The sequence below is a fragment of the Microbulbifer variabilis ATCC 700307 genome (assembly GCF_000380565.1).
Lineage (GTDB): Bacteria > Pseudomonadota > Gammaproteobacteria > Pseudomonadales > Cellvibrionaceae > Microbulbifer > Microbulbifer variabilis.
Window position 1 is genome coordinate 346,029 of record NZ_AQYJ01000024.1, and the last position, 57,671, is coordinate 403,699.

45 protein-coding genes (2 of these 45 cut by a window edge) are annotated in these 57,671 nt (G+C 50.1%); 29 read left to right on the forward strand and 16 right to left on the reverse strand.

Annotated features, from left to right (window positions below):
* Positions 1–1,015: the 5' portion of a citrate synthase gene (gene gltA, locus G367_RS0108400; RefSeq protein WP_020412675.1), read on the reverse strand. The gene continues 275 nt to the left of window position 1, outside the view; only the first 1,015 of its 1,290 coding nucleotides appear in the window; its start codon is at positions 1,013–1,015; its stop codon lies off the left edge, out of view.
* Between the two features lie 437 nt (positions 1,016–1,452).
* Here gltA and sdhC point away from each other — a divergent pair, with 437 nt between their 5' ends.
* From sdhC to sucD, 9 genes are all read left to right on the forward strand, one after another.
* Positions 1,453–1,827 carry a succinate dehydrogenase, cytochrome b556 subunit gene (gene sdhC / locus G367_RS0108405; protein ID WP_020412676.1) on the forward strand — a complete coding sequence of 125 codons (375 nt, stop codon included), beginning with the start codon at positions 1,453–1,455 and terminating at the stop codon, positions 1,825–1,827.
* Positions 1,821–2,189, forward strand: a complete 369-nt coding sequence (sdhD, locus tag G367_RS0108410; protein ID WP_026305008.1) for a succinate dehydrogenase, hydrophobic membrane anchor protein — start codon at positions 1,821–1,823, stop codon at positions 2,187–2,189. Before sdhC ends, sdhD begins: the two co-directional genes overlap by 7 nt.
* 3 nt (positions 2,190–2,192) lie before the next feature.
* Entirely contained in the window at positions 2,193–3,965 is a 1,773-nt protein-coding gene (gene sdhA, locus G367_RS0108415) for a succinate dehydrogenase flavoprotein subunit (protein WP_020412678.1), read from the forward strand.
* Between the two features lie 19 nt (positions 3,966–3,984).
* Complete coding sequence (locus G367_RS0108420; protein WP_020412679.1) at positions 3,985–4,689, forward strand: succinate dehydrogenase iron-sulfur subunit; 705 nt, start codon at positions 3,985–3,987, stop codon at positions 4,687–4,689.
* Between the two features lie 208 nt (positions 4,690–4,897).
* Positions 4,898–7,732: a 2-oxoglutarate dehydrogenase E1 component gene (locus G367_RS0108425; protein WP_020412680.1), complete on the forward strand. Its 2,835-nt coding sequence runs from the start codon at positions 4,898–4,900 to the stop codon at positions 7,730–7,732.
* Positions 7,733–7,778: 46 nt separating this feature from the next.
* A complete protein-coding gene (gene odhB, locus G367_RS0108430) occupies positions 7,779–8,972 on the forward strand; it encodes a 2-oxoglutarate dehydrogenase complex dihydrolipoyllysine-residue succinyltransferase (protein ID WP_020412681.1) in 1,194 nt (397 codons plus the stop codon).
* A gap of 65 nt (positions 8,973–9,037) precedes the next feature.
* A complete protein-coding gene (gene lpdA, locus G367_RS0108435) occupies positions 9,038–10,480 on the forward strand; it encodes a dihydrolipoyl dehydrogenase (protein ID WP_020412682.1) in 1,443 nt (480 codons plus the stop codon).
* Positions 10,481–10,641: 161 nt separating this feature from the next.
* Positions 10,642–11,808 (forward strand): ADP-forming succinate--CoA ligase subunit beta, encoded by a 1,167-nt coding sequence (gene sucC, locus G367_RS0108440; RefSeq protein WP_020412683.1) that lies wholly within the window; start codon positions 10,642–10,644, stop codon positions 11,806–11,808.
* A 2-nt stretch (positions 11,809–11,810) separates the two neighbouring features.
* Complete coding sequence (gene sucD, locus G367_RS0108445) at positions 11,811–12,683, forward strand: succinate--CoA ligase subunit alpha (protein WP_020412684.1); 873 nt, start codon at positions 11,811–11,813, stop codon at positions 12,681–12,683.
* Positions 12,684–12,792: 109 nt separating this feature from the next.
* Here the strand turns inward: sucD and G367_RS0108450 are convergent, their stop codons facing one another.
* Together G367_RS0108450 and G367_RS0108455 are read right to left on the reverse strand one after the other, a co-directional pair.
* Positions 12,793–14,181: an MATE family efflux transporter gene (locus tag G367_RS0108450; protein WP_020412685.1), complete on the reverse strand. Its 1,389-nt coding sequence runs from the start codon at positions 14,179–14,181 to the stop codon at positions 12,793–12,795.
* Positions 14,182–14,193: 12 nt separating this feature from the next.
* Positions 14,194–14,760 carry a DUF2239 family protein gene (locus tag G367_RS0108455; protein ID WP_020412686.1) on the reverse strand — a complete coding sequence of 189 codons (567 nt, stop codon included), beginning with the start codon at positions 14,758–14,760 and terminating at the stop codon, positions 14,194–14,196.
* Between the two features lie 244 nt (positions 14,761–15,004).
* Here G367_RS0108455 and mtnP point away from each other — a divergent pair, with 244 nt between their 5' ends.
* The 6 genes from mtnP to G367_RS0108485 are packed head-to-tail and all read left to right on the forward strand — an operon-like array spanning position 15,005 to position 20,373.
* On the forward strand, positions 15,005–15,904 hold the full coding sequence (gene mtnP, locus G367_RS23390) for an S-methyl-5'-thioadenosine phosphorylase (protein ID WP_020412687.1): 900 nt from the start codon (positions 15,005–15,007) through the stop codon (positions 15,902–15,904).
* A gap of 5 nt (positions 15,905–15,909) precedes the next feature.
* The gene (gene arsS / locus G367_RS0108465) at positions 15,910–16,857 is read left to right on the forward strand and encodes an arsenosugar biosynthesis radical SAM (seleno)protein ArsS (RefSeq protein WP_020412688.1); all 948 of its coding nucleotides are present in this window, start codon (positions 15,910–15,912) and stop codon (positions 16,855–16,857) included.
* Between the two features lie 36 nt (positions 16,858–16,893).
* The gene (locus G367_RS26930) at positions 16,894–17,577 is read left to right on the forward strand and encodes a TVP38/TMEM64 family protein (RefSeq protein ID WP_020412689.1); all 684 of its coding nucleotides are present in this window, start codon (positions 16,894–16,896) and stop codon (positions 17,575–17,577) included.
* Positions 17,578–17,586: 9 nt separating this feature from the next.
* Positions 17,587–19,062, forward strand: a complete 1,476-nt coding sequence (locus G367_RS0108475; protein WP_020412690.1) for a dihydrolipoyl dehydrogenase family protein — start codon at positions 17,587–17,589, stop codon at positions 19,060–19,062.
* Positions 19,062–19,736: a TIGR04283 family arsenosugar biosynthesis glycosyltransferase gene (locus G367_RS0108480; RefSeq protein ID WP_020412691.1), complete on the forward strand. Its 675-nt coding sequence runs from the start codon at positions 19,062–19,064 to the stop codon at positions 19,734–19,736. The genes G367_RS0108475 and G367_RS0108480 overlap by 1 nt, the downstream gene beginning before the upstream one ends.
* On the forward strand, positions 19,729–20,373 hold the full coding sequence (locus tag G367_RS0108485) for a TIGR04282 family arsenosugar biosynthesis glycosyltransferase (RefSeq protein ID WP_026305009.1): 645 nt from the start codon (positions 19,729–19,731) through the stop codon (positions 20,371–20,373). Before G367_RS0108480 ends, G367_RS0108485 begins: the two co-directional genes overlap by 8 nt.
* Here the strand turns inward: G367_RS0108485 and mltF are convergent.
* Positions 20,370–21,848 (reverse strand): membrane-bound lytic murein transglycosylase MltF, encoded by a 1,479-nt coding sequence (mltF, locus tag G367_RS0108490; protein ID WP_020412693.1) that lies wholly within the window; start codon positions 21,846–21,848, stop codon positions 20,370–20,372. The two genes, G367_RS0108485 and mltF, sit on opposite strands and share 4 nt — an antisense overlap.
* A gap of 413 nt (positions 21,849–22,261) precedes the next feature.
* Between mltF and purL the strand changes: the two genes are divergently transcribed.
* The 3 genes from purL (at position 22,262) to G367_RS0108505 (ending at position 27,934) form a co-directional block, all read left to right on the forward strand.
* The gene (purL, locus tag G367_RS0108495) at positions 22,262–26,128 is read left to right on the forward strand and encodes a phosphoribosylformylglycinamidine synthase (RefSeq protein WP_020412694.1); all 3,867 of its coding nucleotides are present in this window, start codon (positions 22,262–22,264) and stop codon (positions 26,126–26,128) included.
* Between the two features lie 394 nt (positions 26,129–26,522).
* Positions 26,523–26,846: a TfoX/Sxy family protein gene (locus G367_RS0108500; protein WP_020412695.1), complete on the forward strand. Its 324-nt coding sequence runs from the start codon at positions 26,523–26,525 to the stop codon at positions 26,844–26,846.
* A 206-nt stretch (positions 26,847–27,052) separates the two neighbouring features.
* Positions 27,053–27,934 (forward strand): aldo/keto reductase, encoded by an 882-nt coding sequence (locus G367_RS0108505; protein ID WP_020412696.1) that lies wholly within the window; start codon positions 27,053–27,055, stop codon positions 27,932–27,934.
* A gap of 81 nt (positions 27,935–28,015) precedes the next feature.
* Here G367_RS0108505 and G367_RS0108510 read toward each other — a convergent pair whose 3' ends face one another.
* The 3 genes from G367_RS0108510 to G367_RS0108520 form a co-directional block, all read right to left on the reverse strand.
* Complete coding sequence (locus G367_RS0108510) at positions 28,016–28,534, reverse strand: TrmH family RNA methyltransferase (RefSeq protein WP_020412697.1); 519 nt, start codon at positions 28,532–28,534, stop codon at positions 28,016–28,018.
* 41 nt (positions 28,535–28,575) lie between these two features.
* Complete coding sequence (locus tag G367_RS0108515) at positions 28,576–29,175, reverse strand: SLATT domain-containing protein (RefSeq protein WP_020412698.1); 600 nt, start codon at positions 29,173–29,175, stop codon at positions 28,576–28,578.
* A 186-nt stretch (positions 29,176–29,361) separates the two neighbouring features.
* A complete protein-coding gene (locus G367_RS0108520) occupies positions 29,362–30,036 on the reverse strand; it encodes an outer membrane beta-barrel protein (protein ID WP_020412699.1) in 675 nt (224 codons plus the stop codon).
* A 452-nt stretch (positions 30,037–30,488) separates the two neighbouring features.
* Between G367_RS0108520 and G367_RS0108525 the strand changes: the two genes are divergently transcribed.
* Together G367_RS0108525 and G367_RS0108530 are read left to right on the forward strand one after the other, a co-directional pair.
* Positions 30,489–31,865, forward strand: coding sequence for an SLC13 family permease (locus G367_RS0108525; protein WP_020412700.1), 1,377 nt, complete (start codon positions 30,489–30,491; stop codon positions 31,863–31,865).
* A gap of 79 nt (positions 31,866–31,944) precedes the next feature.
* On the forward strand, positions 31,945–34,128 hold the full coding sequence (locus tag G367_RS0108530) for a S9 family peptidase (RefSeq protein ID WP_020412701.1): 2,184 nt from the start codon (positions 31,945–31,947) through the stop codon (positions 34,126–34,128).
* A gap of 134 nt (positions 34,129–34,262) precedes the next feature.
* Here the strand turns inward: G367_RS0108530 and G367_RS0108535 are convergent, their stop codons facing one another.
* Positions 34,263–35,720, reverse strand: a complete 1,458-nt coding sequence (locus G367_RS0108535; RefSeq protein WP_020412702.1) for an amidohydrolase — start codon at positions 35,718–35,720, stop codon at positions 34,263–34,265.
* Between the two features lie 226 nt (positions 35,721–35,946).
* Between G367_RS0108535 and G367_RS0108540 the strand changes: the two genes are divergently transcribed.
* Positions 35,947–36,615: a DNA-3-methyladenine glycosylase I gene (locus tag G367_RS0108540; RefSeq protein WP_020412703.1), complete on the forward strand. Its 669-nt coding sequence runs from the start codon at positions 35,947–35,949 to the stop codon at positions 36,613–36,615.
* Between the two features lie 85 nt (positions 36,616–36,700).
* On the opposite strand, the gene G367_RS0108545 is transcribed toward G367_RS0108540, so the two are convergent.
* The gene (locus G367_RS0108545) at positions 36,701–37,468 is read right to left on the reverse strand and encodes an SIMPL domain-containing protein (RefSeq protein ID WP_020412704.1); all 768 of its coding nucleotides are present in this window, start codon (positions 37,466–37,468) and stop codon (positions 36,701–36,703) included.
* Between the two features lie 493 nt (positions 37,469–37,961).
* Here G367_RS0108545 and G367_RS0108550 point away from each other — a divergent pair, with 493 nt between their 5' ends.
* Positions 37,962–40,151 carry a hypothetical protein gene (locus G367_RS0108550; RefSeq protein ID WP_020412705.1) on the forward strand — a complete coding sequence of 730 codons (2,190 nt, stop codon included), beginning with the start codon at positions 37,962–37,964 and terminating at the stop codon, positions 40,149–40,151.
* A gap of 419 nt (positions 40,152–40,570) precedes the next feature.
* Positions 40,571–41,788, forward strand: coding sequence for a hypothetical protein (locus tag G367_RS0108555; protein WP_020412706.1), 1,218 nt, complete (start codon positions 40,571–40,573; stop codon positions 41,786–41,788).
* 85 nt (positions 41,789–41,873) lie between these two features.
* Here the strand turns inward: G367_RS0108555 and G367_RS0108560 are convergent, their stop codons facing one another.
* A complete protein-coding gene (locus tag G367_RS0108560) occupies positions 41,874–42,788 on the reverse strand; it encodes an alpha/beta hydrolase (RefSeq protein WP_020412707.1) in 915 nt (304 codons plus the stop codon).
* A gap of 72 nt (positions 42,789–42,860) precedes the next feature.
* Here G367_RS0108560 and G367_RS0108565 point away from each other — a divergent pair, with 72 nt between their 5' ends.
* On the forward strand, positions 42,861–43,391 hold the full coding sequence (locus G367_RS0108565) for a redoxin domain-containing protein (protein ID WP_020412708.1): 531 nt from the start codon (positions 42,861–42,863) through the stop codon (positions 43,389–43,391).
* Positions 43,392–44,075: 684 nt separating this feature from the next.
* On the opposite strand, the gene G367_RS0108575 is transcribed toward G367_RS0108565, so the two are convergent.
* Positions 44,076–44,462: a DUF2750 domain-containing protein gene (locus G367_RS0108575; protein WP_020412710.1), complete on the reverse strand. Its 387-nt coding sequence runs from the start codon at positions 44,460–44,462 to the stop codon at positions 44,076–44,078.
* A 437-nt stretch (positions 44,463–44,899) separates the two neighbouring features.
* Between G367_RS0108575 and G367_RS0108580 the strand changes: the two genes are divergently transcribed.
* From G367_RS0108580 to G367_RS0108590, 3 genes are read left to right on the forward strand one after another with little or no spacing between them, the layout of a single operon-like run.
* Entirely contained in the window at positions 44,900–45,616 is a 717-nt protein-coding gene (locus G367_RS0108580; RefSeq protein WP_020412711.1) for a hypothetical protein, read from the forward strand.
* Positions 45,617–45,637: 21 nt separating this feature from the next.
* On the forward strand, positions 45,638–46,651 hold the full coding sequence (locus tag G367_RS0108585) for a sensor histidine kinase (RefSeq protein WP_020412712.1): 1,014 nt from the start codon (positions 45,638–45,640) through the stop codon (positions 46,649–46,651).
* A gap of 12 nt (positions 46,652–46,663) precedes the next feature.
* Positions 46,664–47,410: a LytR/AlgR family response regulator transcription factor gene (locus G367_RS0108590; RefSeq protein ID WP_020412713.1), complete on the forward strand. Its 747-nt coding sequence runs from the start codon at positions 46,664–46,666 to the stop codon at positions 47,408–47,410.
* A 156-nt stretch (positions 47,411–47,566) separates the two neighbouring features.
* On the opposite strand, the gene G367_RS0108595 is transcribed toward G367_RS0108590, so the two are convergent.
* From G367_RS0108595 to G367_RS0108615, 4 genes are all read right to left on the reverse strand, one after another.
* A complete protein-coding gene (locus G367_RS0108595; protein WP_020412714.1) occupies positions 47,567–48,832 on the reverse strand; it encodes a ribonucleotide-diphosphate reductase subunit beta in 1,266 nt (421 codons plus the stop codon).
* Positions 48,833–49,297: 465 nt separating this feature from the next.
* The gene (locus tag G367_RS0108605; RefSeq protein ID WP_020412716.1) at positions 49,298–52,234 is read right to left on the reverse strand and encodes a ribonucleoside-diphosphate reductase subunit alpha; all 2,937 of its coding nucleotides are present in this window, start codon (positions 52,232–52,234) and stop codon (positions 49,298–49,300) included.
* 853 nt (positions 52,235–53,087) lie between these two features.
* Positions 53,088–54,002 (reverse strand): ornithine carbamoyltransferase, encoded by a 915-nt coding sequence (gene argF / locus G367_RS0108610; RefSeq protein ID WP_020412717.1) that lies wholly within the window; start codon positions 54,000–54,002, stop codon positions 53,088–53,090.
* Between the two features lie 24 nt (positions 54,003–54,026).
* Positions 54,027–55,211, reverse strand: coding sequence for an aspartate aminotransferase family protein (locus G367_RS0108615; protein WP_020412718.1), 1,185 nt, complete (start codon positions 55,209–55,211; stop codon positions 54,027–54,029).
* Between the two features lie 316 nt (positions 55,212–55,527).
* Here G367_RS0108615 and grxD point away from each other — a divergent pair, with 316 nt between their 5' ends.
* Complete coding sequence (grxD, locus tag G367_RS0108620; protein ID WP_026305012.1) at positions 55,528–55,860, forward strand: Grx4 family monothiol glutaredoxin; 333 nt, start codon at positions 55,528–55,530, stop codon at positions 55,858–55,860.
* A 108-nt stretch (positions 55,861–55,968) separates the two neighbouring features.
* Here grxD and bfr read toward each other — a convergent pair whose 3' ends face one another.
* On the reverse strand, positions 55,969–56,460 hold the full coding sequence (gene bfr / locus G367_RS0108625) for a bacterioferritin (RefSeq protein WP_020412720.1): 492 nt from the start codon (positions 56,458–56,460) through the stop codon (positions 55,969–55,971).
* 1,143 nt (positions 56,461–57,603) lie between these two features.
* Between bfr and G367_RS0108630 the strand changes: the two genes are divergently transcribed.
* On the forward strand, positions 57,604–57,671 hold the beginning of the coding sequence (locus tag G367_RS0108630) for a spondin domain-containing protein (protein ID WP_020412721.1). Its footprint extends 628 nt past the window's final position; only the first 68 of its 696 coding nucleotides appear in the window; the start codon lies at positions 57,604–57,606; the stop codon falls past the right edge of the window.

Sequence of the window (57,671 nt, forward strand, 5' to 3'; positions counted from 1 at the left end):
GCAGCGGATCATTCTCTGCACCCATAGCACCCAGAACTTCATCACAGATGCCTTGCATTACGCGGGAGCGCGGATCGAAATTCTTGTAAACGCGGTGCCCAAAGCCCATCAGGCGGAAGGGGTCGTTCTTGTCTTTGGCGCGTTTAACAAACTCATCGATGCGGCTCTCATCACCGATTTCCTGCAGCATGTTCAGTACAGCTTCGTTGGCTCCACCGTGTGCAGGTCCCCACAGGGCGGCAATACCGGAAGAGATGCATGCGAACGGGTTGGCGCCGGAGGAGCCGGCCAGGCGCACTGTAGAGGTGGAGGCATTCTGCTCGTGGTCTGCGTGCAGCAGGAAGATGATATCCATCGCCTTGGCGACAACCGGATCGACCTTACTGGTTTCGCAAGGGTTGCCAAACATCATGTGCAGGAAGTTTTCGGAGTAGCTGCGGCTGTTATCCGGGTACATGAAGGGCATGCCTTGGGAATGCTTGTAGCACATGGCAGCCAGGGTTGGCATTTTTGCGATCAGGCGGTGTGCGGAAATTTCACGGTGCTGTGGATTGTTGATATCCAGGGAGTCGTGATAGAAGGAGGCGAGGGCGCCTACTACGCCACACATCATGGCCATTGGGTGGGCGTCGTAACGGAAGCCTTTAAAGAAGCTAACCAGGGACTCATGTACCATAGTGTGAGACATGATGGTGTCTACGTACTTCTTTTTCTGCTCGGCATCTGGCAGTTCGCCGTTCATTAACAGATAGCAGGTTTCCAGGTAGTCGGATTTTTCTGCCAGTTGTTCGATGGGGTAGCCGCGGTGCAGCAGTTGGCCCTTGCCGCCATCGATAAAGGTAATCTTGGATTCGCACGAGGCAGTGGATACGAAGCCCGGGTCATAGGTGAATAAGCCTTTGCCGGTCAGGTTACCGACATCGACAACATCTGGGCCGAGGGTGCCAGATCGTACGGGCATCTCTATCGCGCCGTCGATACCATCGACTGTGAGTTGCGCTTTTTTATCGGACATTGCGGACTCCTAAAACTGTTCTTATGGCGGCCTTTTCCTAGGATTTTCGGGTGCTGGCAGCCTTTTGAGCGGGCCAAACTTAAGTGCCGGGCCTCAAATTGTCAAACCAAAAGGAGTGGACGGTCAGTCTGCGGGCAACAGGATATCTGGCGACAGGGCGGGCCTGTAGAGCTTTTGCCTGGAGTGAGGCGTGAAAATCTGCGGAAATCCCGCGGCGCCAAATGACAGGTCATGAAGACCGCCAAAGCCGGCAGTTTCCCAGGCGTTCGTTGTGTTTTGACTATTGAATGCCTATAATCCGCGCGGCTTGCGCCATGGTACGGCTACTTTGTACAAGGCTTCAACAGGTCGAGTGCAAAGTGATCAGCAAGCAGCTCGTCCCTCCATTGAAAAGCTAACGGGCGCCCGGTCGTTCAGGGCAACAAGGTGTTTTTCCTGTGAACAAAAACAGACCTGTCAATTTAGACATTTCCACTATAAAGCTTCCCGCTGCCGCTTTGGTTTCCATTTTGCATCGAATTTCTGGCGTTGTGCTCTTCGCCGTTGTAGCGCTTCTGCTCTGCATGCTCGATGCCAGTCTGGAATCAGAGCAAGGCTTCGCCGATGTCGCGGCAGCATTTAATAGTATTCCAGCCAAGCTCATCCTATGGGCCTCTCTGGCAGCTCTTATATACCATCTGGTGGCGGGTGTGCGTCACCTGTTTATGGATATGGGTATGGGTGAGAGCCTTGAGGGCGGCCGTCGCAGTGCTATTACGGTGCTGGTGGTGAGTGTAATCCTTATTCTTTTAGTGGGAGTATGGTTGTGGTAAGAACAGTAACTAGCTTCGGCCGTAGCGGCACTTTCGACTGGCTCTACCAGCGAGTTACCGCAGTGATACTGCTCGCGTATGTCCTCTTTATAGTGGGCTTTATCTTTTTCACTAAAGACTTTGGCTACCAAGCCTGGTCTGAGCTGTTCGCCCAGCGCTGGATGCGCGTATTCAGCTTGGTTGCTCTGCTTTCCACCATTATTCACGCCTGGATTGGCCTCTGGTCCGTGGTTACCGATTACATCACCAATCGGATGATGGGCGGTAAAGCCACTGTTCTGCGCTTGTTCGTAGAAGTGGTTCTGGCTGCGGTTGCCGTGTTGTACACGGTGTGGGGCATTGAAATTCTTTGGGGTGTATAAACAATGGCGAATATGCGTACTATTTCTTTTGATGGGATTGTAATTGGCGGTGGTGGTGCTGGTATGCGCGCTGCCCTGCAGATGGCCCAGTCAGGTTACAAGACTGCGGTAATTACCAAAGTATTCCCAACCCGTTCTCACACAGTGTCCGCCCAGGGCGGTATTACCTGTGCGATCGCCAGCTCCGACCCCAATGACGATTGGCGCTGGCACATGTACGATACCGTTAAGGGTTCCGACTATATCGGTGACCAGGAAGCGATCGAATATATGTGTTCCGTAGGTCCGGAAGCCGTGTTCGAACTGGAGCACATGGGCCTGCCGTTCTCCCGTACTGAAGAAGGCCGTATTTACCAGCGTCCTTTTGGTGGCCAGTCCAAAGACTTCGGCCGTGGTGGTCAGGCTGCCCGTACCTGTGCCGCTGCTGACCGCACCGGCCACGCGTTGCTGCACACTCTGTACCAGAACAACGTAAAACATAAAACCGAATTTCTGAATGAATGGTTTGCCATTGACCTGGTGAGAAACCAGGATGGTGCCGTTGTTGGTGTTATCGCCATGTGCATCGAAGATGGCGAAGTGGTATTTATCAAGTCCAAGGCGACCGTATTCGCTACCGGTGGTGCCGGTCGTATCTTCGCTTCCACCACCAATGCACACATCAATACCGGTGACGGTGTCGGTATGGCCCTGCGTGCCGGTATGCCGGTTCAGGACATCGAGATGTGGCAGTTCCACCCAACTGGCATTTATGGTGCCGGTGTTCTGGTGACCGAAGGCTGTCGCGGTGAGGGTGGTTACCTGATCAACAAAGACGGCGAGCGTTTTATGGAGCGCTACGCCCCCAATGCTAAAGACCTCGCGTCCCGCGACGTTGTAGCCCGCTCCATGGTGCTGGAGATCCTCGACGGTCGCGGTTGTGGTCCGGAAGGCGATCACGTATTCCTGAAGCTTGATCACCTGGGTGAAGAGCTGCTCAACAGCCGTCTGCCCGGTATCTGTGAGCTATCTAAGACCTTTGCACATGTCGACCCGGTTAAGGCGCCGATCCCGGTAGTGCCGACCTGTCACTATATGATGGGCGGTATTCCCACCAACGTTCACGGTCAGGCCCTGACCCAGGACGCTGCCGGCAACGACCAGATCATTGACGGCTTCTATGCCTGTGGCGAGGTTGCTTGTGTATCCGTGCACGGCGCTAACCGTCTGGGTGGCAACTCTCTGCTGGACCTGGTGGTATTCGGACGGGCTTCCGGCCTGTTTATCGAGAAGGCCCTGCGCGAAGGTATCGAGCACCGCGAAGCTTCCGAGTCCGATATCGAAGCCGCTATGGCTCGTCTGAACCGTCTGGAAACCAACGAAACCGGCGAGAAAGCTGCCGACCTGCGCAAAGAGCTGCAGGGTGTGATGCAGAATCACTTCGGCGTATTCCGTCGCGGCGACTACATGGCAGAAGGTGTGAAGAAGCTGGCTGATCTGCGTGGGCGTATTGAAAATGTGCGCCTGGACGACAGAAGCCGCGCGTTTAATACTGCCCGTGTTGAAGCCCTGGAGCTGCAGAACCTGTTGGAAGTTGCTGAGGCTACTGCAATTGCCGCGGAGACCCGCACTGAGAGCCGCGGTGCCCATGCCCGCGAAGACTTCCAGGAGCGCGACGATGAAAACTGGCTGTGTCATTCCATGTATTTCCCGGCTGAGAAACGTGTCGGCAAGCGTGCGGTAAACTTCGCACCGAACACCATGGAAGCCTTTGAACCGAAAGCTCGGACCTACTGATTCGGGAGCGGAATAGAGTATGTTGAAAGTAAGCATTTACCGTTACAACCCGGAAGCCGATAAAGCGCCGTATATGCAGGACTATGAGCTGGACACCAAGGGCAAGGACCTGATGGTGTTGGATGTTCTGGAGCTGCTGAAGGCCGAGGATCCGACCCTGTCGTTCCGCCGCTCCTGTCGCGAGGGTGTGTGTGGCTCCGACGGTATGAATATTTCAGGCCGCAATGGCCTGGCGTGCACTACGCCACTGTCTGAAGCTGCCCCTAAAGGTAAGCTGGTCCTGCGTCCGCTGCCCGGCTTGCCGGTAATCCGCGACCTGGTCGTGGATATGGAGCAGTTCTACGAGCAGTACAAAAAGATCGAGCCGTACCTGCAAAATGACACTCCGGCTCCGGCGATTGAGCGCCTGCAATCTCCAGAAGATCGCGAAAAGCTCGATGGCCTGTACGAGTGTATCCTGTGTGCCTGCTGTTCCACTGCCTGTCCGTCTTTCTGGTGGAATCCGGATAAGTTTATAGGCCCGGCCGGCTTACTGCAGGCTTACCGCTTCCTGGCGGACAGTCGCGATCTGGCCACTGACGAGCGCTTGTCAAACCTGGACGATCCTTTCAGCGTATTCCGCTGCCACGGTATCCAGAACTGTGTGAATGTGTGTCCAAAGGGATTGAACCCAACGCGCGCCATTGGCCATATTCGCAATATGCTGCTGACGCGTGCGGTATAGGGGAATCCGGGTCATTAATCGACCCGTTAGGGGCCACTTGTAGTGGGTCCGGTGCCAGGTAAGGCGCTTATCTAATGATAAAGCCGGTGAGAACCGGCAACTAATTGAAAAGGGGAGGTGGCTTTATGCGCCTCCCCTTTTGTGAGTGAAAGGAAAGCGCAGTGGCTTAGGCAAATAAGAGCCCACTGCAATCGAGGTAGGCATCAAAATGCACGAAAGTACCATGGAGCAGCTGTGGCGTAGCTCCCATATCTCCGGGGGCAATGCCGCCTACGTGGAGGAGCTTTACGAGACCTATCTGCACGACCCCAACGGTGTACCGGAGGAGTGGCGCAATTACTTCGACAGCCTCCCCCGCGTTGGCGGTAGCAGCGACGTTTCCCACGCCGCAGTGCGCCAGCACTTCGAACTGCTCAGCAAGCATCGCGCCCGCCCTGTGGCGGCACCAGGCTCCGGTTCCGGCTCTATTAATCTTGAGCACGAGCGCAAGCAGATCAAGGTTCTGCAGCTGATCGATTCCTACCGCCATCGCGGCCATAAGAAAGCTACCCTGGACCCGCTCGGCCTGATGGCCCGCGAACAGGTGCCCGACCTGCAGTTGAGCTACCACGGCCTGACTGAAGGTGATTTCGATACGACCTTCAATACCGGTAGCCTGTTCCTTGGCAAAGAAGAGGCGACCCTGCGTGAAATCGTAGAGGGCTTGGAGCGGACTTATTGTGGCAATCTGGGTGCGGAGATCATGCATCTCTCCAATCTGGAAGAGCAGCAGTGGTTCCAGCAGCGCCTGGAGCGCAGCCAGTCCAAGGCCAACTTTGGCACCGATATCCAAATTGAAATTCTACAGCGTCTCTCTGCCGCAGAAGGCCTGGAGCGTCACCTGGATTCCAAATACCCAGGCACCAAACGCTTTGGTGTGGAGGGCGGTGAGAGCCTGATCCCGATGATGGATGCGCTGATCCGCCGCTCCGGCACTTACGGGGTGAAGGAAATTGTGATCGGCATGGCCCACCGCGGCCGCCTGAATACCCTGGTGAATATCCTCGGCAAGAACCCTGCGGATCTGTTCCAGGAGTTCGAAGGTAAGAAAACCCTCGATACCTCTGGTGATGTGAAATATCACCAGGGTTTCTCCTCCAACGTAATGACCCCCGGTGGTGAAGTTCACCTGGCCCTTGCCTTTAACCCATCGCATCTGGAAATCAGTGCGCCTGTAGTGGTTGGCTCTGTGCGCGCCCGTCAGGACCGCCGCAAAGATGCTGCTGGTGAGAAGGTAATGCCGATCAATATCCACGGCGACGCGGCTTTTGCCGGCCAGGGTGTTGTGCAGGAAACCCTGCAGATGTCCCAGACCCGCGGTTACTACACCGGTGGTACTGTGCACATCGTACTGAACAACCAGGTGGGCTTTACCACCAGCAAGCGCGAAGATGCCCGCTCCACTGAGTACTCCACCGATCCCGCCAAAATGATCGATGCACCGGTGCTGCACGTGAATGGCGACGATCCGGAAATGGTCGTATTGGCGGCTCTGCTGGCTGTCGATTACCGTTACGAATTCAAGAAAGACATCGTCATCGATCTGGTCTGCTATCGCCGTCGCGGTCACAACGAGACCGACGACCCATCCGGCACCCAGCCGCTGATGTACCAGACCATCCGCAAGCACAAAACCACTCGCACTCTCTACTCTGAGAAGTTGGTGGAAGAGGGCATCCTGGACAAGGTTGCAGCGGACAAGCTGGCGAACGACTACCGCGATAAGCTGGATGCGGGTGAAGATGTGGCCACTGGTCTGGTTAAGCAGCCGGACTCGTCCATGTTTGTAGACTGGAGTCCCTACCTGGGCCACGACTGGCAGGTGCCTGCAGACACCGGTTTCGCAATGCCGAAACTTCAGGACGTCGCCAATCGTATGACCACGGTGCCCGATGGCATTGTGATGCAGCGTCAGGTTTCCAAGATTTATGATGATCGCCGCAAGATGGCCGGTGGCGCCCTGCCGCTTAATTGGGGTATGGCGGAAACCCTGGCCTACGGCACCCTTCTGGAAGAGGGTTTTATGGTCCGCTTTACCGGTGAGGACGTGGGCCGCGGAACCTTCTCTCACCGCCATGCGGTAATTCACAGCCAGAAAGACGGTCAGAGCTATGTGCCTTTGCAGCATATGTTCGAGGACCAGCCGCCTTTCTACATGTACGATTCCCTGCTGTCTGAGGAAGCGGTACTGGCATTCGAATACGGCTATGCCACTACCACGCCAAAATCCCTGGTGGTGTGGGAGGCTCAGTTCGGTGACTTCGCCAACGGCGCCCAGGTCGTGATCGACCAGTTCATTACTTCCGGTGAGCACAAATGGGGTCGTATGTGCGGCCTGGTATTGATGTTGCCACACGGGTATGAAGGCCAGGGTCCGGAGCACTCCTCCGCGCGTCTCGAGCGCTTTATGCAGCTGTGTGCCGAGCACAATATCCAGGTGTGTAACGCCACTACCCCGGCACAAATCTTCCACTTGCTGCGTCGCCAGGCGGTGCGCCCGATGCGCCGCCCGCTGGTGATTATGAGCCCTAAATGGATTCTGCGTCACAAGCTCGCTACTTCCAGCTTGGAAGAACTGGCTGAAGGTCGTTTCCAAAATGTGATTCAAGACCAGGGGGTGGACCCGGCAAAGGTTAAACGTCTGATCCTGTGTTCCGGCAAGGTGTACTACCACCTGCTGGAAGCGCGCATGGAGCGCGAACAGGAAGATGTGGCGTTCGTACGTATCGAGCAGCTGTACCCCTTCCCGGACGAGGAGTTCGTGGATGCGGTATCCGCATTTAAGAACATTAAGAGTGTTGCCTGGTGTCAGGAAGAGCCCATGAACCAGGGCGCCTGGTACCACAGTCAGCATCACTTGCGTCGCCTGCTGGCGGAAACGCATCCGAAGCTGGACCTGGAATACGTGGGCCGCGCCCCGTCGGCGGCACCTGCGGCGGGCTATATGTCCACCCATTTAGAAGAACAGAATAAGTTCATCAACGAGGCGCTGACCGTCAAGTAACGGGCGGCAGTATTTTAAGCAGAGACAATCTCAGGAAACAGGAAAAATGACGATCGAGATTAAAGCGCCAACTTTCCCGGAATCCGTTCAGGACGGTACTGTCGCCACCTGGCATAAAAAACCCGGTGAAGCCGTGTCCCGCGATGAACTGATCGTGGATATTGAGACCGACAAAGTGGTACTGGAAGTGGTTGCGCCGGCAGACGGCGCTCTCTCCGAGATCATTAAGGACGAGGGCGACACGGTTCTCTCCAATGAAGTGATCGCCAAGTTTGAGCCGGGTGCCGGCGCCGCTGCCGCTCCGGCGGAAGCAAAGGCCGAAGCACCTGCTGCTGAATCTGCAGCACCCGCTGCCGGTGAGAAAATCGCCATGCCGTCCGCCAAGAAAATGGCGGCCGAAAAAGGCGTTGATCTGGCTGGTGTGGAAGGCACTGGTAAAGGTGGCCGTGTTCTCAAAGAAGATGTCATGAAAGCGGGTACTGCACCTGCAGCTGCTGCCCCCGTCGCCGCTGCCGAAGTGGCTGTGACCCCGGGTGAGCGCGTAGAGAAGCGTGTTCCTATGACCCGCATGCGCAAGCGTATTGCCGAGCGCCTGCTGGATGCATCCCAGTCCACCGCCATGCTCACCACCTTTAACGAGGTGAACATGAAGCCGATTATGGACCTGCGCAAGAACTACAAAGACCTGTTTGAGAAGACCCACAACGGCACTCGCCTGGGCTTTATGGGCTTCTTCGTAAAAGCTGCAGTAGAAGCGCTGAAGCGTTACACCGCAGTGAATGCGTCTATCGACGGCAACGATATCGTTTACCACGGTTACCAGGATATCGGTGTAGCGGTTTCCTCTCCGAAAGGCCTGGTTGTGCCGATTCTGCGTAACGCCGAAAATATGGGCCTGGCGGATATGGAAAACAATATCCGCGATCTGGGTGTTCGCGCCCGCGATGGCAAACTGTCTATCGAAGAGATGACTGGCGGTACCTTCACCATCACCAACGGTGGTGTCTTCGGTTCCCTGCTGTCCACTCCGATTCTGAACCCACCGCAAACTGCAATTCTGGGTATGCACAAAATCCAGGAGCGCCCGATGGCGGTAAATGGCAAGGTGGAAATCCTGCCGATGATGTACCTGGCGCTGTCCTATGACCACCGTCTGATCGATGGTAAGGAAGCAGTTGGCTTCCTGGTAGCGATCAAGGAAATGATCGAAGATCCAGCGCGTATCTTGCTCGAAGTTTAAACAATAAATCTTGGGGCCTGCGGGCCCCCTCGATCACACTGCATTAGAAATATCTGGAACTGATCATGTCCGAAAAATTTGACGTAATCGTAATTGGCTCCGGTCCTGGTGGTTATGTCGCTGCCATCCGTGCCGCTCAGTTGGGCTTGAAAACGGCTTGTATCGAAAAGTGGAAAAACAAGGAAGGTAAATACGTAAATGGCGGTACCTGCCTGAACGTTGGCTGTATTCCTTCCAAGGCACTGCTGGACAGCTCCTGGAAATACCACGAAGCCAAAGATGCTCTCGACGTGCACGGCATTGAAGTCGGCAAGGTCAAGATGGATGTGAGCAAGATGATCGAGCGCAAAGGCGAGATCGTTAAGAAGCTGACCGGTGGTGTAGCAGGTCTGTTCACCGCCAATAAAGTAACCTCCATTTTCGGCACCGGCAAACTGCTGGCGAACAAGAAAGTGGAAGTAACCGACGACGAAGGCAACAGCACCGTCTACGAAGCTGAAAACGTCATTCTGGCTTCCGGTTCTGTACCGGTAAATATTCCGCCCGCTCCGGTAGATAACAAAATTATTGTCGATTCCACTGGTGCTCTGGAATTCACTGAAACTCCAAAGCGTTTGGGTGTTATCGGTGCCGGTGTTATCGGTCTGGAGCTGGGCTCTGTATGGAACCGCCTGGGCTCTGAAGTGGTTGTTCTGGAAGCGATGGATAAATTCCTGGCGATCATGGATCAACAGGTTGCCAAAGAGTCCCAGAAGATCTTCAAGAAGCAGGGCCTGGATATCCGTCTCGCTTGCCGCGTAACCGGCTCCGAAGTGAAAGGCGAAGAAGTGGTTGTTACTTACCAGGACAAAGATGGTAAAGAGCACCAGGAAACTTTCGACAAGCTGATCGTTTGCGTTGGCCGTCGCCCTTACACTGAAGGCCTTCTGTCTGAAGATGCCGGTGTGAAGATGGACGAGCGTGGATTCATCTATGTCAACGACCTGTGCATGACTTCTGCACCGGGCGTATGGGCGATTGGTGACGTGGTACGCGGCCCAATGCTGGCACACAAGGCCTCAGAAGAAGGTGTTGTGGTTGCCGAGCGCATTGCTGGCCAGAAGCCGATGATGAACTACGACGTGATCCCCAACGTTATTTACACTCACCCGGAAATCGCTGCGGTTGGTCGCACCGAAGAGCAGGTGAAGGCCGATGGCGAGCCCTACAACGTAGGCAGCTTCCCGTTTGCTATCAACGGCCGCGCTATGGCCGCCAACGATACCCAGGGCTTTGTGAAAATCATTGCTCACGCGGAAACTGACCGCGTACTGGGTGCCCATATTGTTGGCCCGTCTGCCGCAGACCTGGTTCAGCAAGTGGCGATCGCGATGGAATTCGGCTCCAGCGCCGAAGACATCGGTATGACGGTATTTGCGCACCCGACTCTTTCCGAAACTGTGAAAGAAGCGGCGCTGGGAGTGAACGGCCATGCGATTCACACCGTAAATCGCAAGAAGCGCAAGTAAGAACATTTTTCGATTTCGGGGCACTAATTATTGATTAATTAGCGCCCCGGTTTCATTTGTGGAATTTGAAATTTGCAACGACGGAAATTTTAAATTTCTCTTTCAGGTGCAGAGTGATCTGCAATTAGTAAACACATTTTATATGTGAATTGGTATTGACTATGAACTTGCATGAGTATCAGGGCAAACAACTGTTTGCGGAATACGGATTGCCGGTTTCCAAAGGCATTGCAGCGGAAACCCCGGCAGCGGCAGCAGCAGCGGCTGACGAAATTGGCGGTGATAAGTGGGTAGTAAAGGCCCAGGTACACGCTGGTGGCCGCGGTAAGGCTGGCGGTGTAAAGCTGGTAGATTCCAAGGCAGAAATTGAAGAATTTGCCAGGAAGTGGCTGGGCGAGCGTCTGGTAACTTATCAAACAGACGAAAATGGCCAGCCGGTTTCCCGTATCCTGGTTGAAAGCTGCACTGACATCGACCAAGAACTGTACCTTGGCGCCGTTGTTGACCGCTCCACCCGTCGTATCGTTTTCATGGCTTCCACCGAAGGCGGCGTTGAGATCGAGAAAGTAGCGGAAGAGACTCCAGAAAAAATCCTGAAAGCCACCATCGATCCGCTGGTAGGCGCTCAGCCTTACCAAGCGCGCGAGCTGGCTTTCAAACTGGGCCTGAACCCGACTCAGGTTAAGCAGTTCACCAAGATCTTCCTCGGCCTGGCAAAAATGTTCCAGGAAAAAGATCTGGCCCTGCTGGAAATCAACCCGCTGGTAATCACCACCGAAGGCAACCTGCACTGCCTGGACGCCAAAGTGGTAATCGACAGCAACGCGCTGTACCGCCACGCGGACCTGCGCGAAATGCACGATCCTTCTCAGGATGACGCGCGTGAAGCGCACGCTGCCAAGTTCGACCTGAATTACGTAGCTCTCGATGGTAACATCGGCTGCATGGTAAACGGTGCTGGTCTGGCCATGGGTACCATGGATATCGTAAACCTGCACGGCGGCAAGCCAGCTAACTTCCTGGACGTTGGCGGCGGCGCGACCAAAGAGCGCGTTGTTGAAGCGTTCAAGATCATCCTGTCTGACGAGAACGTAAAAGCCGTACTGATCAACATCTTCGGTGGTATCGTTCGCTGTGACATGATCGCCGAAGGCGTTGTGGGCGCAGTAAAAGAAGTTGGCGTTAAAGTACCGGTTGTTGTACGCCTGGAAGGTAACAACGCAGATCTGGGCGCCAAGGTTCTGAGCGACAGTGGCCTGAACATTATCGCGGCTACCAGTCTGACCGATGCGGCTCAGCAAGTGGTTAAAGCTGCGGAGGGTAAATAATCATGTCAGTATTGATTAACAAAGACACTAAAGTAATCTGCCAGGGCTTCACCGGCTCCCAGGGTACTTTCCACTCCGAGCAAGCGATTGCTTACGGCACCAAGATGGTTGGTGGTGTAACTCCGGGTAAAGGCGGCCAGACTCACCTGGGCCTGCCAGTATTCGATACCGTTAAAGAAGCGGTAGAGAAGACCGGCGCTGAAGCTTCCGTAATCTACGTACCTGCGCCTTTCTGTAAGGATTCCATCCTGGAAGCGGCCAACGCTGGTATCAAGCTGATCGTTTGTATCACCGAAGGTATCCCGACCCTGGATATGCTCGACGCTAAAGTGAAGTGCGACGAGCTGGGCGTGCGCCTGATCGGCCCGAACTGCCCGGGTGTTATCACTCCGGGTGAGTGCAAGATTGGTATTATGCCAGGTCACATCCACAAGCCGGGTAAAGTGGGCATCGTTTCCCGTTCCGGTACCCTGACCTATGAAGCGGTTAAGCAAACCACCGACTACGGCTTTGGCCAGTCCACCTGTGTGGGCATCGGTGGTGACCCCATCCCGGGTTCCAACTTCATCGATATCTTGGAAATGTTCCAGAACGATCCGCAGACCGAAGCAATCGTTATGATCGGTGAGATCGGTGGCACTGCTGAAGAAGAAGCAGCTGCTTACATCAAGGAAAATGTTACCAAGCCGGTCGTTTCCTATATCGCCGGTGTAACGGCTCCTCCCGGCAAGCGCATGGGTCACGCGGGCGCGATTATCTCCGGTGGTAAAGGCACCGCTGACGAGAAGTTCGCTGCTCTGGAAGACGCGGGTGTTAAAACCGTGCGCTCCCTGGCTCAGATTGGCGACGCTCTGAAGGAAGTTACTGGCTGGTAAGAGCTGGGTAAGTACCTTGTCTGTGAAAAGGCCGCTTCTTTCGAAGCGGCCTTTTTTATTTGATCTCAAAAATATTTCAGGAATGTTTTTCTATTTGGATTGGAAATAATCAGCCGGATGTTTGCTGAGTACCATATAAACCATATTTTTGACCGTGATTGCGTCCCCGCTGATAAAGGATAAAAGCCGTTAATATAAGCAGCATGAGTTCCGCGACTGGACCCGCATACCATATTCCCACTTCGCCCATGAGTGGGGGTAAAATCAAAATGAGTGGCAAAACGAAAACGTAAGTTTTTGCAATTCCGAGAATGGCGGCACGTTTGGCATCGCCTATAGCCTGGAAAAATGTGCTGATCATCATGAGTGGTCCGGCCAAAAAATAGACCAGCGTCATCATGGGCAGGATACGTGCAACCTCTGTAATAATCTGTTTATCGCTGACAAATAAGGCTCCCAAAGAGTCTTTCAGTATTAACACGCCAAGCTGTAAAGCGAGGCAGTAACCGAACGCTACTGTTAAAGCGATATTGATACTGCTGTCGGACCGAGACCAGCTTTTAGCGCCAACATTATTGCCGATCAGAGTCTGAAATGCCTGGCTCAGCCCGAGAAGTGGCAGGAAGATAAAGGTCATAATACGGGTAGTGATCCCATAGGCTCCTACTGTCGCATCGTAGTTACTAACCCCCCAGGCCTGGATACTAAAAATTACAGCAATAGATGTGAGTGATACACCGATGTAACTTAAGCTGGATGGTAAGCCCAAAGATAGGTATCCAGGCCAAAAATCACGCCTGCTTGAGATCCGGATAATCTGTGTATCAATCACCGTGCGGCCATAATGGCGATAGCACGCCACTATCAAAAGGGCGATTGCCTGTGCAAGGGCAGTGCCATAAGCAGAGCCGGCCACCCCCATCTCCAAGTGCGCAATAAAAATATAATTGAAAATAATATTGAGCATTACCGACGCAAGGGAAACCATCGCCATTAGCGACAGTTGCCCTTCGCATCGCAAAGTATCGGAATTCACAGAACTGATAAACAGAGTTGGGGAAAGGAAGATTAATATCGTTAAATAGGTGTACCCCATCCCTGCTAGATCTGCTGAGCCATTGGCAACTAATAGTGTTAATTGTTTACCCCAAGCCACAAATAACAACATCAACACAGTGCAAACCACCAGAGCTAGTGTAATAGCTTGGGAAAATGCCTGCCTCGCTTTATCTTTTTCTCCCGCGCCGAGTAATCTGGCCAATACACTCGAATATCCGCTGGAGATTAATGAAGAAAGTGCTACCAGTAACATAAACATTGGGAATGTTAAGGTTACTGCGGCTAATGCTTCAGCTCCTACATATTTCCCCAGGAAATAGGCATCTAATAGGGTAAACGAGCCGTTTACCAGCATTATCAGAATAATAGGCGCAGCAGTCTTAAAGAAAACCGGCAGTAAGGCGCCGTTAACAAAAATATTGTCGTGTTGATGAGTCATAGTAAGTTCACTTTACAAATTGCCGCTGTGCATCTCTGCGACCTCATTAAACTTACTCAATAAAAGTTGTTTGAGGTCCTCAGGCCAAAATTGAATGGCTTTTTCAAAGCCGACCTTGCTGTTTCTGTACAGTGCACGACTGGCCTCTTCGAAGCCTGGAGTATCTCCTGCAACTAACAGCATGAATCTATCGAGTTGATGCTGTTTTGTGGTGATTCTCTCCTCAAGCGAAACGTGCTTTTGTGCCTGCTCCACCAGCTTACGAAGAGTGGCAGAAGCACCGCCAGGCTGCTGACCCAGCCATTCCCAGTGACGGGGAAGCAGGGTAACCTCCTTGGGAATAACGCCTAACTTGGGGCGTCCACGTTTAGTTTTCGGGGCCGGTACATCCACCGATAAGGCTGCCAGTACTTCCTCGGTATCTCCGTGCCAATCCACCTCTATCCGTTTACAGCTATCGGCTTCAAAGACCATGGGCTCATGAGTTGTGCCCATACTCTTCACCCGGCGCACAATTACTTCCAATGTCCCCCGCGCAACAATCTGTTGCTGGTCGATAGCGATATAGTCAGTAGCCAAAGTATTTCTCTATATTTACCCGGGTTAAATATTTATGTCCGGGTAAATATAGTGCATTGATCACCATATGTACAAGGAATGTTTCTCTGCATGGCCTCTGCCTTTGATGTGACCCAATAGGGAAGGGCCTCCCAAGCTGAGGTTGACCGCTTTGCTCGCGCTTAATTTTTGTTTACATGTCAGTGATATACACGGTCTAGGAGCACTCCTATACTGCGGAAAAACCAACTGTTTAGGAGTGGACATGGCCAGGGCTTTAATCGGTGTTATCGGCGGTAGCGGTCTTTATGAGATGCAAGGGTTAACCGAGGTGGAGGAAGTCCAGATGGGGACCCCCTTTGGTAGCACCTCGGATGCAATTGCCTGCGGCAAGCTTCATGATATTCCTGTTGCTTTCCTTGCCCGCCATGGACGCGGTCATCGGCTGATTCCCTCCCAGGTGCCCTATCAAGCCAATATCCACGCATTGCGCCAGTTGGGCGTACGCTATGTTCTTTCCCTTTCTGCCGTGGGCTCCCTCCAGGAAGAGGTGCGTCCACTGGATATGCTGATCCCGGATCAGTTTATCGATATGACCCGCAAACGGGAGAGTACTTTCTTTGGCGATGGTGCTGTAGCCCATGTTTCCATGGCTGATCCGGTATGCCCTGCTGTGGCGGATAACCTGGCGCGGGCTTTTGCCAATACCCAGGGAGAAGAGCCGATCAGGTTGCATCGAGGTGGCAGTTATATCTGTATTGAAGGACCCCAGTTCTCTACCCGAGCTGAGTCGCACTGGTATCGCAGTATGAATGCTTCGGTGATCGGAATGACCAATATGCCGGAGGCAAAACTCGCCCGCGAAGCGCAGATGGCTTATGCAACTCTCGCCATGGCAACGGATTATGACTGTTGGCACCCTCGGGAAGAGGCGGTGACAGCGGACGTGGCTATCGCCAATTTGCAGCAAAATGCCGCCCGTGCTCAAAAGATTGCCGCAGAGGCAATCCGCTTGCTCGGTACTGAGCAACCTGAATCCGCCGCTCATACTGCATTGGCGAGCGGGTTGGTGACACCTGTCGATGCGATGCCAGAGGAAAAACAAGCTGTAATAAAGCCGCTACTTACGCCGACAGAAGCAGTGCCTGAAGAAATGGAGCACTGAGGGGAATGCACGAAACATTACCGTTACTGGAAATATCGGACTTCCCGGCGATTCGCCGTGAGGCTATTGAAACCCTGCAAATAAATATCGGTTATCGCTGCAACCAGAGTTGTGTGCACTGCCATGTGAATGCAGGTCCCAATCGTACCGAGATGATGTCGGACGACAATCTGGAGTTACTACTGGGCGTTATCAAGGCAAGGGGGGTGCGAACCCTGGATATCACTGGGGGTGCACCAGAGCTCCACAACGGGTTTCGGTCTTTGGTGAAAGCTGCACGGGCGCTGGGTGTGCATGTAATAGATCGCTGCAATCTCACGATATTATTTGAGCCAGGACAGCAGGATACAGCAGAGTTTCTCGCGCAGAACCATGTGGAAGTGGTTGCCTCTCTACCCTGCTACTCCATGGAAAATGTAGATAAGCAGCGAGGCAAAGGGGTTTTTGATAAAAGTATTGCCGGATTGCAGAAGCTAAATGCCTTGGGCTATGGCAAGTCGGAAACTGGCCTTCAGCTTAACCTGGTCTATAACCCCCAGGGTGCTTTTTTACCCCCGGAGCAGGGGGGCCTGGAGGCAGACTATCGACGAGAGTTGGCCGCGCATTTTGGAATTGAATTTAATCACCTCTTTGCTCTCGCCAATATGCCCATCAAACGCTTTGGCTCCATGCTGATTTCCAAAGGGCAGTTTAAAGACTATATGACGCTGCTTCGGGAGAGCTACTCTGCATCTAATCTTGAGGGCGTGATGTGTCGCAGTCTGGTGAGTGTTGACTGGCAGGGGAATTTATATGACTGCGACTTTAACCAGCAGTTGAATATACCAGTGCCAGGCCGATTGCATCTACGTGATTTACTCGAAGCTGATCTTAAAGATTCGGCAGTTTGTGTGGCTGATCATTGCTATGGCTGTACTGCGGGGCAGGGCAGCAGTTGCGGTGGGGCACTGTAAGGGGATAGGGTTTAATAGCCGGAGGGCGGGAATGCCATGAGAAAAAAAATACTGCTGCTGGCGATTATCGTGATATTGGTGATTGCTTTTTACGCATTTGATTTACACCACTGGTTGAGCCTGGAAAAGCTGCAGGAAGGCGGTGAGCAGTTTCAGCAATGGAAAGCCTCATCGCCATTTCTGGTGAGCTTCCTGTTTCTAGTTTTTTATATTTTGGTAACCGGTTTATCCTTACCCGGTGCTGCGATTCTCACTATTGCCGCGGGTGCTATTTTTGGCTTGTTGTGGGGCACTGTCATTGTATCCTTCGCTTCCAGTATTGGAGCCACCCTGGCGTTTCTAATGGCCCGCTATTTATTTCGTGACTATGTTCAAGAGAAGTTTGCTGTACGCTTACAGGTTGTAAATAACGGTATTGAGAGGGAGGGCGCCTTTTATCTTTTTGCTTTGCGTCTCGTACCAATCTTCCCATTTTTTCTGATCAATATTCTGATGGGATTAACCCACCTTCGAGTCTGGACATTTTATTGGGTGAGCCAATTAGGCATGCTGGCGGCTACGATTGTTTACGTTAATGCCGGTACGCAACTCGCTCGTATAGACAATCTGAAGGATATCGCTTCTCCGCAATTGTTATTGTCTTTTGCCCTATTGGGTATATTCCCGCTATTGGCAAAATACTTCCTCAACTGGCTTAAACGTCGCCGTGAGGCCAAGTGAGTGACTCCAATGAGAAAACCCAAAAAGTTTGATCGCAATATAATTGTTATTGGTGCAGGCGCTGCGGGCTTGGTGAGTGCCTATATTTCTGCGGCGGTAAAAGCCAAGGTGACTTTGATCGAGTCGGGAAATATGGGTGGGGACTGCCTGAATACCGGCTGTGTACCCAGTAAGGCGTTGATCAAGTGTGCTCGTGTGGCACATTCTGCGCGCACTGCGAGTAATTTTGGTGTGCGCCTGCCGGAACCGGAGATTGATTTTCCCGGGGTGATGCGCCATGTGCGTGAATCTATCCAGCAGATTGAGCCTCACGATAGTGTGGAGCGCTACTCAGATCTCGGTGTGGAAGTAATAAAAGGGTACGCGCGATTAGTAGATCCCTGGACAGTCGATATCACGTTGAATAGTGGTGGTGAAAAGTCCCTACGGGGACGAGCCATTATTCTGGCCACCGGTGCTGAACCTACAGTGCCACCATTCCCCGGCCTCGACACGGTTAATTATCTTACTAGCGAAACACTCTGGGATAGGTTTGCTCAGTTGAATAAGGCACCGCATAGATTGGTATTACTGGGAGGTGGTGCCATCGGTTGTGAGTTGGCTCAGGCATTCACCCGCTTGGGGTCAAGAGTTACCTTGATAGAGCGAGATGAACGTTTGCTCCCCCAGGAGGACCACGAAGTGTCGCAAGCTGTTTCCCTGGCATTGGAATCTGAAGGAGTGTGTCTTCTCACTGGGCATGAGGCGGTCTCTTTTACTGGAAGTGAAGATCGCCGAGAGGGGGTATTAAACTTGCGTAATGCCGTGGGTGAAACACAGGTGACATTTGATGAAGTTATCCTGGCACTTGGCAGGCGTGCCAGGACTAAAGGGTTTGGATTGGAAAAACTGGACTTACTGCAAGATGGTAAATTGACAACGGATGCCTTCCTGCGCACTCGTTACCCCCATATTCTTGCAGCTGGGGATCTCGCGGGCCCATTTCAGTTTACCCATATGGCTTCGCACCAGGCCTGGTATGCAGCAGTGAATGGCCTTTTCGGCGATATCAAGAAATTTGCTGTGGATTATTCACTGGTACCTCGGGCAATCTTTATTGATCCAGAGGTGGCCAGCGTTGGGCTTAGTGAGCATGAGGCGGAGCAGCGTGCTATTGCCTATGAGGTAACTCGCTACAACCTTGATGACCTGGATCGCGCTATCGTGGATGGCGCGGCACGGGGTTTTATTAAAGTGCTTACAGTACCGGGTAAAGATAAAATACTGGGTGTTTCAATTGTTGGTGAGAATGCTGCGGAGCTTATAGCCGAGTTTGTATTTGCTATGAAGCAGGGTTTTGGACTGAATAAAATCCTATCTACCATTCATATCTATCCGACTATGACTGAAGGCAATAAATTTGTTGCAGGAAACTGGAAACGAGCCCATGCGCCCAAGGGGTTGTTGCGTTGGCTCGAAGTGTTTCATCGTTGGAGACGGGGTTAGTGCAGTATTCTGTTGTAGTTCCGCTGTTGAATGAGCGGGAGCAACTGCCCGATTTAATTGTGCAGTTAAAAGAACTTAAGGCTTTTACCAGCTGTGAAATTATCCTGGTGGATGGTGGTAGCATTGATGGCAGTGTGGAAATTGCTACTGCTGAGGGGTTCCAGGTAATTACTTCCCCGCGCGGCCGAGCCTCGCAAATGAACGCAGGTGCAGCCATTGCCTGTGGGAACTGGCTGCTGTTTTTACACGCTGATACACGCCTGCCCCAGGGTGCATTGAGTGCGGTTGCATCGGCAGTGGCTCAGGGAGCAGAGTGGGGCCGCTTTAATATTCGTATTGAAGGGCGGAGTTTGTGGTTTCCCCTAATTTCCAACCTGATTAATTGGCGTTCACGTCTAAGTGGTATCGCCACTGGTGACCAGGCGATTTTTGTCCGGCGTACTCTTTTTGAAAAAATTGGCGGTTATGCCAGGCAGCCATTGATGGAGGATGTTGAGCTAAGTCGGCAGTTGTTAAAAATAAGCCGTCCCTATTGTCTCCATCAAAGAGTCTCAACCTCTGGGCGACGCTGGGAAAAATTTGGGGTGTTGCGCACGGTATTGCTGATGTGGCGCTTGCGTTTTGCTTATTGGCGCGGCGTGCCTGCAGATACCCTGGCTAGGCGCTATGAGTAGTCGTCTTTCGAGGAAGTTCCTGCGCCTTGTGGTGATGGCTAAGGCTCCACTGGCTGGTTATGCCAAGACCCGTCTTATTCCGGCATTGGGGGAGCAGGGAGCCGCGTCGCTTGCGGAGAAGTTGTTGCGCCATACCCTTGAAGAGTGTGTGAGAGCTGAGCTGGGACCCGTGGAGCTGCATGTGACACCTGATCCGTCCCACGCTTTTTGGCGGGGTTTCCCATTGCCTGCGGGAGTCACTGTTTATGGGCAGTCCCAAGGCAGCCTTGGTCAGCGCCTTTGGCATGCTACGGGAAACGCACGAGCATTGGGGCAGGGGCTTCTTTTGCTTGGTACCGACTGTCCGTCCCTTACCGCGCAGCGTTTGCGAGCTGCTGCAGAAGAGCTACAGGTGTCTGATGCGGTAATGTATCCGGCAAAAGATGGTGGCTATGCGTTATTAGGGCTCAAGGAAATACAGGTGCGGCTGTTTGAGGATATTCACTGGAGTACTGAGGTTGTTGCCCGGCAGACTCTGGATAGACTTTGGGAGTGTGGAATGAATTGCCAGCGCCTGGAGGCGCTGGCAGATATTGATGAGCCGGGAGATTTATCTTTTTTGCCAGAAGGTTGGCGGGACTTAATACGGCTGGGCTAGAGTGCCGGAGCTGCGCTAGCTTCGGCTTCTATTGCGCTGCCGTCAGCAAGAATTTCGCGATTTGCATCATTGGCTGCAGCCAGGCGTTGCTCCTCAATACGACTGCTCCAACTCAGCAGGGCCTGGTAATGGCGGATATTCTGCACATAGGTTACCGGCTCCCAGCCACGTGCGTAGCCATGTTTGGTGGTCTTGTAATACTGACGCTTGGCCAGCAGAGGCAAATGGTCGCGCACATCGGGCCACAGATCCGGGTTGCCGCCCATACGTTCGGTGAGGACGCGGGCGTCCTCAAGGTGGCCATAGCCCACGTTATAGGCTGCTAGTGCCATCCAGGTTCTGTCGGGCTCACGAATGCGCTCAGGCAGTTTATTGCGAATTTGTACTATATAGCGCGCACCTCCCTCAATGCTCTCCTCGGGATTGAGCCGGTTAACACCGAGGTCTTTGGCGGTATTCAGAGTAAGCATCATCAGGCCACGGACTCCGGTACGGGAGCGCGCGCGTGGGTTCCAGTAGGACTCCTGGTAACTGAGCGCCGCCAACAAGTGCCAGTCCAGATCATACTGGTCTGCCACTTTCTGCATCGCTCCACGCCACTTTGGTAAACGCTCTCGGCTGCGCTTGGCAAATGCCTGGGCGCCACCGACATTCAGGTCGCTGACATGGCCAAAAAACTCTTCGCGCAGCTGCGCAATCATGCCATTGGTGTTTGCGCGCAACATAAACAGGCGGGCACTCTGGTAGAGGCTGTCATCGTCGCTTTTAGGGAAAGCCCAGGAGACCGGTTGGAACTGAGTGAGATTGAAAGCAACAGCGGTGTTTGGATAAAGGCCGCGGTGTACCGCATAAGCATTGGAGTCCACTACTGCGTAGCTGTACTTGCCCTGTTGTACCATCTCTACCAGCTCCATTGCATCCACATCAGACACTTCTTCCCAATCTAACAGTGGGTAGCGCTGGGAGAGTTTTTTCAGTTCCTCCGCGTGGGCACTGCCGGCGATTACGGCGACAGTCTTGCCCTCCAGGTCGCTGGTCTTTCGTGGGCGCTGCTCACCAACACGATAAATAACCTGCTGGCGGATTTCGAAGTAGGAGGGGGTAAAGCGTACCTGCTCACGGCGCTCCGGAGTGACGGTAAGGCCAGCGGCAGCGAAGTGTGCACCCTCTTCCGGGTCACGCAGGCGCTCAAACATTTCGTCTAGATCGTGAACGTCGCGAATTACCAGCTTGACGCCGAGCTCTTCGGCAAAGGCCCGCAGCATTCCATATTCAAAGCCAGTGGGATTACCGGATGCATCTTCGTAATATGTAGTGGGGCCATTTTGTGACAGCACAACCAGCTCACCAGAGGCCTTGATCCGCTCAAGAGTACTCGGTGCTTTGCTGGCAACTAACAGGGAGGCGCAGCATGACATGGCCAGCCCTTTTAACAGGCGGCGGACATAGCGCAGCACGCGGCTTTTCATCATCATAGGCTGTCCCCTCTAGCTCGTCCGTTAGTTTTATTGCTGTTATGCCTAAGGCCCGGTGAAGTTCGGTTCGCCAGGGCTTTTATGGCCAAAGCTGGCACAGTCCGCCAATTTTACATTATCCGGCGTCAATCTGCCCAATTTGGCATTTGGACACTGTGATCTATGCGCTTGAAAACCCTGCCGGACTTTTGTAGGAGTTTTCTTTCGCCTCTTGTTTAGGAGGTTTTAAGCAATAAGTTTGCTCGCCTTTTGAACATATTGATTGCTAATTAGTTCATGTATATGCAAGTGGTCGGCGGGTGTGTTGGACTGGCGATGCTTCAGGTACAATTGCGCCTCTCAAATTTTCGGGGCCTTGTGCGATCCTTCTTTTGCACATTTTTTCTCATTCAGACAAGAGGCAACCTCCCGCAATGCTAGTTCTGCGTGGTGCTCCCGCACTGTCGAAATTCCGCCATAAAAAACTGCTCAATCAACTGCGCGCGCTGCAACCGACCATAGACGACCTCTACGCTGAGTTCGTGCACTTTGCAGATAGCGACTCACTGGATAACAAGGAGATGGCGCTGCTTGAGCGGCTGCTCCAATATGGTCCGACTGAGGAACAGCATGAGCCCAAAGGAGAGCTGATCCTGGTGGCGCCTCGTCCGGGTACTATTTCCCCCTGGTCTTCCAAGGCCACGGATATTGCCCACAATACTGGACTGACAAAAATCCATCGCCTGGAGCGGGGAATTGCCTACTACCTTACTGGCGTGGAATTAACTGACGCTGAACGCCAGGCTCTGGCTTCACAGCTGCACGATCGCATGGTTGAGGTGGTGTTTTCCGGCTTTGAGCAAGCGGAGCAGCTGTTCGTCGAAGAAGAACCGCGCCCATTGCGCGGAGTGGATATCCTCGAGGGCGGCCGCGAGGCGCTTGAGGATGCCAACGTTACCTTGGGCCTGGCTCTTGCCGAAGATGAAATTGATTATCTGCTCACCAGTTTCCAAGAACTGGAGCGTAATCCGACTGATGTAGAGTTGATGATGTTCGCCCAGGCGAATTCCGAGCATTGCCGCCACAAGATCTTTAATGCCTCCTGGACTATCGACGGCGAAGAGATGCCGCATTCCCTGTTTGGCATGATCAAGAATACCTATCGTAAAGGAGGTGACAATGTATTGTCTGCCTATGCCGATAATGCCGCAGTTGTGGCGGGCAATGTAGCCGGTCGTTTCTACCCCGATCCGGAAAGCAAGGAATATAGCTTCAGTAATGAAGCTATCCATATGCTGATGAAGGTGGAGACCCATAACCACCCTACAGCGATCGCACCTTTCCCCGGTGCCGGTACCGGTGCCGGTGGTGAAATTCGTGATGAGGGTGCGGTGGGTCGCGGATCCAAGCCGAAAGTCGGTCTGACCGGCTTTACTGTTTCCAACCTACAGATTCCCGGCTGGGAGCAGCCTTGGGAGTCCAATTACGGCAAACCCGAGCGTATCGTGACCGCCCTGGATATTATGATTGAGGGTCCCATCGGCGGTGCGGCATTTAACAACGAATTTGGTCGCCCAAATATCTGTGGTTACTTCCGTACTTTCGAAGAGAATTTTGACGGCGAGCGCCGCGGCTATCACAAGCCGATTATGCTGGCTGGTGGCTATGGCAATATCCGCGAAGAGCATGTAGAGAAGCCCGAATTTTCCCCTGGGGCCAAACTGGTAGTGCTGGGTGGCCCGGCCATGCTGATTGGCCTTGGTGGAGGTGCCGCTTCCAGTATGGCCAGCGGCTCCAGCTCTGAAGATCTGGATTTCGCTTCGGTACAGCGCCAGAACCCGGAAATCGAGCGTCGCTGCCAGGAGGTTATCGACCAGTGCTGGCAGCTGGGTGAGAACAACCCGATTGCCTTTATCCACGATGTGGGTGCAGGTGGTTTGTCCAATGCTTTCCCCGAGTTGGTGAAAGATGGCGGTACCGGCGGTAATTTCGAACTGCGCAATGTGCCCTGCGATGAGCCGGGTATGAGCCCGCTGGAAATCTGGTGTAACGAATCCCAGGAGCGCTATGTACTGGCGGTTATGCCGGAAGACCTGGAGCGCTTTGAGCAAATCTGTGAGCGCGAGCGCGCGCCTTACGCCGTTGTTGGTGAGGCCACCGAAGACAAACACCTGCTCTTAAATGACAAGCAGTTCGATTCCAAGCCGGTGGATCTGCCGATGTCGGTACTGTTCGGCAAGCCGCCGCGCATGCACCGCGAGGCAGAAACTCGCCAGGTGGAAACCAAGGCGTTTTCCACTGCCGATATCGATCTGAATGAAGCGGCTGAGCGGGTGCTGCGCCTGCCTACAGTGGCTAGCAAGAGCTTCCTGATCACTATCGGTGACCGCACTGTAACCGGCCAGGTTTCCCGCGATCAGATGGTCGGACCCTGGCAGGTGCCGGTGGCCGATTGCGCGGTAACTACCGTTGCCTATGACAGCTACGCCGGTGAAGCCATGTCTATGGGTGAGCGCACTCCGGTGGCATTGCTGGATGCGCCGGCCTCGGGCCGCCTGGCCGTGGGTGAGGCAATTACCAATATCGCCTGTACCCCAGTGAAGCAACTGTCCGATATCAAACTCTCCGCCAACTGGATGTGTGCTGCGGGCCATCCGGGTGAAGAGGAAAAACTTTATCGAACCGTAGAAGCGGTGGGTATGGAGTTGTGTCCTGAATTGGGCATTACCATCCCGGTGGGCAAGGACTCCATGTCTATGCGCACTGCCTGGGAGGAAGAGGGCGAGCAGAAAGCGGTTACCGCACCGCTGTCTCTGGTAATTTCTGCCTTTACTCCGGTAACTGATGTCCGCAAGGCAGTGACACCGCAGCTGCGCACCGATAAAGGTGAGAGTGAGTTACTGTTTATCGATCTGGGTGCCGGCAAAAATCGCTTGGGCGGTTCCTGTCTGGCGCAGGTCTACAACGAGCTGGGTGACAAGCCCGCAGACCTGGATGATGCCAAGAAGCTGAAAGGTTTCTTCGAGGTGGTACAGCAGGCTCTGAATGAAGACCTGATCATGGCCTACCACGACCGCGCCGACGGCGGTCTGTTTACAACCCTGGCGGAAATGGGCTTTGCCGGCCGCGTGGGTATGGATGTGGAAATCTACGAATTGGGTGAAGACCCGATTGCGGCGCTGTTCAGTGAAGAGCTGGGTGCGGTATTGCAGGTTCCCGCCTGTGAAGCGGATATGCTGGTACAGCGCTTTGCCGCTGTGGGTGTACCCACCCACAAGATCGGTTACCTGAACAATAACGAACACCTGTGCATCACCAATAACGGTGTTGAAATCTTCAAGCGCTCCCGTGCTGAATTGCAGCAGATCTGGTCGGAAACCAGCTTCCGCATCCAATCCCTGCGCGATAACGCCGAGTGTGCCGAGCAGGAATTTGCTGTAATCGCCAAAGAAGACCCGGGCCTGACAGTAAACCTCACTTTCGATATCAACGACGATATCAGCGCACCCTATATCGCTAAAGGTGTTCGCCCGAAAGTTGCTGTACTGCGAGAGCAGGGCGTGAATAGCCAGGTGGAAATGGCGCACTCTTTCCACCGCGCTGGCTTTAACGCTGTCGACGTACATATGAGTGACATCCTGTCTGGTCGTGTCGCTTTGGATGAGTTCAAGGGTTTGGTGGGCTGTGGTGGCTTCTCTTACGGCGACGTACTGGGTGCTGGTGAGGGGTGGGCTAAAACCATCCTGTTTAACGATCGTGCCCGCGATCAGTTTGAGGGCTTCTTCAATCGCAACGATACCTTCGGCTTGGGGGTGTGTAACGGTTGCCAGATGTTCTCAGTGATCAAAGAGCTGATTCCAGGTGCGGATCACTGGCCGCGCTTTGTGCGAAACCTCTCTGAGCAGTATGAAGCGCGCTTCGCACTGGTGGGCATTGAAGACTCACCTTCCGTGTTGTTTAAAGGTATGGCGGGTACTTACATGCCGGTTGCCGTTGCTCACGGTGAGGGGCGCGTGGAGTTTGCCGACCAGCAGGCGCTGGAGAAGTGTGAAGCTTCCGGTACTATCGCGATGCGCTACCTGAATAACAAAGGGGAAATCACCCAAACTTACCCGGCCAATCCCAACGGATCGGTCAATGGTATTACCTCCCTGAGTTCTGAAGATGGCCGCGTGACTATTATGATGCCGCACCCCGAGCGTGTTGCCCGAGCTGTCAGCAACAGCTGGCATCCAGATGAGTGGAAAGAAGATTCCGGCTGGATGCGCTTGTTCCGCAATGCGCGGGTGTTTGTCGACTAAGTCAGATCTTCTGTCGGTGGTACTTTTCGGATGGGTGGAAATCCCAAGGTGCCCCGATGTTTGTCGTGGCGACATTGTCGTTGTCGCCACGATTTCCCTCCTAGGCTTTCACAGTTTTTAAATGTCCATGGCGCCTAATCCGCCATGCCAGAAGATGACTTGATATTTCCTGCTACACTTAAACGATTATTCGAAATAACTTTTTTCGCTATGGTGCAGTTATCTGTATCGATTATTGAATACTTTTCTGTTTGCTATGGGTGCTTGCAGCGTGGAAGGGCACTCATCATTCCCTCTCAATTTATCTTTTGTCCGCCAGTTTCTAACCAGAGCGGATCACGGCAGTACCCAAAGCATTTTTCCCCATTTAGCAAAAGTAATTAAGGAGATTGTCATGGCGTACAATGAAACATTGGCAGAAAAAGTGCGCAACCTACTGCAGGGAAATCAAGGTCTGAGTGAGAAACAGATGTTTGGTGGCCTGGCATTTATGTTAAATGGCAATATGGCTTGTGGTGTAGTTGGGGAAGAGCTAATGGTTCGTGTTGGGCCGGACAATTACCAGGATGCATTGGCGGAGCGCTATACCAGGCCAATGGATTTTACCGGCAGGCCCCTTAAAGGTATGGTGTATGTTGAAGAGGATGCCGTTGCGGAAGATTTGGATAACTGGGTAAATCGCGGTGCCGAGTTTGCCGGTTCTCTGCCTCCCAAGTAATTTTAACATAGCGAGGCCAGCATAACGGTGAGAAAAAAGAGCCGACAATTGCACTCCGGTTCTGAAGCTTTATCTGCTATTTCCCCTCAGTAAGCCTTCTCGCTAAAAAACACTGTGCCATCTACAATCAGCGCCGAGCACTTTTAATAGAAGCCGTAGGAGATTGCTGTGACACTCGGTCGCGGTATTCGCTAAGGGTATCGATCATGTATTTTATCGAATTAAATAATGGTGTGGAAATTCCCCAGATTGGAATGGGAATGTCCGCGCTGGGCAGCTGGCAGCAGGATGATGAGTACGTCACTGATGTTATTTTAAAAGCTATCGCTATTGGCTACCGGTTGTTTGATACCGCTTCGATTTGCGGAAATGAGCGGGCATTGGGCCGTGCAATAAAGGAGTCTGGCCTACCCAGGGAAGAACTTTTTATTACCAGTAAAGTTTGGGATACGGAGCAGGGTGGGACAAAAACCCATGATGCCTTTGCTCGGAGCCTAGAGCGATTGCAGCTGGAATACCTGGACTTGTATTTGATTCAATGGCCTGTTCCCGCTTATACGCGTGAAACCTGGGAGGCTATGGAGGCATTATACCAGCAGAAAAAGGTAAGGGCGCTGGGCTTATCAAATTTTCGCAAATCGGATATCGAGCAGATTGCGACCTTTGCTGAAGTGCGACCGGTTATTAATCAAATAGAGTTGCATCCATACTTTACTCAACAGCCTTTGGTCGATTACTGCCAGTTTCACAAAATTGCTATTGGCTGTTGCTCTCCTCTCGGATCGGGAAGTTGGAGCGGTGTGCCTCTTGCTGAAAAGCCAATTGTGGATCCGGTGATAGCCGAAATCGCCGATAAGTATTCAGCTACGCCTGCACAGGTAATTTTGAAGTGGAATATCCAACAGCACCGTATTGTAGTGCCCAAATCGGAGTCCTTAGAGAATATTAGGACCAATTTTTTGTTGAGTGATTTTAATCTGAGTAATGCAGATATTCAGGTAATAAACAGCTTGAATTGTAATAAACGTTTTGGTGGTGACCCGGATTATGTACATAAAATTAATATGACTTTAAAAGTTCCGGATTAAGAGAGAACTTAAGAAATTTACAACTCTACTGATTTTGATGTCAGGTTCTTTGTTAAATTAAATTTTCTGGATTTCTCCATTTCAATCTTGATATTTAGAAGTTATCTTGCGCAGAATTTCATAACTTGCAATAGCGCAGGCCGATGTCACATTCATTGAGGAGTTAACACCCTGCATAACTATATGTACAGTTGCATCGGCTATCTTCAATAATTCCTCACCAATTCCATCTTTCTCCGAACCTAGAACCAAACAGACCTTATCACCCCCGGTAATTGGGGCATGACTTAATTCAACACTATGTGATGTAATTTCCAGGCAGATAATTTGATACCCCTCTGTTTTCAATCGTTGGGCAGTTTTTAGGGCATCACTCTCGTATTGATAGGGGATCTGCTGTTCTGTTGAACGGGAAACTTTGCGGATCTTGGAGTTTGGCGGTACTAGGCTCTTTCCTGCCAGGTAAATTTTCTCCACGCCCAAAGCATCGGCAATGCGAAAGAGCCCCCCCACGTTGCTGGGGGTACGGATGTCAGTGGCGAGGTAGCAGAGAGAAAACTTATGTCTGCCAGGTGAATGATCGTTGTGCTCTTTTTGCATGTTACTACTGCTGAAGTTCTTTGCCAGGTCCCTAAAATGTTTCAGGGGTGTTCTATTGTTGATGTCTGTGAGCCTATTTTGGCTTCTACGTGAGATCTACTCTGCAGCTTACGCATTCTCTCCACCAGGGAGGGTTCGCGACTGGCTTTCTGGTTTTGGATCTGCATGGCTTGGCGGTAGACTTTGTCCGATACAATAAACTCTTCGGCTCTTTGATTGATTTCACTATAGCGGGTGTTTAGCTCGGAGACCTTGTTGGAAAGGTGCTCGAGGTCGAGGATGCGGTCGAAGTAGAGTGCAATCAGGCGCTCACACTCCCTGGCAATCGCCAGGTATTCATTGCCTACTTGACGATGACCTTCGTAGTTCTTTTTGAAATTGAAAAAAGTCTGAATTCCCCCCAGCAGCGCCGCTATTAATGCCAGTGCAGCGCCAGTCCATTTGGTCCAGTCAGGCAGTTCAGCATTGATCAGGGAAAAGAACAGGGAGCCTAAGAACAAGTTAACTACTACGATTGGTACACCGCAGAGCACGTGCAGGTTTCGGCCTTTCATAGAGGCCCGGAAGTGGCTGTGCTTACACAGGTGTGCGTTCCAACGCAATTTATCCAGTACTTCAACTGTATTGGGTATCGAACTCATGAATCCCTTCCGCCTGTTTTGCACTCACTTTGAGGGTGATAGTTTGCCGGATAATCATGATATGTACAGGAAAAGGGAGGGGAGGAATTATGGGCGTGTATGTTTTATAGGCAAGTTTTGTGTGGGGCCCCGTGTAAACAGTAAGTGAGTACCTGCCGAACAAAGCCCCAGTCTCTTGGCGTGGGATCAGAAACTATAGGTTACGCCCACTGCAGAGAAGTTGGCTTTATCATCTTGAATCTCGTAGACAGTGTGCTCCAGGCTAATACTCCAGTCACCAGTGGTCCAATTCACTTCCACACCATAGTAGGGGTTGCTGCCGCTATCCTTTTCATTGTCCCAGCTGTAAGACCTATAGTAGGGTTCTACCTCCAGCAGCTCACGATCACCGTTATACCAGTTGAGAGTACCGGAGGTCTCACTTTGGCCGCTATTGTTTTCACACCACTGGTGAACACCAAGGCGAATACCAGCATTTAGGTTTTGCTGAATTGGTGCTGTGAGAGCTAATCCTACGCTATAGGAGTTATATTCAGCTTCCTGTTTACTTTTGTAATCATAGTTTTCCACTATGAAATCATCATCGTCAATGTACCATTCGAGGCCGTGAACATTAGATTCATAGTCTCTGCGGATACTTCCCAGATCAGTCATACCCCCCTCAACAGCAATATAGCTATTTACCCGGTAGCCAAAAATAAAGGCATAACCTGTAGAACTAAGGTTCTCTCTAAGTGCGTAGGAGCTTTCTGAATCGAACTCTGTATGGCCGAGTGAAGCTTTCAAGTAGAAAGGTTTTTCTTCAGCGTAAACGCCGGTGCTGGCCAGCGCAATAAGGGTAACAAGAGTGGTGTATTTCAAAGGGTACCTCTAGAAGCAGATGCTCAAGCCTTTAATCAGTGCCTCCTACAAAATAATAGGGTTCGTTGAGGTCCCTGGCTTATGTGGAGGTCTTTAGCTTTTGCTTGGAAAGAAAATAACAAAATAATAAATTGTCACTATTGTACATTTGCGCCTGATTTACTAAAAGTGCCTCATTTCCAATTTGTAGGCCTGTCGGGCTTTCCTGGTAAGTGAATATTTGCTCTTTTGATGGCATTGTTGTTATCGATTGAGTGAAATTTAAACAGCGACTGATAGGGTTTTGTGTACTGCGGATACTTTTGGATTTTCTTATCTCAAACTACTGCGCTTAGTGTCTGCTTTCTTGTATTTTGTGTGCCCACCTGGAGGGCTGAGGACACCGAATCTGATTACCCGAAAGGATAGATAAACCAATAACAAATTTACCCTTACGCATTTTGGGGGCAGGTATGTCGATTGCGCGGCAGCGCTTCATAGTTTTGGGGCCATTGTTGGCAGTGGCTTTCTACTTCTTTTTATCCATGGTAGGGATGCAGTATCTGCCTGCAGTTACCGCAGCAATTACGTTGCTGACGGTAATCTGGTGGATTACTGAGGCCCTGCCTATTCCCGCCACGTCTTTGGTACCTTTTGTGCTTTTGCCCTTATTTGGAGTTGCAGACCACAAAATGGTAGCAGCCTCTTTGGGCAGTCATGTGATATTACTGCTGATGGGCGCATTTATTTTATCGAAGGCCCTGGAAAAGAGTGGTGCCCATGAGCGCCTTGCCCTCTATATGCTGCGTCTCTTTGGGGTCTCCAGTGGCCGGCGCTTGGTTTTGGGTTTTATGCTGGCTGCCGGGTTCCTCAGCATGTGGATTTCCAACACTGCCACAACCCTAATGATGTTACCCATTGCTTTGGCAATCCTCTCCCGCATAAAAAATGAACGTCTTACTATCGCATTAATCCTTGGTATCGCTTACGCAGCCAGCCTCGGGGGGGTGGGCACGCCCCTTGGGACCCCCCCTAATGTGATTTTTATGGGAATCTATGAAGAGGTGACTGGCAGGGAATTCAGTTTCTTGGGTTGGATGAAGGTGGGAGTGCCGGTTGCCCTGGTAACTTTACCAATAATGGCTCTTTGGCTAACCCGTAATGTGCATCTGAAAAATAAAATTGAACCGCCGGTGATTGGAGAGTGGCGGGCTGAAGAAAAGCGCACACTGATAGTTTTTGGGGTGGCAATCTTTTTTTGGGTTACGCGCAACGCACCATTTGGTGGCTGGAGTGATTGGCTGGGAATTGGGGCTGCTGGGGATAGTACGGTCGCCCTCGCGGCAGTGGTAGCCATGTTTATGGTACCGAATGGCAAAGGGGGGCGTCTGCTGGATTGGCAGACTGCTGAGACAATCCCGTGGGGAATGCTACTGCTTTTTGCTGGTGGTATTGCCCTTGCCAAGGGCTTTACTGCCTCAGGGTTGAGCGACATGCTTGGGAATGGGCTCTCATTCCTGACTGCAATGCCGCTGTGGTTGATGTTGGTTATTTTGTGTCTTGGGGTTACTTTCCTGACAGAGATTACCAGTAATACAGCTACGGCGACTTTACTAATGCCGATCCTCGCTGTAGCGGCCACCTCCGCAGGTTTCGATCCCATGGTGTTGATGATTCCCGCCGCTATGAGCGCAAGTTGTGCTTTTATGCTGCCAGTTGCCACGGCGCCTAATGCCATTGCCTATGGCACAGGAAAGGTGCGTATGCAGGATATGGTGCGGGAGGGTGCAGTGCTGAGCGTGACCGCTTCACTCATTATTGCGGGGATGTGTGGATTGATATTGGCATAGAGCGGCTGGCAGTTGCTTTTTTGATCGTCTGGTCATGTATTTTGAATAAGAAAATGGAACTGTAGAGGAATAAGAATTAATGAAAACCACCACCGCGACGTTAGTACTCGCCCTGGGCCTTGCCGCTTGTGGCAAGTCCAGTGATGAGACAGCTAACGCTAATTTAGATGCAATAACACCTTCTGAGCAGCCATCGGCTCCAGTTGCTAAAAAAGTGCCTCATAAGATGATTGTGCACGGTCATGAGCGTATAGATAACTACTATTGGATGCGCGATGACGAACGCAAGGCTCCAGAAGTCATCGCGCATCTTGAGGCGGAAAATACTTATACTGATACTGTTATGCGCCACACTAAAGAGTTGCAGGAACTACTCTTTGAGGAAATGACGGGGCGACTGGAGAAGGATAAATCAACTGTACCTGTGTACCACAATGGATACTGGTATTACACCCGTTACCTGCCGGAAAAAGAATATGCTATTCATGCACGCCGCAAAGGTAGCCTGGAAGCTGCTGAGGAGGTGATGCTGGATGTCAACCAACTGGCGAAAGATTCAGGTTATTTCAGTGTTGGGCGCCTAGGGGTGTCTCCCAGCAATAGGTTGTTGGCATATCCGGAGGATAATGTAGGGCGTCGTGTTTACACTATTCGTTTCAAAGATCTGAAAACTGGGGAATTGCTGCCTGATAAGTTGGAGAATGCCTCCCCGGTAGCTGTTTGGGCTAACGATAACCAGACAGTTTTCTACATTAATAAAGACCGCCAGACCTTGCTTGGTTATCAGGTAATGCGCCATAAGTTAGGGACGCCGCAAAGTGAAGATGTCGTTGTTTATGAAGAGCGTGACAAAGCATTTTATACTTGGATTTCCAAATCAAGAGATGGGGAGCTGGTGAGGATTCACCACAGTTCCACAACCAGCAGTGGCCAGTCAATCCTGGATGCTAACACCCCGCTCACTGACTTTTCACCTTTGCATCCCCGCGAAGAGGATCATGAATATTCAGCTCTAAAGCTGGGAGATGAATTTTATATCCTGACCAATTGGCAAGCTGAAAACTTCCGCTTGATGAAAGCTGCACTGGCAGATGCTGCAGATAAGTCTAAGTGGCAGGAGGTGATACCACACAACAACGATGTTTTATTGGAAGATTTCACCTTATTTAACCATCACCTTGCTGTGATAGAGCGAAAAGCTGGTCAAACGGGTCTTAGGATTATCAATCTCGAGAACAATAAAGATATTCAGGTAGGTTTTAATGATCCAGTATATAGATTGGGCCTGAGCGCGAACCCCAACCTGGATTCTAATAGCGTACGGGTATCTTATTCGAGTTTGACGACACCAAATAGTGTTTATGAGGCCGAGCTAGATACCGGTAATCTGGAGCTGCTTAAGCAAGATATAGTTCCTGGTGGCTTTGATCCAGAGCACTATCAAAGTGAAGGCATTCTGATTACTGCCCGCGATGGGGTAAAAGTGCCGGTATCTCTTGTGTATCGGAAAGATAAATTCCGGCAGGATGGTTCTAACCCTTTACTGCAGTACGCTTATGGCTCCTATGGTAGTACGGTGGACCCCTGGTTCCGCTCTTCTGTGATTTCACTGCTTGATCGCGGCTTTGTATTTGCGATTGCTCATATTCGCGGCGGCCAAAAATTGGGGCGGGCTTGGTATGAAGATGGAAAGATGTTCAATAAGAAGAACACTTTTACGGACTTTATCGATGTAACCAAAGGCCTTACTAAGATGAAGTATGGCGCTCCAGATAAGATATTCGCTTCAGGCGGTAGTGCCGGTGGTCTGTTAATGGGGGCCGTCGTGAATATGTCTCCGGAGTTATATCGGGGAGTGACTGCGGCAGTACCATTTGTCGATGTTGTGACCACTATGCTGGATGAGTCTATTCCTCTGACAGTCAACGAATATGATGAATGGGGAAACCCGAATAATAAAGATAGCTATGAATATATGCTGTCATATTCACCCTACGATCAGGTGAAGGCACAAGACTATCCCAATCTGCTTGTAACTACTGGACTGCATGACTCCCAGGTACAGTATTTTGAGCCTATGAAGTGGGTGGCTAAGTTACGTGAGTTTAAAACTGATAAAAACCGGCTGCTGTTCAATGTAAATATGGAGGCCGGACATGGCGGCTCTTCCGGTCGCTTTCGCCGTTACCATGAAACTGCTTTGCAGTATGCCTTTTATCTGGATCTCATCGGGCAGGAGGCAGTTGCTGTACCTGTAGAGTAACTGGAGTCTCACTTTAAGAAACGCGCACTTCTCCACTTTGAGGATGTAGCGAAAGTTGCAGCTTGGAAATAAGGGAGGCAAAGCTTTTGGTAGGCTTGCTTCCCTTTTCTAATTCAAGAGAGAGTGAAATTTACTTATTTGCGGTAGTCAAGCGGTGGCTTGCGATTGCCGAGAAGGGGGATGTACTCAAAGCTCTCTCCACGCTTTTGGCTGAACTCTTGCTTAGCCTGTTCCACCAGTTCAGGGTACTTCAGTAATTGAATTCCAGTGAGTGCCAGGGTTTCTGCAGCTAAAAGCATCCCTTTGTGACCAATACTTGTCCCTCCTGCCGCTACGGCCTGCCAGGTATGGGCTGATGTGCCCGGAACCCAGGTTGCGGTGGTAAAACCGCCTGTAGGCACATTCCAACTTACGTCCCCCACATCGGTGGAGCCGGGGAAGGGGGCCTCGCTAGGGTTATAGTCGACAATGTTTTCTTGGTCACCGATTTGACGACCGGGGCGGTGAGTAAGTCCCTCCAGGTTCTTGGCAAATTCCAATTCATCGGTTGAGTACTGGATACCGCCAAATTGCCGCATACTGGAATCGATAAGGCGATTCAGCGTTTGGTTTGGTAGAAGACTATGGTTACCATGAATTACCTCCCACTCCACTTCAGTACCTGTGCCTTGGGCGGCAGAGCGCGCTATCTCTTCCACGCGTGACCATACTGGCTCTAGGTCTGCAGCACTGCGATCACGTACATAGTAAAAGACCTCTGCATTGGCTGGAACGACATTGGGTGCCATTCCACCATTTGTAATTACATAATGAATGCGGGTGCTGTCTGGTACATGTTCACGCAACATGTTTACCATGAAGTTCATAGCCTCGACGCCGTCCAAAGCGGAGCGGCCATGTTCAGGTGCAGCGGCTGCATGGCTGGCAATACCCTTGAAACGAAATTTTGCAGACTTGTTTGCCAGGCTGGATTGTGGGTGAGCTTCATTTTGGTCACCCGGGTGCCACTGTAGAACTATGTCGGTATCTTCAAAAGCGCCAGCTCTTACCATATAGACCTTGCCAGAGCCTCCCTCCTCAGCTGGCGTACCATACAGGCGAATCTCACCGTCCGTGTCAGTTTCCTGTAACCAACGACTGAGCATAACCGCTGCTGTTGTTGATCCAGCGCCAAACAAGTGATGTCCACAGGCGTGCCCAGCGTTCTGCTTCTCAATCGGGCTATGGTAGGGCACCGCTTTTTGGGAGACTCCGGGTAGCGCATCCATTTCTGCCAGTAGTCCAATGGTTGGTCCTCCTCGTCCCTGTTTAAAGGTGGCGACGAAAGCAGTGGGTATGTCTGCGATACCCTCTTCGATCCTGAAACCCGCAGCTTTCAACTGAGCTTGGATGGCCGCACTGCTGAGGGTTTCCTGATAACCTACCTCGGCCAAACTCCACAGGTGATCAGCGAGTTCAATAGCCTGGGATTTCATCTGTTCAGATTGGCTGCTAACCCAACTAGCATCCTCTGGTAGTGATTCAGGCCCTGAAGCATCTGCTGTAGCAACTGAGATAGCAAAAATAAGGGCGGGGAGTGTACGTCGGACCATATGGAACTCCTGCTGTTATAAAATAGATATTCAAGAAAGTAGGTGTATACAAAGTATCAGTTTGGGGAGAGTTTTTCTCTGTTTTCATTACTCAGGTGAGTCCTAATTTACTCACCAGAAATCAGGCTGGGAGTGAGTCCCTATTTAAAAGTCTCTTGTCATTTTACTAGTCGTCCTTGCTTTAGGCTGATATAAGTCGGTATGAATTTTTACGGAGTATTTTTACATGCGTAATTTTTTAGATATTGAGGCTCCGGTAATTGATAGATTTGGAGGAGAGGCAGGCCTTGAAGCAAGATTGACAAAACCCAAGGCGGCGGAGCAGATCCAGTCTATTCCCAATAGTCAGTGGCTATCTGCCGCCTCAAGGGCTGTTTTTCAGGCGGGATTTAGCTGGAAGGTGGTGGAGAAAAAATGGCCAGGTATTGAGAATATCTTTCATGGGTTTGACCTATCTTTTTGCCGGTACTTGCCGGAAGAGGTACTTGATGACCTGATGCACCAGGAGGGAATGATAAAGCATTGGACGAAAACACGATCGATACCAAGGAATGCAGATTTTTTTTGGCAGCTGTCTAATAAGCTCGGCAGTCTGGGAAGCTATTTTTCCAGCTGGAATACAGCTAATTATATAGAGAATCTAAAGTATCTGCGCAGGGGCGGAGATAGGTTGGGAGGTAAAACTGCTCAAGTATTCTTACGCCGAATGGGGGTAGATACTCTGGTTTTTGCTAGCGATACCATAAGGGCGCTTGTCAGGGAGGGAGTAGTGGATAAATCTCCCTCTTCAAAAAAGGACTGGGCAGCATTGCAAGAAGCAATTGAAACCTGGCAAATGCAATCCAATCGCAGTTTGAATGAAATTAGCCAGATATTGTCACTATCTGTAGGGTGAGTTTAGGGGTGCTGGATAGGGGGTGGTGATAGCTATCCAGCGCTTCATTCAGATACCGAAGTCAAGCCCTTATTCAAAGGCTGATTTATTGGGTTCTGGACTCAGACTGAATTCTAAAATCTACTGCAAGATCTGCTTCATATAGAATCTCATCAAAGGAAGGTTCCTGCTCGAAAGAGTAAAGGTCATCCTGTTGTACTCTGGAGCCAGTGACTACGACTTCCTCAATAGCCATGGCACCACCGGTGGCTCGAAAGTACGTGTTATTTTTCCGAATGCCGACGGGTATTAGTTTTACACCCAAAGCCATCTCATAGTCGGTTTTCTGTTGTAAAATATTTTGTAGGGCTTGAGACTGTACCTCTTTGTTGGTCTGCCTCTCTTTTGAATGCTCAAATGCAGTGTTTACAATCATAACCTCTTTATTTTGATCTGCGAGCCGGGCGACAGCTTGTAGCTGATCTTCTCCCTCTATTGTAATTGCTACTCGATTCATTACTTTGTAGCTGTTAGGCCTTTTGCCTAGCCAGCCAAATTGTGGAGAAGAAGAAAATCTGGAGTTCTTGATTTTATCTTGATCAATGCCTGTTGTAATGAGGCTCTGTCGGAGCTTTGTACGAAGAGAGTGATTTGCTGTGATGGCATCTGATAATTGTTCTTCTTCGGTAGTAACGACTAAGCTGATGATGGCACGGTCAGAATAAGCGGTTTCTTCAGCGCTACCACGGATTGTGACAATATTGTCTGCAGGATATAGGATTCCGCGTAATTCTTGAGGAGAACCCTTTATTTCTGGTTCTGCTACGCAGATATTGGATAGAAGAAAGGTAAATAACAGTAGCATCCTGTTCATTTTGATTTCTCACTTTGAAAAGTCGTTGTTGGTGGGCTTATATTAAAAATTAGCTGAAGTTGTAATTATATTTGCAAACCCCTCCGAGGTCATTAATTAGTCATAAGTGACCAAAATCACTAAAAACTGATTTAAATTGCCAAAGTGTGACAAGTTGAGTGTTAGGCGTTCTGGGGAAATAAATTCTGATTTTTATCAAATAACTTTTCTAGATGACTTTGGGTCGCCCGGGGCTTAGGAAAGTCTTTTTAGGGAATTTTTCTGGCTAATTTCATCTATATAAAAGCTTTTATCTATACTTTTTCCAGGTTTTTATCCTATGCATATTTATTCCTCAGGCTTACTTTGAACCAGTAGACACTTTTTGCTTTAGCTACTTCGCAGAAAATCGATTGCATAGCCTTTAAGGTCGGCCGTTGTTTCTAGGTGGGACAACCTGGCTAGGCCCAGCCAATAACTATATTTGTAGCGACTTTCTGGAAGAGCAGAACTCATGGGAACATTATTTAACAAGAAATTACTTGCAGTTACCTTAGTAACACTTCTGACCGCCTGTGGTGGGGGTGGCGGGGGAGACTCATCTTCTGATACTGACCAACCTGCAGGAGATGGTGGTAGTGGACAGGGTTCCGGAAATGGGCAAGGAGGCGCAGGTGATACGCCAATATCAGATAATGTCGGTACTTCAGTGATGGTCGGTGATGTAGAAGTCACTGAGCTTGGATTTGCCACTTTGACAGCTGTGGATGTGACCTTGCCTGATGCAATGAATAACGCCAAAGAAGTCTATCAAATGGCTCACTATATTGCTCGGACAGATGGTGAGCAGAATGAAAATGACATTGATATCCCTATTCGTAACTATGTAGCTACCTGTGCGACGGACACCGAGACTCCCCGAATGTTTGTCTCAACAACTTTATCTGAGGGGACCAGCGCTGACGATACCACCTATGGTTCCGTGTATGAACTAAAATATAACCCCGAAACCTCCAGCTTCGACCAGACAGGCAATGCGACAATTTTAAAACAATGCCATGAATCCCATGGTATTGCCGCGAGCAAAGATTGCTCCCGAGTGGCAGTACTTTGTAATACAGATTACCAGGCGCATGAACGCTACGAGGTTCAAGGGGACCTTGTGGAGCAGTATGGTAGCGGTTGGATGACAATGGAAGATAATATTGACAAAATTGAAGCACGAATTAGTAATGAAATTGGCTTAATGGTGGCCACTAATCATGGAAAATTCATTGATTTCTTCACTGAGCACCCGACATTAAAATTTGATGATTTTCTCCCCGGTTTGAAAAGCACGTTCCCTGATACTGATTTCGGTGAATCACCTTCCTTTACTACCATTAAAGGTGCTGAAATGCAGGAGGAAATGGAATATATCATAGATAATTTATCCTCTGCCGATCACGATGCTCTTCTACAACATATTCGTGACAATGGTTACAAATATAATGATCAGATATGGCTGCTGGAGTGGGAGAGCGAAGCTCTGAGTGAAACGCCCGATGCTTATGTAGTAAATAAAATGCATGGCGGATCTCATGTGGGAACAGAAGAATTGGTTTACGTGGATACAGATAGCCAGGGGAGGTCTAGCTATGCTTTCTCGGCCTCAGCCCGTGTATTCGATAATGAAGGGGACTCACATTATTCTGCGGGCTTAACGGTTATCAATCGAAATGATTGGTCGCTGAATATGAGTGGTTCGGATAATCGCGGTTGGTATTGGGCTTGTGGCGATGGCCATGTTGTCAATATCCGGGCATTCTATAATCCCGATAATGAGAAATATGGGGCTCTATGCACTAGCGACTGGAATGACTGGATTGGCAGCACTCACGGTCAGCTTGGAACTATCGCGATTAAAATGGAAACCTCAAGTTCGAGCTCTGAAGGCTATTTTAACCATTTTGTACCTTCAACCGCGGCAATGGTCTCCAATGGTGGAGGGCATACTGTTGTGCCCCTGGATGCAGATACTAATTTGTCATTAATTGTCTCTCCAAAATTTATTGCTGATGCCGATATGGATCGGTTTCTACAAGATGAAGTGGGTGTAGACCCTAGCAAAGAGGGGCCATTTGACGAGGAGTGTTCAGATTATGATGAAAATAACTGCTTCCTCTCTTATATGTCTTACAATTATTGGTACCCAGAGAAAGCCCAGTTTCCTTCAATTGAGCGTCAAGGACTTTATTCAGGAGATGCTCTGGATCCTTCCTCTCTGACACGCATTGGTATTGCTAAGGTCAATGGTAGTGGAAGCATTAGTGGGCAAGGCTTTAAGTGGCTGGTAGAGGATAATGATTGCCAGGTTAGTGATCCTCAGCTAGTTGACTTAAAAAATGGTCGTTATTTATTCGGATATGCCAAGTTCCAGTGTATCTCGGATAACTTACCCTTTGATCGAATTTATAGCCCAAAGTCATTACGTCTCTTGGTTCCCAAAGCCTACTATGTGATGGAAATTGATGCGGACTTGAATGTTCTTGAAGGGCCGATTCAGTTGCCTAATCATGGTTGGGGTGGATTGGATGAGCCTATGTATATGGGTGGTGGCAAGGTAGCTTGGAGTTACATCAAGAACCCAACTTTTGAAAACTATGGTGGTGGTCAGCAGAATACGTGGCAGGCGATGATTTATCACTCAAAAAGCGTTAACTAATTCGATTGTAATTTGATCAGCAGTTTTAATTTTCTGCGCGCTTTTTATAGAGGGTTTGTTGACTAAAAAGGGGGGGGAAGCCCCCTTTTTCACATTTGCTATTTTTCGGCCTGGTTAAAATTTGGACAAAAAATCTATCCAGATATGGGGTTCTTCCTGTGCGGTCTGTTTGATTTACCAGGGCTTTGGTCAAGATTTATAAGTTTTTTAAAATATATTTGGTTAACTGCCTGAATACTTGCCTTCTGACTAACTGGTCTGCAAGCATGTCGCTCCGGGTTCTCGTTTGGCGCTTGAAGTCCTATTACCGCAATATCTTCTCCAGATAAGTTTGCCAGTCCAAAAATAGTATTCCGGCCAATAAAAATAATTTTTTGGAAGTGTGAAGTGGGGCTGGGAAAAAATATAAGGATACAACAATGACATTCTACAAACGATTGGGTGTAAGTCTCTCTCTTGCACTTGCTGGGCTCATGGCGTCAGCTTTTGCAGCAGCTGACAACTGCTATATTCTCGTCCATGGTCATGGTACCGAAGGGCATATTAAACAGCGCACTGATTCTCAAGGTAAGCTGGAACAGCCAGCCCTGGATTATTGGAGCGAGGCCTTCTTTGATAAATACAATGGTAGTAATTTTATCCAGCAGTTGCGCATGAACGGTGGCAACTACGGAGTAGTTGGATATAACTCCACCGATGAGGGTGAAATGCCCTATTGGCATGATGGTACAGCAGGTGAGATTGCCCGGCAGATCATTGATATTCGCAGTGGTAAGGGAGATGGATACGAGCATGATAATCAGTGTGAAGCCGATGATACCTTTTGGGTGATTGCTCATAGCCAGGGTGCGGCGCAAATGATGTACCTCACCGGCAATGCTGTACCCGGATCTCCTTACTACAATCGCGCTTATAACCAGTTTGACACAAATACTGTTACTGAAAGCTCAAAGGTTTGTACTGGCAGATGGTTCTGGAAGAGATGTAAAACCGAAACCAAGACCTATAACGTAGCTGGTTTAGATGACCGTTATGCGGTTGAGGTTGACTTTAATAAAGCGATTAGTGGTATTGCTGCAATTTTCACTACTGGTGGTGCTATTACCGGCACAGAATTTGTCGATCGGCTGTGTAACGGTAGTTGGATAGAAAGCGTGGTCAATGATCTGTTTATAGGTCGAGAGTGCTCAGCGGTGCGCTATCTGCAGACAAATGATGTTTATGCGGTGCGTAACTATGTAGGTACAAATTTGGCTGCACCGGTTTATACCATTGGCGGTTATGCGGGCTTCCCTGGCATTGCAACTGCAAGTTCCCTGTTGTTGGGCGGTGAAGACGACGGTTATATTAACCTGGCGTCTCAGATGAACTGTTCTGGCTCAGGGAAGCGCAACCTCTACTCAAACCTGAAAGAATACAAAACCTTCCTGGGTATCGCATACGGTAGCGCGATCTTCTCCTGTGATAATGATCACAAAGGTACTGCACGCTCTTATAACCTGGCGAGCCTCTATACTGACCATGATGCTCAGCGTAACGGCGGTATTATGGCCCCAGACTACACTGGTATCCCCGGTGGCCTGAACTGTGGTGCCGGTAAAAATACGGCTGGTCGTATTGCTGCCTGTACAGAGTAATTAGCTCATCGTTTTAAAAAGCCCGCTTTTAAGCGGGCTTTTTAGTTTGCGGGAATCACATATTTACTGCTATTAATTTTTAGCTCTAGTGATCCTCTGCCACTTGTAAATTGTTCTCTGCTTTCATACGAGATACTTCGATCTCTTCCGCAAAAATCTCATGGATGCCGAAACGGTAACTGTCAGTACTGTTTGCCGCATGGGTACCGCCCGGAATCGTTGTAAATGCAATGCGCCAGGGAGTGTTCTCTCGTTCTTTCCAGTGCTTATGCCAGGAGAGTGCATCATTGCGTAGGTTTGGCATGTCTTTAGAGCCACTGGTTACTACCAGAGTCAGATCCTCTCTTGTCGCTTGTACAGGTTCCCTATGGAAAAACTCCTGCTGTGGAAGAAAGGTGGCGTTACTAGCTATCAAGCCTTGAAATAAGTCGGGCTTAGTAAAGGCCGTGTACAGTACAAAATGCCCCCCGCGGCTTTGACCGAAGAGAACCCGTTGCTGAGGGTCTACCGCGTAGCGGCTTTCAACTGCTGGCAAGAGCTCCTGCTCTAGAAAGTTGAGAAACTGTGCTGCACCGCCGTACTTAAGTGTGTCACTGTCACTGGGTAGCGAAAAGTCAAAACTGCGATGATTGATCTCGGGTTTAAATGAGCCGTATGCAATACCTACGATAATCGCCTCGGGGGCGTAATCGTCGTAATGCATAAACAGGTGATTAGTAGCCAAAATTGGGAACAGGGAATCCCCATCGAGGAGATAAATTACCGGGTAAGTTGTATCCTCGTTTGAATTGTAGCCCTCAGGCAGGCGAGTATAGATATGGTAGGGGCGCCCAATAATCGTTGAATCCAACTTAAAGTAGTCCCCTTTCAGGGCAGGCAAAAACTCGAGTGGTTGGGAATGATTTTCAGGAGAAGAGTTACTTTGGTGGTTAGCAGGGCAGCCACTTAGCAGTCCGGTTGCTAGTAGCGTTGATAGAAAACGAATAAGGGGATTTTTCATCGAGTCTCCTATACTAACGGTGGGATTCATTGGTTGACTAGGTCTCTACTTATATTCTCAAGTGGGGTGCTAATGAGCAATATAAAGCTTGCTTCTGGTAGAGATTTCCCTTCCATAAAGGTACAGCGACTTGGCGGAGGTGAGTTGGTGCTGGGGAAGCCCGACGGTAGTTTTCATTGGCAGATGGTAGTCGCTTACCGAGGTAAGCACTGCCCTCTTTGTACCAAGTATTTGCGTGTATTGAGTGTGCTACTACCCCGCTATCATGCGGAGGGTATTGACGTGGTTGCTGTCTCTGCCGATACCGAGGAAAAAGCTTCTCTGCATATGGAAACAATTCAGCCGGGATTTACTATCGGTTACGGTTTATCAATACCCCAAATGCAGCAGCTTGGGCTCTATATTTCAAAACCCCGCTCCCCAGAAGAAACAGACAGGCCCTTTGCTGAACCGGGTGTTTTTGTCATCAACGAATCAGGAAGGCTGCAAATAGTCGATATTTCCAATGCACCTTTTGCAAGGCCTGACTTGCAAACGCTATTGGTGGGTATCGAGTTTATTCGAAATCCTGATAATCATTACCCAATTAGGGGAACATATTAGGAGTTTTTAAATACACAGCTAATTTGGGGAGACTGCTTTTTGGATTAAAAGTTCATAGTAAAGTTAGGGGTCTTGAATTTAAGGGGGGAGGGTAGTGATGAACGCTTTGCTATCTAAAGTTAATGATTCCAAGCTTACTCTAATTGCTAGTAGAAAATTTATATTTATTGATGGCCTTAACAAAAAACTATATCTGTTTATGGTAGAGAGATTATTACTCAGTATCAATTTCTCGATAAAGCGTTTGTTACCCTACATGATTGGCGGTCTCTGGATCAGGGAGTTAATATCTATCTGCTCTCTATAGGGGGAGTTGTGGATTTTACTTTGAATTCGGATGTCGACTTGTGGGGAGGTTTGGATGACGTAAAAGTTATCTAGCCGAATACTATTTGCTTTGCCGAATTCTTTGCGCTGGCGACTGCGCTGCTATGAGTGAGCAAAGCCGATTTTTATATCTTTCTACGCCTTTTGGCTTTTGGTGGTGTCGAAACTTATTTCATTCCTGATTTTCATTGCAGCGTCTCAAGTGAATCGTATATATAAATATCAGGCGGCGAATCTGTAAATGTCTATTTCCTAAGCAAGAAAACAGGTGTTTAGCCTGTTATCTTACTTTTATTCAATGGAATTAAGCTTCTTTGTCAGATTATTGAAACGATAGCTTCAATATGAATGGCTCATTTAGAAGTTGTTCAGTTCTTCCCGCAGATCGACCTCTAGCTCCTCTGAGTTAGTAATCCATACGCTTTTATCCGACGCAGGAAACACACCTATTTCAATGCCGTCACCTTTTAAGCCGGAAAGCCACTTCTTTAAAAACTGTGGTAAGGGAATACTTTTAGGGGTGAGGCCTGCTTCATTCTCAGCATAGGCTTGGGCAAATTCAGCGCTTGGCCATACTGGTAGATATTCAAAGCCACCGTCTTCATCGGTGTGTATTTTAAGAAAGCAATTTTGGCTATCGATCAGTATCCAGATCTCCCGCTCTTCTCCGGCTATGCTCAGGAAATACTCATAGCGATCTTCACAGCTCAAGGTAGCAATATCGTTCAAATCAGGGGTGTTCATAGAGAATTCACAATCATAAATTTAAGACGGGCGGCTACGACAGACAGCGTCTTCTTGGGGGTTGAGTGCAGCTAGTATGAGTTATTATGCGCCAATTTTGAATCTTGTCCAAACTGTTTAACCTATTGATAGGCGTCAATGGTGATCTATAAGGGCTTTAGTGGAACATAAATCTAGTTTGAGGGAGGTAGTAAGAATAGGGACTCACTATATGCTGTATTCCCAAAGTCACTATCTATACATGGTGATTGCTATTGTTATCTGACTGTACATATCTCAAAAACAATCCTCTCGATGTTTCACAAAGGCCTCTTGAGCACATCTTATTTGGCTTTTCCCCCTGTTTATTTAGGTTCTCCCCCCGTTCACAGCTTTCTTCTAGAACACTTTCCTTCTACCCCCTAACTTTGAGGTTTTATTTAGGTAAGGTAGTTAACATGGAAAATCAAAGACAAGTATCAAGTCATCAAAGCAAAATTAATGTACTACTAGCATTAAGCGTACTTTTTTTGGGCGGCTTAATGGGGCTTAAGAGGGATACAGTTGAGTTTGAAGAGATTTTTGTCGAGCGAATCAATATTGTAGAAAAGAACGGATTAAATCGTATGGTTCTAGCAAACTCAGATAAGGCGCCAGGGGTCGAAAGGTATGGGCGAGAGGTATTTCGATCAAAGTCCTCTAGGCCTGGGATGATTTTTTACAATGATGAGGGGACTGAAAATGGGGGATTTATATTTCGAGGAAGTCAGGACGGTGGTATAACTAACCATGGGTTACATCTATCTTTTGATAGATATAATCAAGATCAAACTCTAATGGTGCAACACATTGAAAGTTCTGATTATATGGTCACGGGCCTTACAGTAATGGACCGTCCTGATCAGGATATGGATTTTGATCTGTCTAAGGAGTTTAGTGAGGCTAAAAGGCTTGGCGATAAAGAGCGAATAGCATGGTTAACAAAGCGGTATAAAGAAGAAAAGCTTGGCGGGACTAGAAGGGCTTTTTACGGTACCCTAAATGGTGATTCGAAGCTTCAGCTAAATGATATTGATGGAAACAAACGTATTCAGCTAATGGTTACCAAAGATGGTGAGGCAAAATTAGAGTTTCTCGATGTCAATGGTCAGGTTATTATGCGTCTTCCGCAGTAAATAAATAAGTAAAGTATAAAGATGAGCAAGGCAGCCATTATTTTTTTGACGACGTGTTTCTCAATTTTGGTTGTCTTGTACTCTGCTACAATAAAAGCTACTCCGGGAAATGCCATCGTTATACATTATGATGCACCAATTTGGATTGTATTGCAGTGCTTTCTCTCTCAATGGTTATCGTTGAAAGTATATGGCACGTTAATACCAAGTAAAAAAGAGGATAATATATCCATCCAATTCTTCCTTGCAGTTTTTGTAATTAGCGGCTTTATCTACCTTTTCCTGGCAATATTTCTTACTTTGTCTTTGGAGCTTTTCTTTGGTATCCAGGAGATAGATAAAAGACATGTGTCCTTACTTGCGTTGAGTTTGATTTTTTTACATGTTTTAAATTGTGGTGCAGTTATTTCCTTTAAGCTAATTAAAGGGGTTAATGAGCAACGTCTAGATTTGGAGAGAGTGCAAAAGTTACTTTTGGAGAAGCAGCTTGAAGCCATGCAGCAGAAGCTGGATCCTCATTTCTTATTTAATAATCTTAATGTTCTGTCGGCACTTATAGGTTCCAATCCTGAGGTAGCTGATGAGTTTCTAGATAAATTTACAAATATCTATCGCTATGTCTTAGAGTGTCAAGATTTCAAAACGATAAGTCTTGATCGTGAAATTACTTTTGCAATGGATTATATGTCATTGGTGGAGCAAAGGTTTTCTCATGCGTACAAATTAGATGTTGAATGTAGAAGAAATACTTTATATCAACATGTAACTTTACCTTGCTCTCTTCAGTTGGCGCTGGAAAATGTAATCAAACATAACCAGGGGGATAGGGAGAATCCTTTATGGGTTAAAGTAATAGTGACTGATCACTGGCTTGAGGTGAGAAATAAAATAAGGCCAAAAGTTACAACGGTTCCTTCGGGAAAGTTAGGACTAATAAACCTGAGGAAAAGATCGGAGATGATCCTAGGTAGGTCAATAGAAGTCATGCAAAAGGATGGTGAATTCATGTTGCGCCTTCCACTAGCCTGTAACTAATGTAATCATTCGATGAATATTCTATTGATTGAGGATGAGCCGTTAACGGCCGAGAAACTAAAGAACTATATACTGAAGTATAACTCTCAAGCCAAAATCTTGGGTCCGTTGGAGAAGGTTGAAAAGGTTCGGAGATTTTTCCTGGAGGAAATCGAGTTAGATCTTATATTCTCAGATATAGAGCTGCTCGATGGGCCGGTGTTTCACGTGTTGAGTGAGATTGATTTACCCTGCCCGGTTATATATACCACCGCCCATGATTCCTATTGGATGAATGCTTTTCAAAATATGGGAATTGAATATTTACTTAAGCCATATTCTTACAAGCGTTTTACCGGTGCTATGCTGTCTTTCGAGCAGTTAAAGAGTAGTTTTTCAGATAAAAATTATGCCAAGGAAGAGCCGGCTGGCGGCGCTGGATTTAGATATAGATTTCTATTGAGAAAGGGCAGAGGTGTAGAGGTTTTATGGGTAGAAGATATTATTTGCCTAAGGGCTGAGCAAGGAATTATTGTTGCGCACGATAAAAAAGGGATGATTCACCCGTTAGTGCAACAGTCGGTGACTGATCTTGAGTCCCAGCTGAACCCTCAAAAATTTATTCGAATCAATCGTAGCGATATTGTCAATATCCAGTATGTGCAGCGCTTTGAGGCTTACGGTAAAGACACTCTCGCCGTTCATCTCTCAGGTTTGAACGAACCTCTCATAACTAGCAAGACAAGAAGTTCTGCTTTTCGGCGCTGGCTTGATAGTTAAACTTAGGCAGAAGTATTTGTGGGGTGAATACTAGGGAGAACCTTCAGCAGGCTATTATTAGGATAAAAAAAACGGGCATCAAGCCCGTTTTCAATACTTCTCTTCCTGTGAGCGACTACTTTCTCCTTTTTTAGTAATTCGCTTACCAGGAGGCGCTTACCACTGTAGTGCGCCACCGGTTTGATATTCAATAACCCGGGTTTCGAAGAAGTTTTTCTCTTTGCGCAGGTCCATGATTTCAGACATCCACGGGAATGGATTCTGGGCACCTGGGAACTGCTCTTTCAAGCCCAGCTGGCTGAGGCGGCGGTTGGCGATAAACTGGAGGTATTCCTCCATCATGTTCGCATTCATACCGAGCACACCGCGGGGCATGGTATCGCGGGCGTAGGCGACCTCGAGTTCCATACCTTCGAGAATCATTTGGGTTACTTCCTGTTGGAATTCTGCAGTCCACAGGTGTGGGTTTTCCAGCTTGATCTGGTTGATCACGTCGATGCCGAAGTTAAGATGCATAGACTCATCACGCAGAATGTACTGGAACTGTTCGGCAACCCCCGTCATTTTGTTACGGCGACCCATAGACAGTATTTGGCTGAAACCGCAGTAGAAGAAGATGCCTTCGGTGACGGCGTAGAAGGCGATCAGGTTGCGCAGCAGCTCCTGGTCGGATTCAACAGTGCCGGTTTTGAAGTTGGGATCACCGATTGCCTGGGTATGGGAAAGGCTCCAGGCTGCTTTCTTGGCAACTGCAGGCACTTCGCGGTACATATTGAAGACTTCACCTTCATCCATGCCCAGGGACTCAACACAGTACTGGTAGGCGTGAGTGTGGATAGCTTCTTCAAAAGACTGGCGCAGCAGGTACTGGCGGCACTCCGGGTTGGTGATATGGCGGTAGATCGCCAGCACCAGATTGTTGGCAACCAGGGAGTCTGCGGTGGAAAAATAACCGAGGGAATACTCCACGATGCGACGCTCATCCTCGGTGAGACCGTTAGGGTCTTTCCACATGGACACGTCTTTGTTCATGTTGATTTCCTGGGGCATCCAGTGATTGGCACAGCCATCCAGGTACTTTTGCCAGGCCCAGTCGTATTTAAAGGGCACTAACTGGTTGAGGTCAGCGCGGCAATTGATAATACGCTTTTCATCCACCTGGATACGGGCTGCGCCCATTTCCAGTTCTTCCAGGCCGGGAGCTGGGTCCATATTGGCAACTGTTGCCCGTGCAGCTTCAACAGCTGTGGAGCCACTTTGGGCCGCAGGCGACGCCGGAGTGGCTGTGGGAGCTGTTGCTTCCGCTGTGTAAGAAGCACTGGGTTCTTGCACAGCTTTCGCCTGGGTCTCCGGCGCCGGTCGCGGTTCGGTTGCTTTCTCAGGTTGTTGGGGCTTTGTTTCGAAGTCGTCCCAGCTCAGCATAGTTGGCCCTTTTGATTGGTCTCGGTATCGAAAGTTCGATATTAATTTTCTTCAATCTTCCTGGCGCGATACTCGCAGGGAGGGGCCAGGGGTGATGTACCGGTTTTTTTCCGGCAATAATTCTTTGGAGTAGGTATTTTCTACCTGCCCGGGCACAAAATTACTGTGCCAGATCAATTACTGCTTTGCTTTTTACCCGTATTTTTCCGGGTTTTAGAGCCTGGGAAGGCTGCTTGGGCAAAGGAGTTCCGATGCTTAAAGTCGGTGTATTACAGCAATTTTGTATTTTGCACTTTGGGAAAATTCCTGTTGCTTGCAGGTCGCAGACGATCCCCGGCCCGTAACTTCTTCCGGCTTTTTGGTACCGGGCGGGCCGGGGTCGCTGCGCATGGTCATGCCCGCACGTGCGGTTACGACGCTCTCCCCCGAGAGTTAGTGCAGCCCCTTAAAAAAGGGGCAATAATTTTACTGACAGGCTTCGCAATCCGGGTCGTCCAGGGAGCAGGCCTGAGGTACCGCAGCTGGAACCGGTGCCGCCTGTTCAGCAGGCTCTGCAGCGGCCATGCCGTTACTTCCGTGTGCGCTTACCGCATTTAAGGTGCCGCTGTTTACGGTGGATTTCTCTGTGGTCGTGGCAGCCAGGGCGCGCAGGTAGTAAGTGGTTTTCAGGCCGCGGAACCACGCCATGCGATAGGTCAGGTCCAGCTTCTTGCCATCGGCACCGGCAATATAAAGGTTCAGGGACTGGGCCTGGTCGATCCACTTTTGGCGACGGCTGGCGGCGTCCACAATCCAACGCGGTTCCACTTCAAACGCGGTGCGGTATTTCGCTTTCAGGTCTTCCGGTACGCGATCGATTTTCTGTACGGAACCCTCGTAGTATTTCAGGTCGTTAACCATGACCTGATCCCAAAGGCCGCGATCTTTCAGATCGTGTACCAGGTAGGGGTTCACTACGGTGAATTCGCCGGACAGATTCGATTTCACATACAGGTTTTGATAAGTCGGTTCGATCGACTGGGAAACCCCGGTGATATTGGCAATGGTCGCGGTAGGGGCGATCGCCATCACGTTGGAATTTCGCATACCCTGAGATTTTACTTTTTCGCGCAGGCCGTCCCAGTCCAGAGTGGAACTGGTGTCCTGTTCGATAAACTGCTGGCCGCGCTGCTCAGCCAGGATCTGGATAGAATCCAGTGGTAGAACACCCTTGCTCCACAAGGAGCCTTCGTAGGTCTGGTACTTGCCGCGCTCGGCAGCCAGATCGCTGGAAGCGGAGATGGCTTCGAAACTGATCGCTTCCATGGTGTTGTCGGCGAAGGCGACGGCTTCGTCGCTGGCGTAGGCGATGCCGGCTTTGTACAGCGCATCCTGGAAGCCCATCAGGCCCATGCCTACCGGGCGGTGACGCATGTTGGACTGTCGTGCACTTTCAACCGCGTAGTAGTTGATGTCGATAACGTTATCGAGCATACGTACCGCGGTTTTTACGGTATTGGCCAGCTTGGTACGGTCGAGTTCACCGTTCTCACCAATGTGTTGAGCCAGGTTGACGGAGCCCAGGTTACACACGGCGATTTCGTCGTCGGCCTTGGTGTTGAGAGTGATCTCGGTGCACAGGTTGGAGCTGTGTACCACACCGGCGTGCTGTTGCGGGCTGCGCAGGTTGCAGCTGTCTTTAAAGGTAATCCAGGGATGGCCGGTTTCGAACAGCATGCCCAGCATCTTGCGCCACAGGTCGAGTGCGCGGATTTTCTTGAACAGGCGCAGCTTGCCTTCGGCAGCCAGTTGTTCGTAGTGGTTGTAGCGCTCTTCGAATGCGGTGCCGAACAGGTCGTGCAGGTCCGGGCAATCCGCCGGGGAGAAGAGGGTCCATTCTTTGTCTTCGAACACGCGCTTCATAAACAGGTCGGGGACCCAGTTGGCGGTGTTCATATCGTGGGTGCGGCGGCGGTCGTCACCAGTGTTCTTGCGCAGCTCGAGGAATTCCTCGATATCCAGGTGCCAGGTTTCCAGGTAAGCACACACAGCGCCCTTGCGCTTGCCGCCCTGGTTGACTGCTACTGCGGTGTCATTGGCCACTTTCAGGAAGGGCACAACACCCTGGGACTTGCCGTTGGTGCCTTTGATATAGGAACCCAGGGAGCGCACTGGCGTCCAGTCATTGCCGAGACCGCCGGCCCACTTGGACAGCATGGCGTTATCGCGGATAGCACCGTAAATACCGTGCAGGTCGTCCGGTACCGTTGTCAGGTAGCAGGAGGACAGCTGCGGGCGCAGGGTGCCGGCGTTAAACAGGGTCGGGGTGGAGCTCATGTAGTCGAAGGAGCTCAACAGGTTGTAGAACTCTACCGCGCGCTCGTTCTTATTTTCTTCATTAATGCTGAGGCCCATGGCGACACGCATAAAGAAGATCTGCGGCAACTCAAAACGAATGTCATCGCTGTGCAGGAAGTAGCGGTCGTACAGGGTCTGCAGGCCCAGGTAGGTAAACTGGTGGTCGCGTTCGCCTTTTAAAGCTTCGCCGAGTTTTTCCAAGTCGAAGGTGGCCAGCGCCGGGTCCAGCAGGTCCAGTTCGATACCCTTTTCCACGTAGGTGGGCAGGGTGGAGGCGTAGAGCTTTTCCATCTCGTGCTGGGTGGCGCGCTCTGCAACACCAAGGAAGCGCAGGGCTTCTGAGCGCAGCTTGTCCAGCAGCAGGCTGGCAGTGGCAAAGGTGTAATTGGGCTCCTGCTCAACCAGGGTACGCGCAGTAATCACCAATGCGGTATTGATATCGTTTTCGGAAACACCGTCGTACAGGTTTTTCAGCGCTTCACTGAGGATGGCGTCGGCGTTTACATCCTTGAGGCCCTCACAGGCTTCACTGACAACAGTGCGCAGGCGCTCCATATCCAGGGGGACAAGGCTGCCATCGTCGAGTTTTACACGAATACTGGGGTGGGCATCGATAGCTTGCTCAGTTTGCTGAGCGGTTTTCACTTTCTCAGCGCGCAGACGGGCGTGCTCTTCGCGGTAAAGTACATAGTCGCGCGCAACCTTGTGCTCGCCGGCGCGCATCAGGGCCAGTTCTACCTGGTCCTGAATTTCCTCGATATGAATCGTGCCGCCAGAAGGCATGCGGCGTTTGAAGGTAGAGCTGATCTGGCCAACCAGTTCTTCAACTTGTTCGTGGACACGGCTGGACGCAGCGGCGGTGCCGCCTTCAACAGCGAGAAAGGCCTTGGTAACGGCGACGGAAATTTTACTGTCGTCGTAGGGGACAACGGTACCATTGCGCTTAATTACGCGGATTTGTCCCGGTGCAGTAGCGGCCAGAGTGGTGCCGCCAGTAGCCTGGTCGCTTGAGGTGCCCGACTTTTCCGCAGGCACGGTTTGAGAGCGCCCTGTCTCTGTGTGCATGTAAATCTCCGAAAGGTTGTTTTGTTGTCTGTCCGCGTGTGTTCACTAGAACAGCGGCCACTGGACTACGTGGCATGTGCGGAGCGGGTCCATCGCATTCAGTAATTTCTCCCACTCTGTGGGGGATACTGGAAACAGGCGGCTTGATGACCGGCGCACAGTTAAGGTCTGCCGGCTGCTGCCTGCGGCGGATAATTCCTTTCCGCCCGCTTACCTCTGATTCTGCTTTGAAAAAAGCAGCGTCTGACGCCCACCGCCAAAAAGTGTGGCAAGGCGCCGGAATTTGCCCCTTGAATTGGGGATGCCCTTAGCCCTCTACCCCAATATATAGGGGTACGGCCTCGAGTGCGCTACAAGATAATGCGGTAGGCGGGTCAGTTCAAGGCGAATAACTTTGTAGTTGTTTGTGGATAAATTGTGGGTAGGCTGGTTGAGTCAGTAGCCACTTCCGCGGCAGAGCCCGCCATAGCTGGGCTGCATGGGATTAGGCACTTCGGGAGTGGGTTAAATACAAGCTCTTACAATTTTTTTTAATAGCGAAGGCGTTCTAAATTAACAACGGCAATAACCATTTTTATATGACCGTAATTTGAGCAAATTGGTACTAAGATGATCAACTTTGTGGCGTGAATTTAATGTTGGCGCGGGCTTGTTTATTAGGTATGCATTGGTGAATATTTATCTAAATAATGAATTTAGTGTCACAAGTGTGAGCAGCTAGATGAATTATGCGTTACGTGACAGGGACCGAGATAAAGTGGCTGGGCATTTCCGGTCGATTGGTGGCAGTGGATGGTTGTTCAAGGTGGCCGGTATTGCGAAATGATGCGCAACCGGCCGGCGCAAAAAATACTCAGGCGCTGTACTCCTGAAGAAACTCCATCAATGCTTTCTGTGCATGTAAGCGATTCTCTGCTTCGTCCCAGACAACGGAGATGCTTTCATCTTCCAGCAGCTCGGCACTTACTTCCTCGCCGCGATGGGCAGGCAGGCAGTGCATAAAAACTGCGTTGCTTTTGGCGTAGCTCATCAGTTCATGGTTTACCTGGAAGTTGTCAAAAGCCTTGGTGCGTACCTGCTGTTCCGTTTCCTGTCCCATCGAGGCCCAGACATCAGTGCTAACCCAATCGGCTGTACGCACCGCCTCTACAGGGTTGTGCACAACTTTTACCCGGTCGCCAGCGGCGGCGACTATTTCGGCATCCGGTTCATAGCCTTGGGGGCAGGCGATCCGCAGCTCAAAGTCGCACAGGCGAGCGGCATTGATGTAGGAGTGGCACATGTTATTGCCATCGCCTACCCAGGCTACCACCTTGCCCGAGGGGCTGCCTCGATGCTCGACAAAAGTCTGGATATCGGCGAGAAGCTGGCAGGGGTGATAACTGTCAGACAGGGCATTAATGACTGGTACCCGTGAATGGGCGGCAAAGAGCTCCAGAGTCTTATGGCCAAATGTGCGGATCATCACCATATCTACCATGCGTGAAATCACCCGCGCACTGTCCTCAATGGGTTCTCCGCGTCCAAGTTGGGTATCCCGCGGTGACAGGAATAGGGCGCTGCCGCCCATTTGCGCCATACCGGCCTCGAAGGAGACCCGTGTTCGGGTGGAAGATTTTTCAAAAATCATTCCCAGTACCTTACCCCGGAAAAGGTCAGTGGTTATGCCCTGGCTGCGCAGTGTTTTTAGCTCGATTGCGCGCTCAATAATTTGTTTTAGTTCCTCTGAGGACAGATCCATTAGGGTGAGGAAATGTCTGGTTGCCATAAGCTGCTCTCCTTAATTGGTGCTTCAGACTGCTTGCAGCGCAAATTGTTGAATCAAGGTGCTGATATCACCTGCCAACTGCTGGCACTCGGCGTCGGTGAGGGTGAGAGGTGGTAATAGTCGGAGTACATTGCCTGCTGTCACGTTAATCAGGATTCCATATGCTCGGGCCTGCTCAACCAGTTCTGAGCAAGGATGTTCCAGCTCTATACCGATCATCAGGCCGAGACCGCGAATTTCCAACACTGCAGGGCAGTCTTGCAGTTGCAGTTGCAGAGACTGCATTAGCTGTGTGCCAAGCTTTTCGGCACGTTCAAGTAACCACTCACTTTCCAGTGCTTCCAATACTGCGAGGCTGGCGCGACAAGCTAAAGGGTTACCGCCAAAGGTGGAGCCGTGACTGCCGGCGGTAAACAGGCTTGCAGCTTTCCCTCGGGCCAGGCAAGCGCCGATAGGTACCCCGTTTCCCAGTCCTTTGGCTGTGGTCAGTACGTCCGGGACTATACCCGCGTGCTGGTAGGCAAACATCCTGCCGCTACGGCCGTTGCCAGTCTGTATTTCATCCAGCATTAGCAGCCAGTCATGTTGGTCACATAGCATGCGTAGTTTTGGCAGGTAATCTGCAGCGGGTACACGGATTCCGCCCTCGCCCTGAATCGGCTCCACCAGCACGGCGACGATATCGTCATACTGTTCGGCCAGGTGTGTAACTGCGTCAATATTATTAAACGGGACCCTTAAAAAACCCTCTGGCAGGGGGGCAAAACCCTGTTGGACTTTTTCATTGCCTGTTGCTGTGAGGGTCGCGAGGGTACGGCCGTGGAAAGCCCCCTCCATCACAATAATGCGCGGTGTTGATAGTCCGCGTTCGTTGCCAAGTTTACGCGCTAACTTGATTGCGGCCTCGTTGGCCTCCGCCCCGGAGTTGGAAAAGAATACGTTGTCCATGCCCGACATATATACCAGTCGATCGGCCAGCTGCTGCTGTGCCGGAATGTTATATAGGTTGGAGACGTGCAACAGGGTATTGGCCTGGTCCTGAATGGCCTCGGTTACCTTAGGATGGCAGTGTCCCAAGCCGCATACGGCGATGCCGGAAATAGCGTCCAGGTATCGTCGACCCTCGTTATCCCACACATAGTTGCCTTCCCCCCTGACCAGTGTCAGGGTTCTCTCGCCATAGTTGTCCATCAGTGTGGGGGTGCTCACTGCGGGTTCTCCTTAATTCCAGGTCATCGGCTTCAAAATCTTTGCCGCAGAAAATTTTGTATTGGTGTGTTCATTCCGCATCTATTACGGATTTGACAATACTACCACAAGCTTTGTGTCGCGTGTGCTATCCATTTGAGATAGCCAAGCGGGCGATATTTCAGGCAAGACATGGCGTTTTTTTGCTTCGAGCTGGGCTGTGGGTACTTATTCCTCCCTGCGCTGGGGTACAATACCGGCCCGTGCGCAATGGCTGGGTGCCGATGCGGAACACACGATCATTTTTTGCTTCTACCACCTGAGGTTTCTCAAGCTTATGGATACACTGGAGAACATCAAACAGCAGATTGCTGACAACGCCATCCTGCTTTACATGAAAGGTAGCCCTAACGCCCCCCAGTGCGGCTTTTCCATGCGTGCTTCCCAGGCGATGATGGCCTGCGGTAAGCGCTTTGCTTATGTGGATATCCTATCTAACCCGGATATTCGTGCCGAATTGCCGAAATATGCCAACTGGCCGACTTTCCCTCAGCTGTGGGTAAAAGGAGAGTTGATTGGTGGCTGTGACATCATTATGGAGATGTACGAGAACGGCGAGCTGAAAACCTTGATTGATGAGGCGTCAGCGGAGGGCGAAGGCGAAGGTTAACTTTCGCTTTTGTTCCAATGTTTCTGTCTGGCGAAAGCGACAGTGCATTGTGAGAAAAAAAACCGCAGCGGAAACTGCGGTTTTTTTATGCCTGTGAGAAGACTTTAATTACTTGCCTGAGTGGCCGGCTGCAGTTTCCATTTGAGTTTGCAGGTAGTTTTGAATGCCAACTTTGTCGATCAACTCCAGTTGGGTTTCCAACCAATCTACGTGCTCTTCCTCAGACTCAAGGATTTTTTCCAGTAGCTCGCGGCTGCCATAATCGCGTACTGATTCGCAGTAAGCGATAGCTTCACGTAAATCGGGAATGGCTTTGGATTCGATTTTTAAATCACACTTGAGCATTTCCTCGGTGTTTTCACCGATTAGTAATTTACCCAGGTGCTGTAGATTCGGAATACCCTCCAGGAAAAGAATACGCTCGATCAGCCAATCGGCGTGTTTCATTTCATCGATGGATTCGTGGTATTCCTGCTTGCCAAGCTCTTTTAACCCCCAGTTGTCGTACATGCGAGCATGCAGAAAGTACTGGTTGATTGCCACAAGCTCATTGCCGAGCACTTTGTTTAAATGTTCGATAACCTTGGGATCGCCCTTCATAGCTTTTGCTCCTGTGGCCCTGCGAGCTCAATATGGCCAGCAGAGAATTCCTAATTGTTAGTCGCTGATAAGTAGAAATAAAAAGTTACTAAATAGGTTTAGTCACTAAAGTCTGCGGCTGACCGTTTTCCCACATATTATTTTAGGGTGGCAACTGCAATCCGGGCCGAGTTTGCGTTGCGATTTGCGGCAAGTCAAGGAAAAATATTTGTTGCAGAATGCAGGAAAAACAAGGGTTTAAACATTAATTTAGCCGAAAATCGCAACGAAAATGATTCCTGTTTAGGTTGCATATGTGGGAGATACTTAGTTGCAGATATAAATAAAAGTTGATTAAGGCGATAGGCCAATTAGAAAAGAAATGCGATTTTCAGGAAAGTGTAATTCGATAAATAGTAAAATATGCAGCGTAATTTATAAGGGGGCAAACTAGGTAGAGGCGCTCGGACCTGGTATTAACTTTTGCCTTAATGTTAATTGATCCCGAATTAATCCGTATGCTAGAAGAAGGGCTTAAGGCGGCATGGCCAGTGCGCGGGCTTGGTGTAATAGAGCGCAGTAGAATATGGAATTCAAATATTCGAATGTCAGGGCTGCTTTCACAGGCAGGAGTGTAAAGTTGAGAGAAGTTCCTACCAACTTATCGTGAAGTGACATTATTCACTAGGATGAGATCACTGACCGGTGGGGGTGAGTAGGGCAATAAGTAAAATACGTATATATAGATTGATTAACTTTTTACTGCAGGGCTATATCAGTGTAATTGCTACTCTATAGGTACCCAGTAGCACTAACTGCCTGAGATTGTGCTTGTATCCTGCTACGAAGGTGCCAGAATTTTTCTCTTATACCGTAGAGCCCATACCGCTAATGCTGTCCCCAGTCGTTAATTTCAGGTTGTTATCGTTTTGATCATAGAGGGCGAAATCAACCGGTTTTAAGTACCTATAGAATTAATGGCAATACTAAGCAGTTTTCCTCTCCCACAGGAGATAATCTATGCGTCGAGCCTAAATGCAAAGCGTGCCGAGCACCTGTGATAAAAATGTGATGATTCGGTGATCAGTATTGGATATTTCCCCCTTAGCTTAAAGGAGGCTGTTTGGCCCTTTACTTATAAAAGCTCAGATTTTGGGGATAGCTATGAAAATAAAATCCATTCTCGGCACCTTGGCATTGGCCGCTATGGCGACGGGAGTTCAGGCACAAAC

Coding starts and splice junctions, on each gene's coding strand:
- sdhA (WP_020412678.1), top strand. CDS start 2,193: ATGGCGAATATGCGTACTATTTCTTTTGATGGGATTGTAATTGGCGGT.
- G367_RS0108420 (WP_020412679.1), top strand. CDS start 3,985: ATGTTGAAAGTAAGCATTTACCGTTACAACCCGGAAGCCGATAAAGCG.
- G367_RS0108425 (WP_020412680.1), top strand. CDS start 4,898: ATGCACGAAAGTACCATGGAGCAGCTGTGGCGTAGCTCCCATATCTCC.
- odhB (WP_020412681.1), top strand. CDS start 7,779: ATGACGATCGAGATTAAAGCGCCAACTTTCCCGGAATCCGTTCAGGAC.
- lpdA (WP_020412682.1), top strand. CDS start 9,038: ATGTCCGAAAAATTTGACGTAATCGTAATTGGCTCCGGTCCTGGTGGT.
- sucC (WP_020412683.1), top strand. CDS start 10,642: ATGAACTTGCATGAGTATCAGGGCAAACAACTGTTTGCGGAATACGGA.
- sucD (WP_020412684.1), top strand. CDS start 11,811: ATGTCAGTATTGATTAACAAAGACACTAAAGTAATCTGCCAGGGCTTC.
- G367_RS0108450 (WP_020412685.1), bottom strand. CDS start 14,181: ATGACTCATCAACACGACAATATTTTTGTTAACGGCGCCTTACTGCCG.
- mtnP (WP_020412687.1), top strand. CDS start 15,005: ATGGCCAGGGCTTTAATCGGTGTTATCGGCGGTAGCGGTCTTTATGAG.
- arsS (WP_020412688.1), top strand. CDS start 15,910: ATGCACGAAACATTACCGTTACTGGAAATATCGGACTTCCCGGCGATT.
- G367_RS26930 (WP_020412689.1), top strand. CDS start 16,894: ATGAGAAAAAAAATACTGCTGCTGGCGATTATCGTGATATTGGTGATT.
- G367_RS0108475 (WP_020412690.1), top strand. CDS start 17,587: ATGAGAAAACCCAAAAAGTTTGATCGCAATATAATTGTTATTGGTGCA.
- G367_RS0108485 (WP_026305009.1), top strand. CDS start 19,729: ATGAGTAGTCGTCTTTCGAGGAAGTTCCTGCGCCTTGTGGTGATGGCT.
- mltF (WP_020412693.1), bottom strand. CDS start 21,848: ATGATGATGAAAAGCCGCGTGCTGCGCTATGTCCGCCGCCTGTTAAAA.
- purL (WP_020412694.1), top strand. CDS start 22,262: ATGCTAGTTCTGCGTGGTGCTCCCGCACTGTCGAAATTCCGCCATAAA.
- G367_RS0108500 (WP_020412695.1), top strand. CDS start 26,523: ATGGCGTACAATGAAACATTGGCAGAAAAAGTGCGCAACCTACTGCAG.
- G367_RS0108505 (WP_020412696.1), top strand. CDS start 27,053: ATGTATTTTATCGAATTAAATAATGGTGTGGAAATTCCCCAGATTGGA.
- G367_RS0108510 (WP_020412697.1), bottom strand. CDS start 28,534: ATGCAAAAAGAGCACAACGATCATTCACCTGGCAGACATAAGTTTTCT.
- G367_RS0108515 (WP_020412698.1), bottom strand. CDS start 29,175: ATGAGTTCGATACCCAATACAGTTGAAGTACTGGATAAATTGCGTTGG.
- G367_RS0108525 (WP_020412700.1), top strand. CDS start 30,489: ATGTCGATTGCGCGGCAGCGCTTCATAGTTTTGGGGCCATTGTTGGCA.
- G367_RS0108530 (WP_020412701.1), top strand. CDS start 31,945: ATGAAAACCACCACCGCGACGTTAGTACTCGCCCTGGGCCTTGCCGCT.
- G367_RS0108535 (WP_020412702.1), bottom strand. CDS start 35,720: ATGGTCCGACGTACACTCCCCGCCCTTATTTTTGCTATCTCAGTTGCT.
- G367_RS0108540 (WP_020412703.1), top strand. CDS start 35,947: ATGCGTAATTTTTTAGATATTGAGGCTCCGGTAATTGATAGATTTGGA.
- G367_RS0108545 (WP_020412704.1), bottom strand. CDS start 37,468: ATGAACAGGATGCTACTGTTATTTACCTTTCTTCTATCCAATATCTGC.
- G367_RS0108550 (WP_020412705.1), top strand. CDS start 37,962: ATGGGAACATTATTTAACAAGAAATTACTTGCAGTTACCTTAGTAACA.
- G367_RS0108555 (WP_020412706.1), top strand. CDS start 40,571: ATGACATTCTACAAACGATTGGGTGTAAGTCTCTCTCTTGCACTTGCT.
- G367_RS0108560 (WP_020412707.1), bottom strand. CDS start 42,788: ATGAAAAATCCCCTTATTCGTTTTCTATCAACGCTACTAGCAACCGGA.
- G367_RS0108565 (WP_020412708.1), top strand. CDS start 42,861: ATGAGCAATATAAAGCTTGCTTCTGGTAGAGATTTCCCTTCCATAAAG.
- G367_RS0108575 (WP_020412710.1), bottom strand. CDS start 44,462: ATGAACACCCCTGATTTGAACGATATTGCTACCTTGAGCTGTGAAGAT.
- G367_RS0108580 (WP_020412711.1), top strand. CDS start 44,900: ATGGAAAATCAAAGACAAGTATCAAGTCATCAAAGCAAAATTAATGTA.
- G367_RS0108585 (WP_020412712.1), top strand. CDS start 45,638: ATGAGCAAGGCAGCCATTATTTTTTTGACGACGTGTTTCTCAATTTTG.
- G367_RS0108590 (WP_020412713.1), top strand. CDS start 46,664: ATGAATATTCTATTGATTGAGGATGAGCCGTTAACGGCCGAGAAACTA.
- G367_RS0108595 (WP_020412714.1), bottom strand. CDS start 48,832: ATGCTGAGCTGGGACGACTTCGAAACAAAGCCCCAACAACCTGAGAAA.
- G367_RS0108605 (WP_020412716.1), bottom strand. CDS start 52,234: ATGCACACAGAGACAGGGCGCTCTCAAACCGTGCCTGCGGAAAAGTCG.
- argF (WP_020412717.1), bottom strand. CDS start 54,002: ATGGCAACCAGACATTTCCTCACCCTAATGGATCTGTCCTCAGAGGAA.
- grxD (WP_026305012.1), top strand. CDS start 55,528: ATGGATACACTGGAGAACATCAAACAGCAGATTGCTGACAACGCCATC.
- bfr (WP_020412720.1), bottom strand. CDS start 56,460: ATGAAGGGCGATCCCAAGGTTATCGAACATTTAAACAAAGTGCTCGGC.